This is a genomic window from Bacillus cereus group sp. BfR-BA-01524 (genome assembly GCF_022662595.1).
GTDB classification, from domain to species: Bacteria; Bacillota; Bacilli; order Bacillales; family Bacillaceae_G; genus Bacillus_A; species Bacillus_A thuringiensis_S.
This window is the reverse complement of sequence record NZ_JAKUDW010000017.1, coordinates 1-57,155: the sequence shown is the minus strand read 5'-3', so window position 1 is coordinate 57,155 and position 57,155 is coordinate 1. Positions and strand designations below refer to the sequence as shown.

Here is a 57,155-nt window from a genome sequence, read left to right as displayed (position 1 = left end):
GGTGTATTAGAACGAAAACCGGGAAGTTTTTTTAAGAAAGAGCGGGAAACAACTTCTGTTTGTAAAGATGTATGCTCTTCAATAATTTTTTGAGCTTCTTTTCCTTTTTGAAAAAGAGATAAGATCCAATTTCGCTCACCCTGAAAAATAAATTGAGAAGTTGTCAAATAGTGATCAATCTTCACTTTATTCCAACTCTTCCACGGATGACGCTCACACAATTTTAATTTACTTTCTGTTTTTTTATCATACTGATAAATACTGATGCCATCTTCATCGAAAGTAGCATAGTATGTCTCGTTTGAGAATGTACCTAAATCAATTGGGCAGTAGAAAAGTAATTCTTTTTTTAAATAAAAGTATTCTTTTCTTAAATTTTTTTTCATCGCTTCTCGAATAGAATGTCTCTTTTCTTTTTTCATGACATTTCCTCCATAACTCAGAAAATGTTCTTATCTTAACAATTCAATATCTTATCACTTTTAATTATATATGACTAGGGAATTCAAAAGAGAAATGCCGAATAATAAAAAATATGGATTGTATTGTAAAATATCTCGCAATTTATTTGTTGTTACGAAAAATAAACAACTAATTATAAATAAGTTACAATTTTTTAGTTCACAATGTTATGAGGTTGTTGTATAATGAAGGGGAAAATAGAATATCGGTCTATCTTCGGGGCAGGGTGAAAATCCCGACCGGCGGTGATGAACTATTTATGATTTTGTTCTAAGCCCGCGAGCCGTTAAGGCAGGATTTGGTGCGATTCCAAAGCCGACAGTATAGTCTGGATGGGAGAAGATGGAGGTTCAAGCGTTCAAAAAAGATATGGATTTGAACGTCTGTTTGATGTGCCTTAAATTCTCCCTTTGTGTAAAACACAAAGGGTTTTTTCGTTCTATGAAAAAATAGGCATAGCAGAACCTTTCCACTTTCCATGAGATGATCGATGGAAAAGGAGAGAGAAAGATGAAACAAAAAAACAGTGTAGTGCAGATGGTGAGTGTAGCGATGCTAAGTAGTATTGCATATTTACTAATGATGTTGGATTTCCCGTTCCCAGGGCTTCCGCCATTTTTGAAAATTGATTTTAGTGATGTACCAGCTCTAATTGCAGCAATTATCTTTGGACCAGTAGCAGGAGTGATTGTAGAGGCGATAAAGAACATTTTACATTACGGGATTCAAGGAAGTTTAACGGGAGTACCAGTTGGAGAAATTGCAAACTTTATTGCAGGATGTTTATTTATTGGACCAGCAGCTTTCTTATTTAGAAAGTATCGTACTGTAAAGAGTTTAACGACAGGATTAATGCTAGGGACAATTACAATGGCACTTATTATGAGTGTATTAAACTACATCATCATATTCCCGGCTTACACTTGGTTTTTAAATTCACCGGCTATGTCTAGCGAAGCTATAAGAACAACGGTTGTAACGGCAATCTTACCATTTAATTTAATTAAAGGAATTGTTGTAACAATTGTATTTGTAGCATTATTTTCACGCCTGAAAGTATGGGTGTTTGCAAAAATGAAAAATGCATAATAAATATTAAAACCATTAGTAGTGTGGAACTACTAATGGTTTTTTATTAAGGAAAATAAAATTCAGATACAAAAAATGCCCCTCATCAATATGAGGGGCATTTTTTGAAGTTAATAAAAGACTATTCGAATTTTAAAGCGTCTCCGTCGAATGATTCGTCAGCAACTTTAATTGAGTCAGTTGGACAGCCTTCGAATGCATCCATCATATCTTCAATTAATACATCTGGAATTTCAACGATACCTTGGTTATCGTCTAATGTTACAAATGCAATACCTTCATCATCATAGTCATAAATGTCTGGTGCAGCAGCGCCACAAGCACCACATGCAATACAAGTATCTTTATCAACAATTGTATATTTTGCCATCTTTTTTCCCTCCTGATAATATGTATGTGAAAAGCTCGCCATAAAAATTATAACCTTATTGTAAAACGGTTTGTGAAACTTTTCAACATAAAATTATAATGATAATGCTTATCAATTAGAGTGTCAACTTATTTTTGAATTATGTCATAAGATTTTCAAAATACGTAAATGTGATTTCGTTTGATACAATAGAATATATACAAGTATATAGTTCTTATATGATAAGTTTAATGAGCGACAGTAGATAGTGTAATTGTACTGAAAAGAATGAAGTTAAGATTGGAAGGTGGAAGCGGTCATGCAAATACAATATACTTTGTTGCATTGTTTAAAACAATTGAATGGTGAAAGAACCGTTTCTTCTATTTATTATTTACTAAAGGGCAAACGTTCTTCGCAAACTTTACAAGATGGAAATATGTTCCGGATTTCTTTTTTATTCGGAATATATAAATCATTAAATAGAAATGACTATGATGGTGAAGTTGTAAAGTTGTTGCAAGCGGATTTTATTCAAGAAATACATGAAAATACATATGTGTTAACACCTACGGGTAAAATGCAGTTACATAAATGGGAGGAAGTTTATGCTTTTCCAGCGCATTTGCATGGTTTACATTATGGTGAATTAGGTGAAACATTTTGGAAAAGATTATCATTGATTATTCAAACCATATCAAATTTACAACAGAATAATACGAAGTTTATTCCAATTCAACAAGATACAGAAATAATGATGTGGGTAAAACGTTTTCTAACAGGAAGGCCATATAAGAGAAGTGAGTTGGCGAGGAAACTATGGACGGAAGTACATAATCTTTTGGAAAAGAGTAATGCGATAGAAGCGACGATTGTAACATATCGACTAACGGGCTATGAACGTATTGGTTGTACATTGCAACAATTAGCAGAAATTACGAAACAAGATATATTTAAGGTATATTTTTTATTTTGGGGTACAATGCATTTCTTTATACAAGAAGTACGTGATAAAGAAAATGAATTTCCACTATTAGCTGAAATTATATCTTATCCAAATGAGAGAGCTGAATTATTTAGTTTATCCACGAAAAAAACATATAATTTTTGGAGACAAGGGCGTTCTTTAGAAGAAATAGCAACGATTCGGAATTTAAAGGTTGCAACGATAGAAGATCATTTTGTTGAAATTGCTTTGCGAGAAAAAGATTTTTCTATTGAAATGTTTATGGAAAAAGAAAAGATAGACAAAGTAATAAAAGTAATTGAAGCATTACAAACGCGGAAGTTACGTGTTTTGAAACAAGAGGTTGGAGAAGATATCTCTTATTTTGAAGTTCGTCTTGTATTAGCGCGGATGGAGGGTGTAAATGAAACTTGAAGAATATTTATATAAGTGGTTTGGATATTCTGAATTTCGTCCAGGGCAAAAAGGAGTTATTACAGATTTATTAGAAGGAAAAGATGTGATAGCAATGCTTCCGACTGGAAGAGGGAAATCTATGTGCTATCAGTTTCCGGGGCTTATGCGAGAAGGAACAGTGCTTGTTGTATCACCGTTATTATCTTTAATGGAAGATCAAGTGACACAATTAAAGTGTGTTGTGAAAAACCGAGTGATAGCATTTAATAGTTTTCGGACATTAAATGAAAAAAGAGAAGCGATGAAAAAATTATCTTCATATAAATTTATTTTTGTTTCACCAGAGATGTTACAGTCGGAGTTATTAATTAGGGAATTGAAGAAAATTCATATTTCATTATTTGTTGTTGATGAGGCTCATTGTATTTCTCAATGGGGTTATGATTTTAGACCGGACTATAAGAAACTAAATGTAGTTATTGAAAATATTGGTTCTCCTACAGTATTAGCATTGACAGCCACAGCGACAAAAGGGGTACTGCAAGATATCGCAGACAGTTTAAATTTAAAGGGTGCCGCGGAACATGTATACTCTATTGATCGTCCTAATATTGCAATGGAGGTGCAATTTTTAGAGACGATAGAAGAAAAGAAAGAGGCGCTTTTGGAGCAGGTGATGTATTTACAAGGGCCGGGGATTGTATATTGTTCAAGTAGAGCGTGGACAGAAAGGTTAACGGAATACTTGAAAGGAAAAGGTGTTACTGGTGTAGCTTTTTATCATGGTGGTATGGAACATGAAGAGCGTATGTTAATTCAACAACAGTTTATGAATGATCAATTGCAGCTTGTAATATGTACAAGTGCATTTGGTATGGGGGTAAATAAGGCGAATACGCAATATATTATTCATTTTCATTATCCAACTAATATAGCTTCTTACTTACAAGAAATCGGAAGAGCTGGAAGAGATGGCGAACCGAGTATAGCTATTTTATTGTGTAGTCCGTTGGATCATGATTTACCAATTTCAATCATTGAGGATGAATTGCCAAGTAAGTCGCAAATACAATTTTTATTTTCTTTACTACAAGAAAGAATGTTTCAAACGAAAGAATTACTAATAGAAGATGTAGAAGAAATTTGTTATAATGCAGCAAGATTTAATGAGCAATATTGGCGTTTCGTTCGTTATCATCTCGAACAGGTTGGAATTATACAACAACGAAGATTATTATTAGAGGGTTTGTCAGATGAAATTATGAACCGATTAATAGCTGAAGTAGAAATAAGGTTGCGTAATAAATATAGTGAGTTAGAAAATATGAAGTCATGGATACGAGTTAAAGGATGTAGACGTGAATATGTGCTGCAACAGTTCGGTTATAGGAAAGAAAAAGAGTTAAATAATTGCTGTGATTATTGTGGTATTACAAAAGAAGATTATAAAAAAAGACGAGCGCAACAATCGGATTTCGACTATAATTGGGAAACAGAGTTACAAAAGCTTTTCGGCCTAGAAAAGATGGGGGAATGATGAACATTCAAAGGCATAATGTTGAAGATATGAGTCCGCAGGAAATAAGGCTGAATCTATATATAACACAGTTAATTATTATCGGTATTGGCTGTTTACTAGCATATATATTATTTCAAGATGTAAAAGAAGTGTTTAATTTATGGAGATGGGAACCAGTATCTATACTTATTATAGGTGGTTTGTTAGCGATTGGTATTGTGTTATTAGATTATGTTGCAATGCGAGTGTTTCCAGAGTCTTGGTTTGATGATGGTGGTATTAACGATAAGATGTTTCGAGGAATGTCGGTTCTGCATTTACTCATTATTACGTTCGTAATCGGTTTTGCAGAAGAATTTTTATTTAGAGGTGTAGTGCAGACTCATTTTGGAATTGTAATTGCGAGTTTCGTATTTGCAGTGTTACATATTCGTTATATAACAAAGCCATTTTTGTTTTGTTTCGTCTGTTTCATTAGTTTTGTCTTTGGCTATGTATTTGAATGGACAGGGAATTTGTTTATAACAATCTTTGCACACTTTCTTGTTGATTTTATAATGGGACTCCAATTAAGAAAATAAATGGAAGGTGGTGGTGAACAACATGAGGAAACGAATTCCTGATTTTGAAGAGGAATTAGAAGTTGAGCGAGTAGAAGAAAAAGAAAGTTTACCGCCGCGTAGTGAAATTCATAGAAATAAAGAGAAAAAACAAAAGTTTAAAATAAATCATATTTTCGTCCGGGTTTTAACATTTCTATTCATTCTGCTGCCAATTAGTATTTTGTGGTATACGGATAAATATATTCAGGTGAAGGGCGATAGTAATAATGCCGGGAAAAGTGCGTTTGAAGTAATCTTCTTTGATTCAGCTAAATCTGAGTCGCAGAAACAGTCTGAAAAAGCGATAACGCATACTGTGAAAGAGGGAGAAACTTTAGAAAGTATAGCGAAGCAATATTTTTCAGATGAAAATGGGGTTGAAGTAATTAAAAAGTATAATAACTTGCAAGAAGATGAAGTGAGTGCAGGTCAAGAATTAAAAATTCCGATAAAAGATAAGTCCACAAAGCAAGAGAGCTAGCGAATTAGGCGATCACAGTTTGTTATAAAAGCCTAGGGTTATCTTTATGATGAGGGGAGTAAAAAATATGATATGGATTATATTATTCAGTACTCTCATAGGAATGGGGATTTTATTACTTCTTGTGATGTATAAAGAAGCGACGCGTAATACAGTGTTGGAACATACTTTAGTATTTAAAGAATTTCCGAAAAGTTTTCAAAAAGTAAATGTGTTTTTTATTTCTGATATTCATAGAAGAGTCATTTCAAATTTGTTAATTGAACAAGTAAAAGGAAAAGTAGATCTCGTAATTATCGGAGGAGATTTAGCAGAGAAAGGTGTCTCTTTATCAAAAATCTCTGCGAATATTCAAAAGTTAAGAGAGATAGCTCCTGTATATTTTGTGTGGGGAAACAATGATTATGAGATAGAATATCATGAATTAGATGCGTTATTATTAGAAAATAACGTAAAAGTTTTAGATAATACAAGAGTAGTATTTGAGTCTGAATTAGGCGAGAAGATTTGTTTGCTCGGTATAGATGATGTTGGATTGCACCGTGATCGTCTAGATTTGGCATTGGCGGATTGTAAAGAAGATGGTTTTCGTATATTAGTTAGTCACAACCCTGATATAATAAAAAAGATGTCTGGAAGTGAACAGATTTCACTTGTATTAAGTGGACATACGCATGGAGGACAAATCCGATTATTCCCATCTAAAAAATATTTAAAAGGTGGCGTATATAACCATTTGAATACGATTCTCTTTGTTAGTAATGGGTACGGAACAACATTGATACCACTTCGTTTCCGAGCACCTGCTCAAACACATATTATTACATTGTGCGGAGGGAAATGATGCCAACTCTTAGTGGGAAATATAATATAAAAGCTGTTTCAAATATAATTGGAGTTCAGCCGAGTACGCTTCGCGCATGGGAAAGACGATATCAAATTATTGCCCCAAAGCGGAATCAAGCTGGGCATCGTTTATATGCAGAAGAGCATATTCAAATTTTAAAATGGTTAATGGAAAAAGTTTCTTCCGGTATGATGATTGGACAAGCAGTTCAGTTATTAGAAGAGAATCGTTTGCAGAGTACAGTTCAAAAAGAGATACATTTCGATAAAGAAGTTGTTTTAGTGGACGATTTGCTACAAGCTTTGTTAAAATTTGATGAAATTACAATTGCTGCATTATTAAACGAAGCTTTTAGTATATATTCAACAGAAAAGGTTGTTGCCAATATCGTTCTTCGAGTGACAGACAAATTATTAACGTCAAAAAATAATAATGAGATTTCAATAGTGCAATTTCAATATGCACTATCATTTTTACAAACGCGTCTAGGGATGGTGTATCACAATGCTGCAATGTTTTCTTCTTTACACAAAGTTATTGTGTTAGAAAAGAATGCATTGAAAGGATTTATTTTTTCAACTTATTTACGCTTAAAAGGATATGAGGCGATATATATTAGGACAAGCTTAGCTGAAGATGGTATGTTGTTAGCGGTAGAGGAAATACAGCCGAAATATGTATTTGTATCTTTTGCTGATGAACAAGAAATGAAAAAGACGATGAACTTTATAAATTTATTACAAGAAAAAAGGGAATCTCTTTCTGTTGGATTTATCGGAAAGCTAGGCGTTCTAAACCAGTTGGACATTGAAACAATCTTAATTGGTGATACGAAAGAAGAATGGGATGAATGGTTAAAAATGTCGGAATAGTTGTTCGAAAAGAACCATCTATTTTCTATTTCATATAATAAAAATTAGATGCATTGGTTACGTAGGGAGGGTATGAGATGAGGCTGGAACGATTAAATTACAATAAGATAAAAATTTTTCTAACATTTGATGATTTATCTGAACGAGGATTAACGAAAGAAGATTTATGGAGAAATGCGCCGAAAGTACAGCAATTATTTCGTGATATGATGCAAGAAGCAAATAAGGAATTAGGATTTGAAGCAGATGGTCCGATTGCAGTTGAAGTGTTTTCTCTACAAGCACAAGGGATGGTTGTAATTGTAACGAAAGAAAATCAAGAAATGGATACAGATGATGAGTTCCGTGACGAGTTTATTGAAATGCAAGTGACTCTAGATGAAAGTGAACATATATTATATGAGTTTGCTACGCTAGATGACGTCATTAACCTGTCGAATCGCTTATATAACCTTGGTGTAACTGGCGGAAAGCTATATACGTGGGATGAGCGCTTCTATCTTTGGGTGGAAGAAGAGGAACAAATTCAATTGTTAAAGGCGGATTTTATAGCTATTTTAGCGGAATACGGCAATCCGTCTACAGCAACCATTTATCGCATCATGGAGTACGGTAAAGAATTAATGGATTTTAACGCGATAGAACAAATACACAATTACTTTGTGAAAAAACAAAACCTCAGCTAATACAACATAGCTGAGGTTTTGTTTTTATTTGGATAAGGGAAGGTATGATCGTAAATACTCGAACATACTTTTTGAAAATAAAATATGTAGTTTTATGGGAGTGTGACTGAGGAAAATAAAAAATATTTAAATATTTAAGTATTTTACTTTTCTAAAAGTAATAAAAGGACTATAATAATAGTGAAAACGCTTGCAACAGAAAATAGTTTGTATATATTTGTTAGCGTTTTCTATTGCATTCCAAATTTAAGGGTGTATACTAGGCAATGAAGGTTTACTAAACAAGTGAAATTACAGGGGGTTTACTTACTATGGTAGCCGAAAAGGGAACTCAAACAAAAACACAACAACAAAGGGAACAACATTTTGAACTATTGAATTCAACACAAATTGTTATTAGTGAAGCGTTAGAAAAATTGGGTTATCCAAACGAAGTATATGAATTATTAAAAGAACCAATTCGTATGATGACAGTGAAAATACCAGTTCGTATGGATGACGGGACTGTTAAAATATTTACAGGGTATCGTGCACAACATAATGATGCTGTTGGTCCAACGAAAGGTGGAATTCGCTTCCATCCGAATGTAACAGAAAATGAAGTGAAAGCACTTTCAATCTGGATGAGTTTAAAATGTGGTATTGTTGATTTACCATATGGTGGAGGTAAGGGTGGAATTATCTGTGATCCACGTGAAATGTCATTCCGTGAGTTAGAAAGATTAAGCCGCGGTTATGTACGAGCAATTAGCCAAATCGTAGGTCCGACGAAAGATATTCCAGCTCCAGATGTATTCACAAACTCTCAAATTATGGCATGGATGATGGATGAGTATAGCCGTATTGATGAATTTAATTCACCAGGATTTATTACAGGTAAACCGCTTGTATTAGGTGGATCACATGGACGTGAAACAGCAACAGCGAAAGGTGTAACAATTTGTATTCGCGAAGCTGCGAAAAAACGTGGCATTGATATTAAGGGTGCACGCGTTGTTGTTCAAGGGTTCGGTAATGCTGGTAGCTTCTTAGCTAAATTTATGCATGATGCAGGTGCGAAAGTTATTGCAATCTCAGATGCTTACGGCGCGTTACATGATCCAAACGGATTAGATATTGATTATTTATTAGACCGTCGTGATAGCTTCGGTACAGTAACAAAGCTATTTAACAATACAATTTCAAACAAAGAATTGTTAGAACTTGATTGCGATATTTTAGTTCCAGCTGCAATTGAGAACCAAATTACAGAAGAAAATGCTAATGATATTAAAGCGAAAATAGTTGTTGAAGCTGCAAATGGTCCAACAACATTAGAAGCGACTAAAATTTTAACAGATCGCGGAATTTTACTTGTTCCAGACGTGTTAGCAAGTGCTGGTGGTGTAACGGTATCTTACTTTGAGTGGGTACAAAATAACCAAGGTTACTACTGGACTGAAGAAGAGGTAGAACAACGTTTAGAAAAAGTAATGGTAAAATCATTTGATTCTATTTATGAAACAGCACAAGTTCGTAAAGTGAACATGCGCTTAGCGGCGTACATGATTGGTGTTCGTAAAATGGCTGAAGCAAGCCGCTTCAGAGGTTGGGTATAAAATATTATATCTTGAGAAAACGTGATTTCCTTTCGAGGGAATCACGTTTTTTTGTTGAAGTATTAAATGAGGTGTTGTATATGGAGAATGAAATGCTGGAACGAGTAGAACAATTAGAAGAAAAGGTTAAGAGGTTAGAGGGAGAACTTGCAAGGACGGTGAAAGCTCGAAAAATAAGTACTGTTCGGATGTTCGGGGAAGGGCTACTGTTTTTGATATTTGGTGTGGTTGTAGTAGGGCCGATTATTGCCTTTGTAATCTCAATTTTTACTTGGATTGCTGAAAAATAAAACAAAAATAAAAAGAACGCTTGTTCCGTGCGAACAAACGTGCTATACTCTCCTTAGATAAACAAAACGGAAATGATTTTAAGGAGAGATAAATGATGAAAATGACAGTAGACCAAAGATTTATGATGCCAGCAGATGTTGTAGAGCGAGTGGAAGTATTACGAAACAAACAAAGCAAGCGTGGCACATTATTACAATCGGTAAACAAATTTTTCGGCTTAGATACGAAAGAAGATTGTGTTTGGTTTTACGGTTTTTATGGAGTGGCTGTAAGTATCTTGTTGTTTATGGTGTTCACTTCAAATATTTTCGATTTTCTCTTCGCGTAAGAAATATGCGATAAGGACATTGCTACCGAATACATATATAAGGAAGTAAGGTAATCTTCTAGAGCGGGAGTTGGTAGCAATGGCGATGTTTCCTATAGAGCGCAACTATATTGGATATGGAAGTTCACGACCGGGGATTCCTCTAACTAAAGTGAGATTTATTGTAAGTCATGATACGGGGAATCCTGGAAGCAATGCGATAGGAAATCGAGATTACTTTAATGAATTACAACCGAAAGCTTCGGCGCATACATTTATAGATGATAAAACAATATTGGAGATTATTCCTATAAATGAAGTTGCGTATCATGTTCGATATGGTGTGCCGACGGATAATGACTTATACGGCTATGACGCGAATAAGGCGGCCATTGGAGTGGAACTTTGTTATGGCGGTGATGTTAACTTTTGGGAAGCATATAATCGTTTTACATGGTATCATGCGTATTTATGCCAAAACTTTGGCTTAAATCCGAAAAAAGATATCGTGTCACATAAAACGCTTGATCCGGCTAGAAAGATTGATCCTGAGAATGTATTAGGGAAACAAGGTATTAAATTTCAGCAGTTTTTAGCAGATGTCTATCGGATGTACGTTTCGTTTAGATGACAAATATATGAAAAATGAATACAATAAAGATAGGTGCCTACTGCTGTAAGTAGGTTTTTTCTTGTTTTTATAAATAGTGTATTGGTAGAAGACTAGGAGTGGACGAGTATGCAGAAAGAAACAGTTATTATAATCGGAGGCGGTCCGTGCGGATTAGCGGCAGCGATTTCGTTGCAAAAGGTAGGGATAAATCCATTAGTAATTGAAAAAGGAAACATTGTAAATACCATTTATAATTATCCAACTCATCAAACATTTTTCTCTTCTAGTGAAAAATTAGAAATTGGTGATGTAGCTTTTATTACAGAAAATCGTAAGCCAGTTCGAAATCAAGCGCTTGCGTATTATCGTGAAGTAGTAAAACGTAAATCTGTACGTGTAAATGCTTTTGAGCGAGTGGAGAAAGTTCAAAAAGATGGAGAAGTTTTTCAGGTTAAGACGACAAAGCGTGACGGAAGTAAAGAAATATATATAGCGAAATATATTGTTGTAGCAACTGGATATTATGATAATCCAAATTATATGAATGTTCCAGGTGAGGAATTGAAGAAAGTAGCTCACTATTTTAAAGAGGGGCACCCTTATTTTGATCGAGATGTAGTAGTTATAGGTGGGAAAAACTCGAGTGTAGATGCCGCGTTAGAACTTGTTAAAGCTGGTGCGCGTGTAACGGTACTGTATCGTGGAAGTGAGTATTCACCAAGCATAAAGCCTTGGATTTTGCCAGAATTTGAGGCGTTAGTACGGAACGATACAATTCAAATGCATTTCGGGGCTCATGTGAAAGAAATTACTGAGCATACATTAACATTTATAGTTGATGGTGAAGCTTTTACAATCCAAAATGATTTTGTATTTGCGATGACTGGTTATCATCCTGACCATAGCTTCTTAACAAAGATGGGTGTTCAGATTGATGAAGAAACAGGACGTCCGATTTATACAGAGGATAGAATGGAAACGAATGCTGAAAATATTTTCATTGCAGGTGTCATAGCTGCTGGAAATAATGCAAATGAAATATTTATCGAGAACGGTAGATTTCATGGAGATGCGATTGCACAAACTATTGCATCAAGAGAAAAATAAAAAGGAGCTGTCGGGAAAACCTCGACAGCTCCTTTTTATTCGTGCATAAACATATTTTGAATGGATTCATGAGAATTTGTATTCTCTAATGCGACAAGTAATTTAATGCGTGCTTTTTGTGCATTTAAGCCGTATGTGAATACAATGCCCATATCTTTTAAGTGTTTACCGCCACCTTCATACGAATATACGTCTTGAACGATACCGTTGAAACAGCGAGAAACTAATACGACAGGAATACCTTTATTTAATAATCGTTCTAGACTAGGAAGTGTTCTTGGAGGTAGATTACCTTGTCCAAGCGCTTCGATAACAATACCGTCTACAGGAAGATTTTCGATTGCTGCTAATAATGTATCATCCATGCCGGCATATGCTTTTAGAACAACTACATTTTTAGACACTTTGTTTATCGTATATGTTTCGTGATGTACTAAAGCGTGATGGAAGACAACACCGCGTTTTGTTACCATTCCAATTGGTCCATATTGTGGGCTTTGGAATGTTGCGACATTACTTGTATGTGTTTTCGTTACATTTGTAGCGCAATGAATTTCGTCGTTTAATACGACTAAAACACCTTTTCCTGCAGCTTCATCACAACTAGCAACTTTTACAGCTGATAAGAAGTTATATAGACCATCAGCACCTAACTCATTGCTAGAGCGCATTGCACCTGTCACAACGATCGGAATAGTTGCTTGTACTGTTAAATCTAAGAAATAGGCTGTTTCTTCTAATGTATCCGTGCCATGCGTAATGACTACGCCATGAATATTGTCTTGTTTTACTCTTTCATCAATGATGACTTGTAATTGTAACATTTCGCTCGGTGTCATATGAGGAGATGGTAGATGGAACACATCTTCAACGATTAAATCAACATCGCCTTCTAAATCAGGAATGAATTTTAAAAGAGGATTTTTTTCACCTGGTTGTACGACCCCAGTTTCTTTATCTTCCTCCATTGCAATTGTTCCACCTGTGTGTAAAACTAGGATTCTTTTCAATGCTTATACCCCTTTCAAGTAAAAAAATACATTTAGAACATAACATGTTTTGAGTAAATTCGACAATGGAAATGTATAAAAGTATGCCTCGAAAATGACAATAAAATTAACTGCTATATGTACGATGTATAAAATCGTGAAACGAAATGTGCAAATATAGTATAGGAGGGAGCAATTACGGTGAAAAAGATGGAGACAATTTTTATTCGTATATTAATAATACAATTCATTTGTCTTTCTGTTGTACAATTGTTATTTATACATAAATCATCAGTGAAATATTTATCTAAAATTGTTTATTACGAAGGTGTCATGGTAAAAAACAAAGCAGAAATCTTGCAGGTGAATAGGTAGTTTTCATTTTCTTCTATGAAGGATTATGCTACAATAATTGAGGATTTAATGACGTGAAGCAAATGAGAAGAAGCAGGGTGAACACCTGCTTTTCGTTTTGTTTTATAAGTGAAAAAATGAGGTGTTACAATGGATAAACGAATTTCAATTGCTATAGATGGTCCAGCAGCTGCTGGGAAAAGTACAGTGGCAAAAGTTGTTGCGAAGGAACTTTCTTACGTTTATATTGATACAGGCGCGATGTACCGTACGCTTACATATGCAGCCCTTGAACAAAAAGTAGACATTGAAAATGAAGAACAGCTAATGGAAGTTGTAAAGAATGTAAATATTGAGTTTCAGCAAGGAGAAAATACACAGCTTGTATTTTTGAATGGACAAGATGTTTCTGAAGTAATCCGTACACCTGATGTGACGAATCGAGTATCTATTGTAGCGAAGCATCGCCTTGTTCGTGAAGAAATGGTACGTCGTCAGCAAGAGTTAGCGAAAAAAGGCGGCGTTGTAATGGACGGCCGTGATATTGGTACACATGTATTACCGGATGCTGAAGTGAAAATCTTTATGCTTGCTTCTGTTGAAGAAAGAGCGGAAAGAAGACATTTAGAAAATTTAAATAAAGGTTTCGATTCTAATTTAGAGCAGCTAAAAGAAGAAATTGCTCAGCGTGATAAATTAGATTCAGAACGCGAAGTTTCTCCACTAAAAAAGGCTGATGATGCATTGGAATTAGATACGACTTCTTTATCAATTGAAGAAGTTGTCCAAAAAATTATGAGTATTGTTTCAGGAGTGTTTGCGAAATAAAGAAAGGGGATAGTCCTCTTTCTTTTTTTGTTTAAATAGAAATGTAAAGGATACGTGAATTGTGAGTCTCTTTCCTTGACAAATGAGCTGATTTGTAAGAAGTTAGTTAAAGAGGAATAAAACTGTCAGAATATATTCGCTATTATATTTCAAAACATACTTTTTTCAAGCTGGTTTTGCTGTATACTATTTATATAGGTTTAATATATTTTCTTGTGAATGATATTGAAAAAGAGTATGTGATGAGAAATTCTTAAACATGCAAATGAAAACTTTGTTTTCATTTCGTATATACATAAAAATGCTTTGTCAATTCTGTAGGGAGGTATTTCCATGGTAGAGAAAATGAATGAAGAAGTTATGGATTCAAAAGAATTACAAGTTGGTGACGTTGTTACAGGTTCTGTAACGAAAGTTGAAGAGAAACAAGTGCTTGTAAATGTTGGATACAAAACAGATGGCGTAATTCCAATTAGTGAATTAGCTAACGTTCATATTGAAAAAGCAAGCGATGTTGTAGAATTAGATCAAACACTAGAGTTGAAAATTATTAAATTAGAAGAAGATGATCTTGTCTTATCTAAACGTGCTGTTGATGCAGAAAAAGCATGGGTAGAATTACAAGAGAAATTTACTTCTGGTCATGTATTTGATGTTACTGTAAAAGATATCGTGAATGGCGGATTGGTTGTGGACCTTGGTGTTCGCGGTTTTATCCCAGCTTCACTTGTAGAAGTACATTATGTAGAAGACTTTACTGACTATAAAGGTAAAACATTAGCGGTGAAAATTGTTGAATTAGACCGTGAAAAAAATCGTGTAATCCTTTCGCATAAAGCGGTAGTAGAATTAGAACTAGATTCTAAGAAAAAAGAAGCAATTTCTTCATTAAAAGAAGGGGACGTTGTTGAAGGAACAGTGCAACGATTAACTGACTTTGGTGCTTTCGTTAACGTTGGTGGCGTGGACGGTTTAGTTCACATTTCACAAATTTCACACGAACGTGTAGAGCAACCTTCTGAAGTATTAGAGCAAGGTCAAAAGGTTAAGGTAAAGGTGTTATCTGTTGATGCTGATACACAACGTATTTCTTTATCAATTAAAGCAGCTCAACCAGGACCTTGGGAAAACGTTGCTGGCGAAATAAAAGCTGGAGATATTCGTGAGGGAGTAGTAAAACGCCTTGTTACATTTGGTGCATTCGTTGAGATTTTACCTGGCGTTGAAGGACTTGTACACGTATCGCAAATTGCAAATCGTCACGTGAAAAACCCGAGTGAAGTATTGGAAATGGGACAGGAAGTAAAAGTGAAAGTACTTGAAGTTCACGTAGCAGAGAAACGTATTTCTTTAAGTATAAAAGAAGCGCTTGAGGAAAATAATGTAATTGAAGATTATAGTCAGTATGAGCCAAATGCTGATTCTGCTACTTTCCAATTAAGTGATATTATTGGTGAACAACTGAAAAAATTAAAGAAATAATGAGGGGTACAAGTGGTAAGGGCAAAACGTAAATTAGATCATATTGAATACGCTCTTTCTACTGGTCAGTCTCGTACGCATGGCTTTCATGATATTGGTTTTGTGCATCAAAGCTTGCCAAATTCAAATTATGACACAATAACATGTGAAACAAAAATCGGCGAACTTTCACTAAGTTCGCCGATTTTTATCAATGCGATGACTGGTGGTGGAGGAGAGAAAACGTTACATATTAATGAGCAATTAGCATATGTAGCGAAACATCATAACCTTGCTATGGCTGTAGGTTCGCAAATGGCGGCGTTAAAAGATGAAAGTGAGGCTGCTTCTTATAAGGTGATCAGAAAGGTAAACCCAAATGGTATTTTCTTTGCTAATTTAGGTAGTGAGGCAACTATCGAGCAGGCGGAGCGTGCCGTTGATATGATTGAAGCGAATGCATTGCAAATTCATTTAAATGTCATACAAGAGTTAACGATGCCAGAAGGAGACCGTGACTTTACTGGTGTACTTCAGCGAATCGAGAAAATTGTTTTAAATAGTAAAGTTCCTGTCATTGTAAAAGAAGTTGGATTTGGGATGAGTAAGGAAACGGTACAACAGTTAGCAAACGTAGGTGTAGCAGCAATTGATATTGGTGGACAAGGTGGTACGAATTTTGCTGCTGTTGAAAATGAAAGAAGACAGCGAATGCTTTCTTATTTTAATAACTGGGGCATACAAACAGCAACCTCGATTATTGAAGCAACCTCTACAAATAATAACCTCTCTTTTATTGCATCTGGGGGTATACAAACAGCGCTTGACGTAGCGAAAGCAATCGCATTAGGGGCGAATACAACTGCATTTGCTGGTTACTTTTTACGTATTTTAATGGAAGATGGTATCGAGAAATTAGTGGATGAAATTGAGTTTCTGCATACAGATTTGAAATTTATTATGGCAGCTCTCGGTGCGAAGACGATAGAAGAGTTGCAATCTGTACCTCTTGTTGTAAAAGGTGAAACATATCATTGGTTAATGCAGCGTGGTATTGATACTGCGCATTATAGTAGGAGATAAAAAATCAACCGTTCGGTTGATTTTTTTGTTTTGTTTTCTTTCTCGTAATAAAAAATGGAATTGGTATTTTATAAAAGTTGTAATTGAAAAAAGGTTAAAAAATGAAGATGATTAGTTACTAGATTTTTGGAGAGGGCTTGATTTTCTAAGGGAAATAGGTGGAGGTAAAAAGAAGTGATAGGAGGATATAGTATACAAAATATTATTTCAATATAAATAAAAAACATTAAAATGATTATGTAAAAGACGGTTTCGTACAATATCGAAACCGTCTTTTTGTATTCATTAGTGCTGGTTTTGTTTTCGAGCTTGCTCTGGTGTATCAAGTCCAGTTGCGCCTGGATATTGTAGTGATTGATTACGATCAGATTCAACGCGGCGTGATTCTCGCAGTTTTCGTTCTTGGCGATCTTTACCCATAATGAATAACACCTCCTTGTTAAAAGTGTTGCTGTTATAAGAAAAAACTATGCGTAAATAAAGTGGATTAACTTTCATAAAAAGTTCCCATAATGGAAAACATAGGAGGTGAAGTTGATGGATGGAAGTACTTTTTATTTTATAGCTTGGATAGGGTGGATTGTCGTAACCTTTTTTATGAAAAAGGACCATATTCGGTGGAAGTTAGGCGCTTGTATACTGATTTTTATAATTTGCTCTCCGTTACATGTAACGATTGCCTCATTCATGGTATCAGTAAATGCTCTTTTACTTTGTATTATTTCTTTTATAGGAATCACGCTATATTCTGTTTGGAAAAAATTATATAGCTTACTTTCGGCGCTTATTATTGCAATGTTATATACAAGTTTTCATCTGTTAGAGATATATGATCCGATTTGGATTGTGGTGGATAGAGTTTTTCTGCTAAGTAGTGCTCTTGTGTATGCATCGGTGTTATTGCATGGGGATCGCATACTACGATTATGTTCCCTATATGTAGGGATGTTACAAGGAGAGTTGCTAGTGACATTTATTTTTCGGAAATTGAATTTTCCATATGATTACGGTAGTTTAGCATTTTTTGATATCGTCGCCGTTTCTACATTATTCATGGCAGTATTGTTTTGGATTGCAAAAGCATCAGTATACATGGAACAGTTTAAGAGAAAAACACGTAAAAGAAAGGCGAGGGTAATACATGACTGAATATACACCAGCCATTTTATGCGGCGTAATAGCGGGGACAGTTACAAGGGTGTTAATGCTTCGGACGGATACGCGGCAATATCCGACGAGGCTGCATGGGAAAATTATTCATATCGCAATGGGGTTAATTGCAGCAGCTTTAGGAGCGATTGCAATCCCGTCTATTTTGAAAAAAGATTTTTCTGCCATTACATTTCTTACATTAGCAGCAACGCAATTTCGTGATGTACGTAATATGGAAAGAAATACGCTTCAACAATTAGATGGATATGAGCTCGTACCGCGTGGAAATACATATATTGAAGGAATTGCATTAGTTTTTGAAAGTCGCAACTATTTGGCGATGTTAACGTCGTTTGCAACGACGTTTGCGTATATAGGGTTCCGTTCATGGATTGCTGGAGTAATGATGGCTATAATCGCATTTTTTATTGCGAAAAAATTAATGTCTGGAAAAAGGCTACATGATCTTGTTGAAATTGAGCACGTTCCGCTTCGTTTTGAAGGGGCAGGACTGTATATTGATAATATTTATATTATGAATATTGGATTGCCGGCGAGGCAAGAAGAGATTATGAAATATGGCATGGGGTTTATTTTAAAACCGAAATCAATTGATGCGATGGTGACAATCTCAAATTTAGGGCAACGACAAGCTGTTTTACACGATGTTTCGGTGGCGTTAGGGATTTATAGAGATTCTGGTACGCCAGCGCTTGTACCGTTAGCAAAGCGTGATTTAGAGGATGGCAGGGTTGGAATTTTTGTCTTACCGCAAGATCAAGATGCAGAGAAAGCGATAAGTGTCATAGGAAATGTACCAACGTTAGAAAGTGCTGTCCATATGTCATCGGAAGCCCCGAAAGGAAGGGGAGATAAGAGATGATGTTAGAAAGTGTTATCTTGGCAGTTATTACAACAGCGCCAGAAAAATTTGCAGGTGGTGCTCCTTTATTTGTTTGTGAGTCGACGGAGGAACTAGAATTTGTTGCAAATAATTTAGAAGCAATTTTAGATGGTATTGCGCATCGCTTACAAGAGAATGTATATATTATTGTGAAACATTAGGAACGTGTGTTATAATGTGAGGTGTTTTGATACGTTGAGAAATATTCTGGAATGCAAATCCCTTCTTGCACAAAGAAGGGTTTTTTACATAATAAACAGAAGCAAGTTGAAAGGATGAAAGTATATGCCGAAACCAGTAATAGCAATAGTAGGCCGCCCGAACGTAGGAAAATCTACTATTTTCAATAGAATAGTTGGAGAAAGAGTTTCAATCGTAGAAGATATACCAGGTATAACTCGAGACCGTATTTATAGTGCGGGAGAATGGTTAAATCATGAGTTTAACATTATTGATACAGGTGGAATTGATATTGGAGACGAGCCGTTCTTGACACAAATTCGTCAACAGGCGGAAGTTGCGATTGATGAAGCAGATGTTATCATTTTTATGACGAATGGTCGCGATGGTGTAACTGCAGCGGATGAAGAAGTTGCTAAAATTTTGTATCGTTCTAAAAAACCAATTGTACTTGCGGTAAATAAGGTTGATAATCCAGAAATGCGTAGTGATATTTATGATTTTTATTCATTAGGATTTGGCGAGCCATTCCCGATTTCAGGTACACACGGTTTAGGACTTGGTGATTTGTTAGATGAAGCTGCAAATCATTTTCCGAAGATTGAAGAAGAAGCGTATGACGATGAAACAATCCGTTTCTCTTTAATTGGACGTCCAAACGTAGGGAAATCATCGCTTGTAAATGCACTTCTTGGTCAAGAACGTGTAATTGTAAGTAATATCGCAGGAACGACGCGTGATGCTGTCGATACACCATATAGTAAAGATGATCAAGATTATGTAATCATCGATACAGCTGGTATGCGTAAAAAAGGAAAAGTATATGAAAGTACAGAAAAGTATAGTGTACTTCGTGCACTTAGAGCGATTGAACGTTCTGACGTTGTTTTAGTTGTTTTAGACGGAGAAGAAGGAATTATTGAGCAAGATAAAAAAATCGCTGGATATGCTCATGATTCAGGACGAGCTGTTATTATCGTTGTAAACAAATGGGATGCAGTGAAAAAAGATGAAAAAACAATGAAGGCATTTGAAGAAAACATTCGTGCTCATTTCCAATTCTTGGATTATGCACCGATTGTATTCTTATCTGCAAAAACGAAAAAACGTACACAAACGTTATTACCGGTTATCAATGAGGTAAATGAAAGCCATAGTATCCGTGTACAAACAAACGTATTAAACGATGTAATTATGGATGCGGTAGCGATGAATCCAACACCGACTCATAATGGTAGCCGTCTGAAAATCTTCTATGCGACACAGGTTGCGGTAAAACCACCGACATTTGTTGTGTTTGTAAACGATACAGAATTAATGCACTTTTCATATGAGCGCTTCTTAAAGAATCGTTTACGTGAAGCGTTCGGTTTTGTAGGAACGCCGATTCACATTATTGCTCGAGCAAGAGACTAATGGAGAGGATGTGATTTTATGACAAAAATCACAGTAGTAGGAGCAGGTAGCTGGGGAACAGCGTTAGCGATGGTATTAGCTGACAATGGACATGATGTACGTATTTGGGGAAATCGCCCAGAACTTATGGATGAAATGAATACGAAACATGAGAATAGTCGATATCTCCCAGGCATTACATTGCCAAGCACAATCGTAGCCTACTCTTCTTTAGAAGAAGCATTAGTAGATGTAAATACAGTACTGCTAGTAGTACCGACGAAAGCGTACAGAGATGTATTACAAGAGATGAAAGAAATTGTTACAGAACCGATTACTTGGATTCATGCGAGTAAAGGGATTGAACCTGGTACGTCAAAACGTATTTCGGAAGTGATCGAGGAAGAAATTCCAGAGAACTTAATTAAAGATGTTGTTGTACTGTCTGGACCGAGTCATGCTGAAGAAGTTGGTTTACGACAAGCGACAACAGTTACGTCTGCAGCAAAGCGTATGGAAGCGGCTGAGGAAGTACAAGATTTATTTATGAATAGTTATTTCCGTGTATACACAAATCCAGATATCGTTGGAGTTGAACTTGGTGGTGCGCTAAAAAATATTATCGCATTAGCTGCTGGTATAACTGATGGTCTTGGATTAGGTGATAATGCAAAGGCGGCATTGATGACACGTGGTTTAACAGAGATTGCTCGTTTAGGAAGAAAAATGGGCGGAAATCCGTTAACGTTTGCTGGTCTAACTGGTATGGGAGACTTAATTGTAACTTGTACAAGTGTTCATAGCCGAAATTGGCGCGCTGGAAATATGCTTGGAAAAGGACACTCTCTAGAAGAAGTGTTAGAAAGCATGGGTATGGTTGTAGAAGGTGTAAGAACAACGAAAGCTGCTCATGAATTGGCAGAGAAAATGGAAGTTGAAATGCCGATTACAGCTGCTTTATATGACGTGCTGTTCAATGGGAATAACGTAAAAGATGCGGTAGGTTCATTGATGGGACGTGTTCGAAAACATGAAGTAGAAGCTATACCTGATTTACTGTAAAGAAAAGCGACAGAAGTACATTTGTACTTCTGTCGCTTTTTTATTTTATGGGTCTTTTCACCATTTTTTTATTTTTGCATAGGATGAAGAGTAACTTGAGGAGAGGGTGAAAAGAATGGATAATAACATTTTTAATAATATTGAGAAGGAAGCGAAAGTAAATAAAGAGGATATTTTTAAATTAGCATCATCCGTGCAAAATGCGAATTTACGTGATGAAACTGTACTTCGTCAATTGATTCATCAAGTGGCTCTTATGGCGGGACGTGAAGTGCCGAAAGAGCAAGAGGATCAAATTGTAAAAGCGATTATTAATAATAATATGCCAGCAGATTTTGGCTCGTTAAGCAAAATGTTTAAAAAATAAATTATGAGAAACAAAGAGTTTGTAGATTGCATATGATAGCCATGAAAGAATGGGAATAGAGCTGTTTTTGGGCATATTTGGTCAACCGAAGCGAGAGATACATTCGCTTCGGTTTTATTTTTATCTAGATTGGTGAAAAATACTGAAAAACCTATTGATTAAAGTTACATATTCGCAATTTGTAGTAAAATGTTCTTTTTGTATTTGTTTAAAGATTTTAATTTGTTAAAATAGTATAAAAATAGATTAATAAAAAGGGGTGTGTATATGTCAGAAGGGCTTATGAAAATGTGGTTGGCTTTAGGAGCAATTGGATTTATGTTTTTTGCAGTAAGTTTCATTTTATTAAGTAGACATAAAATAAAGAATAAATTTTTGAAAGGGATTACAGCATTAGTAGCGTACACCCTTATGATTGTGTCAGGAATTGTTATTTTTCTTGTTGTATTTAGTGGACCTGTACAGCAGTAATTGGAATGGTCTCGAAAATACTACATACGAGCAAGTTATATTAGTATGAAAAGGTGATTGCTAGTGAAAAAAGTCCATATTATTTTAATATTTTGTTGTATGAGCCTTTTAACGGGGTGTCTGTATCCGAAAGAAAATATGAAACAAAATGCGGTTCCTTATGAAGATCAGCTACAGGTTGTTCAAAAAGCTGTTGTGACATTTAAGGAGCAAAATGATGGGATATTGCCAATTAAGACGAGGGATATGAGTACACCTATTTATCAAAAGTATCCAATTGATTTTCAACAGATTGCTCCGCGCTACATACAAGAAGCACCGGGGAATGCGTATGAAAGTGGAGGGGTATATCAATACGTATTAATAGACGTTGAAACAAATCCAACAGTAAAATTAATTGATGTTAGGATGGCTGAACAAGTTCAGGAACTATCTTTAAAGCTTAGGATGTATCGTGATGAACATCAATATCCACCTTTTAAAAAAGTAATTTCAGATGGTGTATATGAACTGGATTTCAAAAAACTAGGATATAAAGATGTGCCACAAGTGACAAGCCCATATTCTGGTAAGGGACTTCCTTTTGTAATTAATGAAAAAGGAGAAGTTTTTGTTGATTATAGAATCGACTTATATGACGCTTTGAAAAAAAATGAAGGGCAGTTTACGGAGGGAGAAGATATTCGGAATATACTTTTGAAAGCTTCCCCGTTTGTACCAGCTTATTCCTTACCGTACACAGTAAAGGACGGAGAACCAATTTTTTTAAAATGATAAGTCATGAACCTTTCTTTTAGTGAATAAGTTCTAGAAGAAAGGTTTTTTATGTTATACAACTTACGATGCAAACAAAAGATATTTTTTAATAGTCATATGAAATTGGACAAAATTATATGATATATTGTCCGAACTTCTAGAATACCATTATATTATATCAGATATTATAGGCAACGTTAGAGAAGGTATTAGTTGACTATAAACGCGGAATTATTCCCAAAAATTTTGAGGGAGGGAATCACTTGGAAAAGGTAGATATTTTTAAAGATATTGCAGAACGAACAGGCGGTGATATTTATTTTGGAGTTGTAGGAGCTGTTCGAACAGGGAAATCAACATTCATTAAAAAATTTATGGAACTTGTGGTTATTCCAAATATTGAGAATGAGTCTGACCGTCAAAGAGCGCAGGATGAATTGCCTCAAAGTGCTGCTGGTCGTACAATTATGACGACGGAACCGAAGTTTGTTCCAAACCAAGCGGTTTCTATCGAAGTAGATGAAGGGCTTGAAGTGAACATTCGATTAGTAGATTGTGTTGGATATACGGTTCCAGGAGCGAAGGGCTATGAAGATGAGAATGGCCCGCGCATGATTAATACCCCTTGGTATGAAGAACCTATTCCATTCCATGAAGCTGCAGAAATCGGCACGCGTAAAGTAATTCAAGAACATTCAACAATTGGTGTTGTAATTACAACAGATGGAACAATTGGTGAAATTCCAAGAAGAGATTATATAGAGGCAGAAGAACGCGTTGTAAATGAGTTGAAAGAAGTAGGGAAACCTTTCATTATGATAATTAATACGGTACAGCCGTATCATCCAGATACAGAGCAATTACGCCAAAGTTTATCAGAAGAATATGATATCCCGGTTATTGCAATGAGTGTGGAGAGTTTAAGAGAAACAGATGTATATAATGTACTTCGTGAAGCGCTATTTGAATTCCCTGTATTAGAAGTGAATGTGAACCTTCCGAGCTGGGTAATGGTGCTAAATGAAGGGCACTGGTTGCGTCGAAGTTATCAAGAAGCAGTTCAAGAAACTGTGAAGGATATAAAACGTCTTCGTGATGTTGATCGCGTTGTTTGGCAGTTTAGTCAATATGAATTTATTGATCGAGCGAGCCTAGCTGGCATTGATATGGGGCAAGGTGTGGCGGAGATTGATTTATATGCGCCAGATGAATTATATGATCAGATTTTAAAAGAAGTAGTAGGAGTAGAAATTCGAGGGAAAGATCATTTATTGAAGCTTATGCTCGATTTATCTCATGCGAAAATAGAATACGATCAGGTGGCGGATGCACTGCGTATGGTTAAGCAAACAGGATATGGTGTAGCAGCGCCTGCACTAGCGGATATGAGCTTAGATGAGCCAGAAATTATTCGTCACGGTTCAAGGTTTGGTGTGAAGTTAAAAGCGGTAGCGCCATCTATTCATATGATTAAAGTAGATGTAGAGTCAACGTTTGAGCCGATCATTGGTACTGAAAAGCAAAGTGAAGAATTAGTTCGTTATTTAATGCAAGATTTTGAAGATGACCCGTTATCAATTTGGAATTCTGATATATTTGGACGTTCGCTTAGCTCGATTGTTCGAGAAGGAATTCAGGCGAAATTATCTTTAATGCCAGAAAATGCTAGATATAAATTAAAAGAAACGCTAGAAAGAATTATTAATGAAGGATCTGGCGGATTAATTGCGATTATACTATAAGAAAAATCCCTCTCATTGTAGAGGGATTTTTTGTTTTTTCGATTATAAAATAGAAAAATAAACAGTCATTATCTAATACATTGTTGTAAATTGTCAAGTTTCATCAGATTTTCACATTTTCAGAGTAACAATTTCCTTAAAAATATTGAATTATAAGGGAGAATCGTATAATATAGGCGTTGATAATGATTTATCTACATCTTTGTAGTATAGAATTTGTAAAAATTGCCTACAAATGAAAGTAAGACTCATTTTATGATCATTATACAGTCTTATCTTTGGGAGGAGGTGAATGGCATGAACAAGACAGATTTAATCAATGCTGTTGCAGAAGCAAGTTCCCTTTCTAAAAAGGACGCAACAAAAGCAGTAGACGCTGTTTTTGATTCTATCTTAGAAGCTTTAAAACAAGGTGATAAAGTACAACTGATCGGATTCGGTAACTTCGAAGTTCGTGAGCGTGCGGCTCGTAAAGGTCGTAACCCACAAACAGGTGAGGAGATTGAAATCGCTGCAAGTAAAGTACCTGCATTCAAACCTGGTAAAGCGTTAAAAGATGCGGTTAAATAATCCTTACATATTAACAGGGAAGAAGAGTTTCCTTTTTGGGAACTCTTCTTTTTGCTTTTAAAAACATAAATATGCTAGAATGTGTTCGTATCACTTTTAGGTTTTCGGGAGGGCTAGCGGATGGCAAAAGTTAATTTAGAACAAATTGAACATGCAGTACGCCTTATTTTAGAGGCGATTGGGGATGACCCAAATCGTGAGGGAGTACTTGATACACCAAAGCGTGTTGCAAAAATGTACGCAGAAGTGTTCGCAGGTATGCATGAAGATCCGAAAGAGCATTTGCATAAAGTATTCGGAGAAGATCACGAAGAGCTTGTACTAGTAAAAGATATACCATTTTATTCGATGTGTGAGCATCATTTAGTTCCATTCTATGGAGTTGCTCACGTTGCATATATTCCGCAAGGCGGAAAGGTGACAGGGTTAAGTAAATTAGCTCGTACTGTAGATACAATTGCACGTCGTCCACAACTGCAAGAACGTATTACATCAACAGTAGCGAACTCTATTATGGAAGTACTAGAGCCGCATGGTGTAATGGTAGTAGTAGAAGCAGAACATATGTGTATGACGATGCGTGGTGTGAAAAAACCAGGTGCGAAAACAGTAACGACAGCAGTTCGTGGTGTGCTTGAAAATGATGCTGCAGCGCGCAGTGAAATTTTATCGTTTATTAAAACGAAGTAAAGAAAAGCGGGAAACTGCTTTTCTTTTTTTTTTTAGTAAATAAATGATATAGTTTTAGCTAGACAGAGTGAGGTTAGAAAGATTGCTTACATGAATGGTAGGTGTAGCCAAGTTTTGGTTATAGAAAATAGAGTGTATGTGTTATAATAAGTTTTATGAATTAGAAAACAAGGGTGATTTTTTGTGTGTGACATCTACGGAGGGTATGCGGGTATAAAAGAGAAATTGATGGAGAAATTACGCCATCCTTATTTTATAAACTATATTGAAGAACCATTTATTGATGAAGAAAAGATAGCATTGTTATATGGTGCTTTAAAGAGTGCAAACTTACATATAGAACAAATTGAGCATTACGTAGTAACAATTATGCTTGTGCAAATTGCGCTTGATACGCATGAAAGGGTATCAAATAAAGCAGGCGAGGAAGCGATTGAATCGCATAAATGTCGTCAATTAACAGTACTTGCAGGCGATTACTATAGTGGACTATATTATTATTTATTGTCTATGAATCGTGATATTGTTTTAATTCGTGCACTTGCTGAAGGAATTAAAGAGATAAATGAACACAAAATTATGTTATACCAAAAAGCGCATGAAACGACGGGTGACATAATGAAAAGCGTAGTAACGATTGAGTCTGCGCTCCTTCAAAAAACATGTGATCATTTTCATTTATCACATTGGAAGCCATTTATCACATACGTATTAGGTGGAAATCGCCTTCAAAAAGAAATTCAATTGTATGCTGATAAACAACATTCACCTGTTTTTCAAGCGATGCAAGATGCTTTAGGGGATAAAGCAGAAGTAGTGATTAATGGTTGGATGATGGAATTGAGAAAGAAAGAAAAACAATTTTTAGAAAATCACATAGACATAAATGAAATAAATTCTGTGTTAAGGGATAAATAGAAGACATAAGCAATTTTACATTGGAAGAAGGTACGAGCATGCAACAATCAAAAGAAGAAAGAGTACATGACGTATTTGAAAAGATTTCTGATAAATACGATGTGATGAATTCTGTAATTAGTTTTCAAAGACATAAAGCGTGGCGTAAAGAAACGATGCGAATTATGGATGTACAACCTGGCAGTAAAGCGCTTGATGTATGCTGCGGAACCGCAGATTGGACAATTGCGCTAGCTGGAGCGGTAGGTGAGCAAGGAAAGGTTGTTGGCTTAGACTTCAGTGAAAATATGTTATCTGTCGGTAAGCAAAAGGTAGAGGCGTTACAATTAAAACAAGTAGAACTTCTACATGGGAATGCAATGGAGCTTCCGTTTGAAGATAATACGTTTGATTATGTAACGATTGGGTTTGGTTTACGTAACGTACCGGATTATATGCACGTATTAAAGGAAATGACGCGTGTAGTAAAACCAGGTGGAAAAGTAATCTGTTTAGAAACATCTCAACCAACAATGATTGGTTTTCGACAAGGGTATATTTTATACTTTAAATATATCATGCCGTTATTTGGAAAGATGTTTGCGAAAAGTTATAAAGAATATTCATGGCTTCAAGAATCTGCTAGTGCATTCCCAGGGATGAAAGAATTGGCCCAAATGTTTGAGCAAGCTGGACTTGAACGTGTGCAAGTGAAACCATTTACTTTTGGGGTAGCAGCGATGCATTTAGGTATTAAACCAGAATCAAAATAGAAAAAAGAAGTTTTAGGTTAAGGTGAACAATATGAAGTTACAACTTATGTACTCTTTTTTACGATCGGATATTAATGTGATAGAAAAAGAATTAAAAAAGACAGTTGCTTCTGAACAGCCATTAGTAGAAGAGGCAGCATTACAACTTATTGAAGCTGGTGGGAAGCGAATTCGTCCCGTATTTGTGTTGCTTGCAGGGAAATTTGGAGATTATAAGTTAGATGCGATTAAGCATGTTGCTGTTGCGTTAGAGCTTATTCATATGGCTTCTCTTGTTCACGATGATGTTATTGATGCTGCATTTTTACGACGCGGCAGTGCGACTGTGAATGCGAAATGGGGAGATCGTATTGCGATGTATACAGGGGACTATTTGTTCGCTAAGTCTCTTGAATGTATAACAAATATCGAAATCCCAGAGGCGCATCAAGCGTTATCACATACTATTTTAGAAGTCTGTAAAGGTGAAATTGAACAAATTAAAGATAAATACAATTATGACCAAAATTTAAGAACGTATTTAAGAAGAATAAAGCGAAAAACAGCATTATTAATTGCCGCGAGTTGCCAATTGGGAGCGATTGCTGCTGGTGCTAATCGTGATACAGTAAATCGTCTATTTTGGTATGGGTATTTTGTAGGAATGTCTTATCAAATTATTGATGACATTTTAGACTTCGTTTCCACGGAAGAGAAACTTGGAAAACCTGCTGGTGGAGATTTATTACAAGGAAACATTACGCTCCCTGCTTTATATGCGATGGAAGATCCAGTACTTCGTAAGAAAATCACATCTGTACATGAAAATACAACAGCAAGTGAAATGCAAGAAATTATTGATGCTGTAAAAAATAGTACAGCGATCGATAAAGCATTTGCGTTTAGTGAACGGTATTTACATAAAGCTTTAGAAATAATAAAACCACTCCCTCGTGGACAGGCGAAGTATGCATTGCAAAATGTAGCAAAGTATATTGGAAAACGAAAATTTTAATGTTTATTCTAAAAAATAAAATAATCTCTCTATTTCAAAACTATTGCACAATTGTGATAAGGGTGATAATATGTGTGTGGGGATATACAATTACATACATAATTCAGAAGTGGAGAGATTTTTTATGGAAAAAACATTTCTAATGGTAAAACCAGACGGTGTACAACGTGCCTTCATTGGGGAAATTGTAGCTCGTTTTGAGAAAAAGGGCTTTCAATTAGTTGGTGCAAAATTAATGCAAGTCACTCCGGAAATTGCTGGACAACACTACGCTGAGCATAAAGAAAAACCTTTCTTTGGTGAGTTAGTAGACTTTATTACATCTGGACCTGTATTCGCAATGGTATGGCAAGGTGAAGGTGTAGTAGATACAGCACGTAACATGATGGGTAAAACAAGACCACATGAAGCAGCTCCTGGAACAATTCGTGGAGATTTCGGTGTAACTGTTGCGAAAAACATTATCCATGGTTCTGATTCTTTAGAAAGCGCAGAGCGCGAGATTGCTATTTTCTTTAAAGAAGAAGAATTAGTTGACTACTCAAAATTAATGAATGAATGGATTTACTAATTATTTTGAAATAATTTGTAAACGCTTTAATCACTGTGATAATAGTAAAAAGTGCAAGGAGAATAGGGGTATTCTTCTTGCACTTTTTTTATTTTCAATTAGTTACGAAGTTTGAGCTGTTATGATATATTGATATTTAAATTAGACCTATCGGAAATATAGAATAAGAAAATGGTCGATTTATGATATAATTTCTTTAATATTTTTAGAATGATAAAAGTTAATATTATTGCTTAATATAGTGAGATAAATACATATACGAAAAGAGGAATAACGTATGCGATATATTACAGCTGGTGAATCTCATGGTCCGCAACTTACAACGATTATAGAAGGTGTTCCAGCAGGATTGTCTTTAGTAGCGGATGATATAAACGAAGAGTTAGCTAGAAGGCAAAAGGGATATGGGCGTGGTAGACGCATGCAAATTGAAACGGATCAAGCGCAAATTGTAAGTGGTGTTAGGCATGGAGAAACATTAGGTTCACCTATTACGCTCGTTGTTGAAAATCGTGATTTTGCACATTGGACAAAAGTTATGGGGGCAGAGCCTTTAACTGAGCAGGAAGAAAAAGAAATGAAAAGGAAAGTGACAAAACCAAGGCCTGGACATGCTGATTTAAATGGTGCGATTAAATATGGTCATAGAGATATGAGAAATGTACTGGAACGTTCGTCAGCGCGCGAAACGACGGTGCGTGTTGCTGCGGGTGCGGTTGCTAAAAAGGTGTTAGCAGAACTTGGTATTAAAGTGGCGGGCCATGTAATTGAAATTGGCGGTGTACAAGCTAAGAAGGTTACGTATAATTCAATTGAAGAGTTAAAGAGTATTACAGAAGTATCTCCTGTACGTTGCTTAGATGACGAAGCTGGTAACCAAATGATGAAAGCAATTGATGATGCGAAAGCAAATGGTGATTCAATCGGTGGAATTGTTGAAGTAATTGTGGAAGGAATGCCAATTGGAGTAGGTAGCTACGTACATTATGATCGAAAACTGGATGCGAAATTAGCAGCTGCAATTATGAGTATTAATGCTTTTAAAGGTGTCGAGATTGGAATTGGTTTTGAAGCAGCACATAGACCGGGAAGTGAAGTTCATGATGAAATTCTGTGGAATGAGGAGCATGGGTATACACGAAGAACAAATAATGCAGGTGGATTAGAAGGCGGTATGACGACTGGAATGCCAATTGTTGTGCGCGGTGTGATGAAACCGATACCTACACTTTATAAACCTCTTCAAAGTGTAGATATTGGTACGAAAGAGCCTTTTACAGCGAGCATTGAACGTTCAGATAGTTGTGCAGTGCCAGCAGCTAGTGTCGTTGCAGAAGCGGTTGTGGCTTGGGAATTAGCGACAGCTTTAATAGAACAATTCGGATTAGATCGTATGGAACTAATTCGTGAAAATATTGAGAAACATAATGAATATGCGAGGGGATTTTAATGGGAAACATACATATTCAAACGAAATCAAAAGAATATGATGTACATGTTGGTAAAGAAGCGTTGTCATACTTAACAACGATCGTTCAAAATATGCAGCCAGCGGTATCTAACGTAATGATCATTTCAGATGAATCTGTTGCATCACTACATTTACAGACAGTTATCGATGCATTACAAGTAGAGCAGGACGTGTTTTCGTTTGTTGTACCAAGTGGCGAAAAAGAGAAGTCTTTCGAAAATTTCTATGCGGCTCATACGTCAGCTCTTGAAAATAAATTGGATAGAAATTCTTTAATTCTTGCACTTGGAGGCGGAATGATTGGAGATTTAGCTGGTTTTGTTGCTGCGTCGTTTATGCGTGGTATTCGCTTTGTGCAGGTTCCGACGACTTTATTAGCGCACGATAGCGCAGTAGGTGGGAAAGTAGCAATTAATCATCCGTTAGGTAAAAATATGATTGGTGCATTCCATCAGCCAGAAGCAGTTGTATATCATACACCGTTTTTACAGTCTCTTCCTGAAAAAGAGTGGCGTTCAGGTTATGCAGAGGTGATAAAGCATGCTCTTATTGGTGATGTGGAGCTATATCATTGGTTAAAAGAAGAAGTACAGACATTAGCGGATCTTCGTGATGAGAAGTTAATTCATATATTAACGAAGGCGATTCCTGTAAAGGCAAATGTTGTATCACAAGATGAAACAGAGAAGGGTGTACGTGCCCATTTGAACTTTGGACATACGTTAGGACATGCTCTTGAAAAAGAGCTAGGGTATGGAAATATTACTCACGGTGACGGCGTAGCAGTTGGAATGTTATTCGCCATATTTTTAAGTGAGCAAGTGTACAAGGTTAATCTTGCTTATGAAGATATAAAGCAGTGGTTCTTGAAATACGGCTATCCAAAAATGCCAAGAGATTTGAATGTAGAGCGCCTCGTTCAATTGATGAAACAAGATAAGAAAGCAAATGCAGGAGCAATTCATATGGTGCTTATGCAGGAATATGGGGTAGTGAATGTCGTATCTATTTCAGATGAGACTGTTCATATTGCGTTAGAGGCATTTCAAAAAGATATGGTTTAAAATGATAGCGAAGTGCTGTGAAGTGCTCATTTAGAGGTATTCTCGTAATAGTGACGGTTATGATAAAAGATTACAGTAAGGGGCTATAACTGTATTGTAATCAAATTGAATGAAATGACTGGGGGAAGAAAAATGAGAGTGAAAGAGCAATTGTTAACTTTGAGAGCGTATGTGCCTGGGAAAAACATTGAAGAAGTAAAAAGGGAATATGGATTATCAAAAATTGTGAAATTAGCATCGAACGAAAATCCATTCGGTTGCTCAGCGCGTGTGACAGAAGCATTAACTTCTTTAGCGAGCCAATATGCCCTTTATCCAGATGGTTATGCCTTCGAACTTCGGACAAAAGTAGCGGAACATTTAGGTGTAAAAGCAGAACAACTACTATTTGGTAGTGGATTAGATGAAGTCATTCAAATGATTAGCCGAGCGTTACTACATGAAGGAACAAACGTTGTAATGGCGAATCCTACGTTTTCACAATATCATCACCATGCTGTTATTGAAGGAGCAGAAGTTCGTGAAGTATCACTTAAAGACGGTATTCACGATTTAGATGCAATGCTAGAGCAAGTAGATGATAAAACGAAAATTGTATGGATTTGTAATCCGAATAATCCGACAGGTACATATGTTGAGAAACAAAAATTACTTTCATTTTTAGAATCAGTTCCTAAGTCGGCTCTCGTTATTATGGACGAAGCATATTATGAATACGCGGACGCAGAAGACTATCCGCAAACATTACCACTTCTTGAAAAGTATGAAAATCTTATGGTTTTACGCACGTTTTCAAAAGCATATGGTTTAGCTGCTTTTCGTATCGGATATGCGATTGGGGATGCGAAGTTAATCGGACAGCTAGAAGTAGCGAGGTTACCATTCAATACATCAACTGTAGCGCAATCTGTAGCACTCGCTGCATTAGAAGATCAAGCCTTTTTACAAGATTGTGTGCAAAAGAATGCTGAAGGTCTAAATCAGTATTATGCATTTTGTAAAGAATATAACGTATTCTATTATCCATCTCAAACAAATTTCATTTTCTTAAAACTTGGTATACCGGGTAATGAAGCTTTCGAACGATTAATGAAAAAAGGATATATCGTTCGTTCTGGTGCTGCATTTGGTATCGATGATGGTATTCGTATTACTGTCGGTTTGAAAGAAGAAAATGATGAAATTATAGAGTTGCTGAAAGAGCTTGTAAATGAGCAAGTACAGAAAGAAGAAACATATTCTTAAGAGATTGTGAAGGCTCCTATTATAGGAGCTTTTTTTATCGTATTAAAAATAAAGATTGAAGTCTGGTATTTAAGTTGTTCTGTAAATCACGGTTTGTATAGCTTGATAATTAGTGAGAGAAGTTATTTGCACGGTCATAAAAGAAAGCGGTACAATAGAAGATGATGATAAGGTATCGGTGTCATATCCGAACCTTTTGAACAATTACCTATTCTGTAAGAAGAAGTATAAGAAGAAGCATGCTCATTCTAAAGGTTGCGTTCTAACAGTGAGTTGCTTATGATAAATGAACAGAAGAGAATATTTTTTAGAATTAAAGGAGACGTTTATGCAAAAGTTTGAACAAGCTGTTTCATATATTGAAAATGGTGAAGCGGAAAAAGGGTTACAATTATTAAAAGAACAATTAAAAATTGCAAATGATGAAGAGAAGTATGATATCGCTCGTTACTATCATACACTTGGATTTACAGATGAGGCATTAGCGATTACTGAAGACTTACGTTTACTGTATCCGGAAGAAAGTGAATTCACTGTATTTTTAGCAGAATTATATATTGATCTAGATAAAGAAGATGAAGCGATTGAAGTACTTCATGATATTCCAGAAAATGACGATTTATATGTTCAATCTTTATTACTTGTTGCAGATTTATTCCAAATGCAAGGTTTTGATGATGTAGCAGAGCAAAAACTATTAAAGGCGAAAGAAATGATGCCTGATGAACCTGTTATTACGTTTGGGTTAGCAGAATTATATAGTAGTAAAGGTGAAGAACAAAAGGCAATTACTTATTATGAATCGCTATTAGCGGAACATAAAGTAATGGGTGGTGTTGTGATCGCACTTCGTCTCGCAGAAACGTTAAGTGCAATCGGAAACTGGGAAGAGGCAATTTCTTATTATGAAGCAGGCCTAGAGGAACAAAAAGATATTCACTCATTATTTGGATATGCCTTCACATTATACCAAGGTGAAGAATATCAGAGAGCAATTGGTGCTTGGCAAGAACTAAAAGAATTAGACCCTGAGTACGCATCACTGTACATGTATTTAGCGAAAAGCTATGAAAAAGAAGGGATGCTTCAAGAAAGCTATGAAACGCTTCATGAAGGAATTAAAGTAGATGAGCTTTCAGTTCCGTTTTATGTAGAGTTAGCGAACATTGCGGCGAAATTAGGAAAAATAGTAGAAGCAGAGGAAGTTCTTCAAAAAGCGCTTGAGTTAGATCCAGGACATTTAGGCGCAATATTAAAATATGCGTATATCTTAAAAGAACAAGAAAAGTACGAAGAGTTAATTGCAATTGTAGAGCGTGCTATTGATAGTGGAGAACCAGATACACAACTACTTTGGGACCTTGCGTATGCAAAAAAACAATTAGAAATGTATTCGGATGCATTAAAACACTATGAAAGTGCATATACTTCTTTTAAGAATCATCCAGACTTCTTAGAAGAATACGGTTATTTCTTATTGGAAGAAGGAAAGCGAAAAGAGGCGAAAGAAGTATTTACCCAGTTATTACAACTAGACCCGACACAAATTCATATTGAAGAGTTGTTATATAATTTAGAGGATTTTTCATAAGTTGGAAGGAAACTGAATGCCGCTTCTTGAATCTAAAAAGAAAAGAGAAAGACAGAGGAGGGACTTAATTGCTATGAATACCCCTGTTTCTGTAAACGAGAAGAAGGATTTTGTAAAATGGTTTTTGAATAATTACCAACTGAAACAGCGTGAATGTGTATGGATTCTGAATTATTTAATGAGTCACGATCAATTAATGCATAAAGTCCACTTCGTAGAGCATGCAAAATATTGTCCGCGTGGCTTAGTGATGTCAGCGAATTGTGTGAAAGACACACCGTTTCACTTTTTTAAACAAAATGTTATGACAACAGATGCTGAAAAATCGTTTCATGATATTCGTTTAAATCGAGATGAGGATATTTATATTCAACTCAACTTTAAATCATCGTTTCAAAATGCGAATTATGTAGCTGTATTAGAAGAAAACCCATATCTACCAAAGCATATTGAAGTAAATGAAAAAGATCGTTTGCTTGCAGAAAGGTTTTTGGAAGAAAGTGTATTTTCGTTTAGGAGAGAACGCCTTTTGAAACAAATTGATGAAGCGTTAGATAAGCAAGATAAGGAAGCGTTTCATAGATTAACGGCAGAGTTAAAGACTTTATAGAATTTATTTGGATTAATAATTTTTTACAAATTTCAGACTTTTATCAAGAAAAACTACCTATATTGGGTAGTTTTTCTTTTTTTACCTCTTTTAGTATGGTTTAATATATATAAAGTGAAAGTTCTGTCATTTGTAAGTGAAGGAGGGAAGGAATTTGAAGTGGATTGTAAAAGATGTGGAACAGTTTGAGCAAGCAAGAGAGTATGTTGATACAGGAGTAATACCGCTTTTATCAATTTCGGCAGCAAAAGAAATGAAAATGGTTGTAGAACAAGGTGAATTTATAGAATTGTTGAGTATGGAATTGGAAAGAGAGTATAAAGGCAGGGTGCTTTTACTGCCTGCGTTTACGTATTTAGTAGAAAGTCAAAAGAATGAAAAAGGTCGTTTGCAAGAATGGACAAATCATTTACGAAGCGAAGGTTTTAAGCATATTGCTTATGTTACAAGTGATTTTTCATGGAAAGAGGATATACAAGAGTTACAGGGAGATTTATTTTGGTTTCCTTCATTAGCACTAGAACAATTTAGTGATCAAGCAAAAAGAGAAGTTATTCATGCACATATAAAAAATATAATGGTGATGTTGGAAGATAAGTGGGGAAACTAACAATAAACAGAAAGTTCTTATTATTATGAGTAGTATGATATTGACCTGTGCATGAGCGTATTATATCATGATAGTGTCCTAGTTTTTATTTTTTATATAATTTATCACGAGGGGACAATTTCTGATAGAGGGGGGAAATTTTCGTGAGCGAGAAAGAACATCGCGTGTCAAGAAGACAATTTTTAAATTACACACTCACAGGGGTAGGAGGCTTTATGGCTGCCGGTATTTTAATGCCGATGACGCGATTTGCGCTTGATCCGGTGTTAAGAAAAGAAGCCGGAACAGATATGGTTGCTGTTGCGCAAGTAAAGGATATTACAACAGAGCCGAAGCGTTTCGATTTTAAAGTGAAGCAGGTTGATGGTTGGTACAAGTCTGAAGAACCAAAATCGGCTTGGGTTCATAAAGATGAAAGCGGAGACATTGTTGCGTTCTCTCCAGTATGTAAACATTTAGGATGTACAGTTAACTGGAATTCGGACAAAGCACATCCGAATCAATTCTTTTGCCCATGTCATGGGGGTCGTTATACAAAAGATGGGATTAACATTAAAGGTACGCCACCCCTTGCTCCGCTTGATGTGTACGAGTCTAAAGTGAAAGATGGAACGCTGTATCTAGGAAAAGCGAAGCCAAGAGGGGGTGCAAAGTAGATGTTAAATAAAATTTATGATTGGGTAGATGAAAGATTAGATATTACACCGATATGGCGTGATATCGCTGATCATGAAGTACCTGAACATGTAAACCCGGCACATCACTTTTCTGCATTCGTCTATTGCTTTGGAGGACTTACCTTTTTCGTTACTGTAATTCAAATTTTATCTGGAATGTTTTTGACGATGTATTATGTGCCTGATATTAAAAATGCTTGGGAATCAGTTTACTATCTACAAAATGAAGTTGCTTATGGGCAAATTGTTCGTGGTATGCACCACTGGGGTGCTAGTCTCGTAATTGTAATGATGTTTTTACATACACTCAGAGTTTTCTTCCAAGGTGCGTATAAAAAGCCCCGTGAGTTAAACTGGATTGTTGGTGTTCTTATTTTCTTTGTTATGTTAGGTCTTGGTTTTACCGGATATTTATTACCGTGGGATATGAAAGCTTTATTCGCTACAAAAGTAGGGATTCAAATTGCAGAGCAAACACCGCTCATTGGTCCTTATATTAAAACATTACTCGCTGGTCATTCCGAAATTGTTGGCGCTCAAACATTAACTCGCTTCTTTGCTATTCACGTCTTCTTCTTACCAGCAGCACTTCTAGGTTTAATGGCCTTCCACTTCATCATGATTCGCAAACAAGGTATTTCCGGTCCACTATAAGAGATTGCTAAATTAAAGGGGAAAGAACTAAAGGAGGGAGATTATGCATCGCGGCAAAGGGATGAAGTTTGTAGGAGATTCTCGGGTACCAGTAGCTCGGAAACCAAATATTCCAAAAGACTATTCTGAATACCCAGGGAAAACAGAAGCATTTTGGCCGAACTTCTTGTTAAAAGAATGGATGGTTGGTGCAGTTTTTTTAATCGGTTATTTATGTTTAACAGTGGCGCATCCGTCGCCGCTTGAGAGAATGGCGGATCCAACAGATGCTGGGTATATACCACTTCCAGATTGGTATTTCTTATTCTTGTATCAGTTATTAAAGTATTCTTATGCTTCTGGTTCATTTACTGTAATTGGAGCGTTTATTATGCCAGGGATTGCGTTTGGTGCATTACTGTTAGCTCCATTTCTTGATCGAGGTCCAGAAAGACGTCCATTGAAGCGTCCTGTAGCAACTGGATTTATGCTTTTAGCAATTGCTTCGATTATCTTTTTAACTTGGGAATCTGTAGCACACCACGACTGGGAAGCTGCAAAAAAACAAGGAGCAATTGTAAAAACAGCGCCAGTTGATAAAAATGATGATGGCTATAAATTAATGCAAAAAAATACTTGTTTAACATGTCATGGTGACAATTTACAGGGCGGGGCGGCAGCACCGGCACTGCAAAACTTAACTTTAAAGCCAGAAGAAATTGCTAAAATTGCGAAAGAGGGAAAAGGTTCAATGCCTAAAGGTGTATTTAAAGGTACGGATGAGGAACTGAAGAAGCTCTCGGAATTCGTTGCAAAGTATAATAAAAAATAATAAAAAGCTGACTACAAAATTTGTAGTCAGCTTTTCTATTTAGTTGGATGAAGTTTGTTATAATAGAGTAGGATTTAGTGAATGAATTACTTTTCTTGAAAGGTGTTGGACATACAGATTGGTGTACTTGTATGCAATGTTAAGACAACGATCGGTATTATTATTTTTATTAATTGTTAACATATTAGGTACAATTTACGGATTTATATGGTACGGAAATCAATTGAAAGAAACGTCACCTATATTTTGGCCGTTTGTACCAGATAGTCCTATGGCGAGTCTCTTTTTTGTCTTTGTTTTAATTGCTTTTTTGACAAAGAGAAACTGGGGATTAATAGAAGCGTTAGCGATTGTTACTTTAATAAAATATGGTATTTGGGCTGTTGTTGTAAACGCAATTATGATTTACGTAAAAGGTCCTATTGGCCTTATGGGCTACATGTTAATGCTTTCGCACTTTGCGATGGCAGTGCAAGGTTTTTTATATGCTCCATTTTACCGTATAAAAAAATGGCATTTTATAGTAGCGGGTGTGTGGACGTTGCATAACGATGCAATTGATTATTTATTTTGGCAAATGCCGCGATATGGAATTATGCATTTGTTTGTAGAGGGAATTGGTTATTTTACGTTTTGGTTAAGCATTGCTGTACTATGTATTACATATTATTGTTGCTTACGTGAGCATAGGAAACAATTTTCTTTATGATGGTTAGAACTTTTAGGGGGAGAACATGGAGAAAAATAAGAGTGGTACAAAAATATTGGATCGATTGATTACTTTAGTTGTTTCATATAGCATAGCATTTTCTATTTTTGCACTCGCAACAACGGCAGTTGTGTATGGAAAATGGCTGTATTATTTTGAAATTGATTTTTTAAATATTCCTGATTTAGCGGATATGACGAAGGATGAAATTAAAAGAAATTACGATGTGCTTATTACATATTTATCCCCGTTTTATGACGGAGCATTACATTTACCAACATTAGATATGTCTACAAATGGCCGTATTCATTTTGTAGATGTTAAAAATATTTTAGTAAAGATTCAATATGTGATGTATGCGACAATTATGATTGCAGTGATAGGCGGAATTTATTTATTAAAAAAGAAAAATGAAAAGTTTTTACTGCACGGATCGATTTTAACAATCATTTTTCCGATAGCGCTTATGTTACCAATAGCTATTAATTTTGAAAAGAGCTTTGTATTATTCCATAAGTTTTTATTCAGTAATGATTATTGGATGTTTGATATTGAAACGGATCCAGTTATATTAATGCTACCAGAGGAGTTCTTTATGCATGCTGCGTGTGCTATTTTATTATTCATTTTAGGTGGTAGTATACTTTGTTACAGCTTATATAGATATTTCGTAAAAAAGAAAAGGGTGTCAAAGAAAAAATTCTCTGCTTAAAGAGAATTTTTTCTTTGTAAAACGATAATATATTTTTCGGTTCAGTTCTGTTCTATTCTTGTCCAAATTAACATATTTTGTACTAGTAGTTATAGGGGGGACCGGGATGAAGAGAACATTAATTGGATTGATAGCATTTCTAATTATAATGTTTCCGTTACGTATATATGCTGAAGAGTGGAATGAACTAACAGGGTTGTTAGACGACTCGTTACAGTTAGTGAAGCGTAATGAAGATGAAAAAGCAGTACAAGTATTACAACTTTTCTCGGAGCAATTTTTAATGAAGGGGAATGAAAAGAAGCAGGAAGTAACACCAGATCAAGTTAGAGTTATTTCTTTAGCTTACGACAAGGCACAGCAATCGCTCTCTGAAGAAGGCTTAGGTAAGCAAGCTAAAATGGATAATGTGTTGGCATTACAACTTGCTGTTGACGCGCAAGTATCGAAATATCAACCGCTTTGGATGGAAAGAGAAAGAAAAGTAATGGATGCCTTTTCTCAAATGGAAAAAGCGATGGAAAAAGAAGATGTTGGGCAATTTCAACAAACGTTAAATACATTTTTAAATGAATTCAATATTATTTATCCAAGCTTAATGATTGCTTTGCCAGAAAATGAGGTACAGCGTGTAAATGTTCATTTATCTTATTTGGATGAATTTCGTAACGTTATGTTAAAAACGAAAGGTGGCCAAATGCAATTAGGGATTATTAAAGGGGATTTGCAAAAGATATTTCACACAGTAAAAAAGGATGAAATTGCACCCTCTCTCATTTGGTTTATGACAATTACTGGGGGGCTTATTTTATTCACATTAACTTATGTTGGATGGAGAAAGTATAAAGGAGAGAGAGAAAAAAGAAAAAGTAATGTGCATTCTAAAAATAGATAATGCAATAAATAAAGATATGGATTGTAAGGTTTATTCATTGACAATAGTGGCAGAAAAAAATAGAATGAGAAGTACTATAATTAAAACTTCAATGGAGGTTCATGATGTTTTATTTAATTTACTTCGCGATCATAATGATCATACCGTTGTATGCACAGTCAAGAGTACGTAGTGCCTATAGCAAGTATTCACAAGTTTATTCAACATCAGGTATGACAGGAGCGGAAGTGGCTCGAAAAATTTTAGATGAAAATGGACTATACAACGTAGCTGTGGAAGAAACACCAGGTCATTTATCAGACCATTATGATCCAACGGCCAAAACGGTTCGATTATCAACAGATAACTATTATGGTCATTCAGTTGCTGGTACAGCAGTTGCAGCACATGAAGTAGGACACGCAATTCAAGATGCGCAAGATTATAACTTTATGCGTATTCGTCATTCGTTAGTTCCTGTGGCGAATTTTGGATCGAATATATCATGGGTATTTATTATGATTGGTATATTTGCGACAATGTCGAAACTATTGTTATTAGGAATTATTTTAATGGCTGCAGGTGTTGTGTTCCAACTTGTTACATTACCAGTTGAGTTCGATGCTTCAAAGCGTGCAATGCAACAAATTGAAGCGTTAGGTATCGTATCAACAGATGAATATGGCCAAGCTCGTAAAGTATTAAATGCAGCAGCATTAACATATGTAGCAGCTGCAGCTGTAGCGGTATTTGAATTATTACGTCTCGTATTAATGTATACTGGTATGCAGCGTAGCGACGACTAAAGACTATCAATTTTGATAGTCTTTTTTTGTTGTGTGGATTGAATTATATAATGTATTGCAAATAGAAATAATAGAAGTAATGCGGAAAGGCGGTGGGGGGAAATGAAATATCCAGACCATTTAGTAAAACAAGTGAAAGAGCGTAGTGCTCCTTATCAACTAGAAGGTTTTTTAAGTGGACAAGGTCCTGAAAATCCCAAATTTATGTTGTTAGGAGAAGCGCCTGGTGAAACAGAAATTCATAATGGGATTCCGTTTAGCGGGAGGTCGGGAAAACAATTAATGGGTTTTTTAGAGCGTATTCACGTTACAAGGAAAGAAGTATATATTACGAGCGCTGTTCGGAGTAGACCTTATAAATGGCGAGAGAAAAAAGAACGAAATGGTGAAAGCATACAAAAAAAGTATAATAGAACGCCAAATCAAGGAGAAATAGTTGCCCATGCGCCTTTGTTAGATTATGAATTAGAGAAAATAAATCCGAGGCTTATCGTCACGCTTGGAAATATCGGTCTTCAACGTTTAACAGGAAAAAATAAAAAAATCACAGATGTACACGGGCAATTATTAAAACAGCCCATTCAAAAATTAAAGGATATGCAAAGTGCAGAGTTTACATGGTCAGAGAATGAATATCATGTTTTTCCAACTTTTCATCCAGCTTCCATTTTTTATAATCGGAGTTTATTGGAGCTTATTTATGAGGATTTGGAGAAGCTTAAAAGACTTGTAATAAAAAACTAGAAAAGCTAAGGCGCTCTTCTAGTTACATTTAATTATGTAAAGGGTTTTTATTTTCATCCAACGTAAAACCTTCACCAACTACATCATGTACGTCACTTACTGCAACAAATGCATGAGGATCTACAGAAGTAATGATATTCTTTAATTTCACGATTTCATTTTTAGCAACAACGCAATACAGTACGTTACGTTCCACTTTTGTATACGATCCAACAGCCTTTAAAAAGGTTGCTCCGCGCTCCATTTCAGATAAAATTTTGGCAGCAATTTCATCGTTTTTCTCTGAGATAATAGTCGCTCCTTTGGCGGCATAGGCTCCTTCTTGCATAAAATCAATGACTTTAGCCCCGATAAAAACAGCAACTAACGTATACATACCCTCGCGGTATGATAAATAGGTAAGAATAGAGACGACGATAACGACAGCATCGAACATAAACATCGTTTTACCCATACTCCAGCCAACATATTTGTGAGCTAGTCGTGCGATAATATCTACACCGCCAGTAGTCCCGCCATATTTAAATATTATCCCAAGGCCGATACCGATAAATGCCCCGGCGAATAAAGCTGCGAGTGTCATATCATTTTGCAAGTTTAAATGTAAGTTGAGCACTTCGTAACGCTGGAAAATCCATAGAAATAAAGATACGCTAAATGTGCCGATTAATGTATATAAAAATGTCGTTCTGCCAAGTAACCTCCAACCAATAAAAAATATAGGGATATTTAAAATTAAGTTTGAGTAGGAAGGATCAAACTTAAATAAAAAATACAATAATAGTGTAATACCAGTAAACCCACCCTCTGCAAGGTGGTTTTCAATATTGATATTGACAATACCGAAAGAAAATATAGCGGAACCGATTAAAATAAAAATAATATTTCGCATCTTCAATTTTGATGTCATATAGAAATCCCCCTAATTATGTAATGATTACATTGCTCCGCTGAAACGGTAAAACATAATAAGTAATTTCTAGTTGCTAGTGAAAATAGTAAGAGCCCGATTGGTATGGGCTAATCTTTTGCAAAAAGCGCAAAAGAAGTTTCACTTTATTATAGTCTATCCAAAAAAGGGTCGCAAATAGGTGTTTGGCGGGGAATAATATTTGTCAAATCGCGATGAATTGGCTAACATGAAAGAGGAAGGATTAGAGGTGAATAGTATGGAAGCAAAAACGATGAAAGATATGCAGAAAGAAGTAGATGCATATATTGGTCAGTTTAAAGAAGGTTATTTCAGTCCGCTTGCAATGATGGCTCGTTTAACGGAAGAAATGGGGGAGCTTGCAAGAGAGGTAAATCATTATTATGGTGAGAAACCGAAGAAAACGACTGAAAAAGAAAATAGTATTGAAGAAGAGCTTGGAGATGTATTATTTGTTATGATTTGTATGGCAAATAGTTTAAATATTGATTTAGAAACAGCACATAACATTGTAATGAATAAATTTAATACACGTGATAAAGATCGCTGGACACGTATTGATGAGGGAGAGAAAGAATAATGAAAGAAATTAAAGTAATTATCGCTGGACCAAGAGGACGTATGGGGCATGAAGCAGTCCTTCTTATGGAAAGAACGGAACATTTTAATTTAGTAGCAGCAGTAGATTATAAGCATGGTGGAGAGAAGATTTCTGATTTACCTGGCATGCCAGCGTTACATACGCCGATTTACGCTGATTTACATACTTGTTTAGAGGAAGTAGAAGCAGATGTATTGTTAGATTTAACAACACCAGAAGTAGGGAAACAACACGTTACACTTGCAGTTGAGCGTGGACTTCGTTCTGTTATTGGTACAACTGGATTTACAGAAGAAGAATTAAAACGTTTAACAGAGAATGCAAAAGAAAAAGAAGTAGGAACAATTATCGCTCCAAACTTTGCGATTGGTGCAGTTCTTATGATGAAATTCTCACAAATGGCAGCGAAATATTTCCAAGATGTTGAAGTAATTGAATTGCATCATGATCAAAAATTAGATGCGCCATCTGGTACAGCTGTAAAAACGGTAGAATTAATTCGTCAAAATCGTGAATCAAAGCAGCAAGGTCATCCGAATGAAGTAGAGCAACTAGCAGGTGCACGTGGTGCAAATGTAGATGGTATTCACATTCATAGTGTACGTTTGCCAGGGCTTATTGCACACCAAGAAGTAATGTTTGGTGGAGATGGACAAATGTTAACAGTTCGTCATGATTCATTCAATCGTACATCATTTATGTCAGGTGTAAAACTATCAATTGAGACAGTAATGAACCTGGATCATCTTGTGTACGGTTTAGAAAATATTATCGACTAAAGGGGAGACAACGGATGAAAATTGCCTTAATCGCACATGACAAAAAGAAAAATGATATGGTTTCGTTTGCATACGCATATAAACCAATTTTTGAACAACATGAATTATTTGCAACAGGAACGACAGGGCTTCGTATTATGGAAGCGACTGGATTAGTTGTAACAAGATATCAATCTGGCCCTCTTGGTGGAGATCAAGAAATTGGTGCAATGATTGCAAAAAACGATTTAGATATGGTGATTTTCTTCCGCGATCCATTAACAGCACAGCCGCATGAACCGGATGTAAATGCATTGCTTCGTTTATGTGATGTATATGCGATTCCACTTGCAACGAATATGGCAAGTGCTGAAATGTTAATGCACGCATTAGAGCGAGGAGATTTAGATTATCGTAAGTTAAGAAAATGAGGGGAACAATTATGAGTGGATTACATATATTAGCGTTTGGTGCTCATGCCGATGATGTTGAAATCGGCATGGCTGGTACCATCGCTAAATATACAAAGCAAGGGTATGAAGTAGGTATTTGTGATTTAACAGAAGCTGATCTTTCTTCCAATGGAACGATAGAGTTGAGAAAAGAAGAAGCAGAGGTCGCAGCTCGTATAATGGGAGTAAAAACGAGGCTGAATTTAGCGATGCCAGACCGTGGTTTGTATATGAAAGAAGAGTATATACGTGAAATTGTCAAGGTGATCCGTACATATAAACCAAAACTAGTTTTTGCGCCATACTATGAAGATCGCCATCCAGATCATGCAAATTGTGCAAAGCTTGTGGAAGAGGCTATTTTTTCAGCAGGAATCCGTAAATATATGCCGGAACTTTCACCACATCGTGTGGAGTCTTTTTATAATTATATGATTAATGGTTTTCATAAACCGAATTTTTGTATAGATATAAGTGAGTACCTCTCTATAAAGGTGGAAGCATTAGAAGCGTATGAAAGTCAGTTTTCAACAGGGAGTGATGGTGTTAAGACACCGTTAACAGAAGGTTACGTTGAAACTGTGATTGCTCGTGAGAAGATGTTTGGAAAAGAAGTTGGAGTCTTGTATGCCGAGGGATTTATGAGTAAGAAACCGGTTTTATTACATGCTGATTTATTAGGGGGATGTAAATGAAATTAAAAATAGGTATTACATGTTATCCTTCTGTAGGTGGTTCTGGAGTTGTTGGAACAGAATTAGGAAAGCAATTGGCGGAACGCGGGCATGAAATTCACTTTATTACATCGGGTTTACCATTCCGGTTAAATAAAGTATATCCAAACATATATTTTCATGAAGTAACGGTAAGCCAATACTCTGTATTTCAATATCCACCATACGATTTAGCGTTAGCAAGTAAAATGGCAGAAGTTGCACAAAGAGAAAACTTAGACATTTTACATGTGCATTACGCAATACCACATGCAATTTGTGCATATTTAGCAAAACAAATGATCGGAGAGCGTATTAAAATTGTTACAACCTTGCATGGAACAGATATTACTGTGTTAGGTTCCGACCCGTCGTTAAATAATTTAATTCGTTTTGGTATTGAGCAATCGGATGTTGTTACTGCTGTCTCGCATTCATTAATTAACGAAACGCATGAGCTTGTAAAACCAAGTAAAGAAATTCAAACGGTATATAACTTTATAGACGAACGCGTATATTTCAAGCGTAATATGTCTCAATTAAAGAAAGAATACGGTATAAGTGATAGTGAAAAAGTACTTATTCATATTTCGAATTTCCGTAAAGTGAAGCGTGTGCAGGATGTTGTTGAGGCATTTGCTAAAATTGTTAAAGAAGTAGATGCGAAGTTGCTTCTTGTTGGAGACGGACCAGAATTCTGTACGATTTTACAGATAGTGAAGAATTTACATATTGAAGATCGCGTTTTATTCCTAGGGAAGCAAGATAATGTTGCAGAACTACTTGCGATGAGTGATTTAATGTTGCTTCTATCAGAGAAGGAAAGTTTTGGTCTTGTTTTATTAGAAGCAATGGCGTGTGGTGTACCTTGTATCGGAACACGGGTTGGAGGTATTCCAGAGGTTATTCAACACGGGGAAACAGGATATTTATGTGAAGTTGGCGATACAACAGGAGTGGCAAATCAAGCTACTCAGCTATTAAAGGACGAGGAACTTCACTGCAATATGGGAGAACGAGCAAGAGAAAGTGTTTATGAGCAATTTCGCTCAGAAAAAATTGTTTCACAATATGAAACGATTTACTATGACGTACTAAGGGATGACAAAAATGGAAAGATTTAAAAAAGCTAGTTCTATTATTGAGACATTAAAGCAACAAGGACATGAGGCTTACTTTGTTGGTGGGAGCGTACGAGATCTTATTATCGATAGGCCGATTGGAGATATTGATATTGCGACATCTGCTTTACCAGAAGAAGTGATGGCTATATTCCCAAGAAATGTTCCTGTTGGTCTTGAGCATGGAACTGTAATTGTTGTAGAAAATGGTGAGCCTTATGAGGTAACTACTTTTCGAACAGAAAGCGAATATGAAGATTTTCGAAGACCTAGTAGTGTTCAATTTGTTCGTTCATTAGAAGAGGATTTAAAACGTCGTGATTTCACGATGAATGCAATTGCTATGACAGAAGAAGGCGAAATGGTTGATTTATTTGCTGGGCAGGAAGCCATTCAACAGAGAGAAATTGTGACAGTTGGAAATGCTGCTGATCGTTTTCAAGAAGATGCCCTGCGAATGATGCGTGGTATTCGGTTTGTAAGCACGTTAGGTTTTTCATTAGAAACGAAAACGAAGCAAGCGATTGAAACGTATGGGCATTTGCTAGAACATATAGCAATTGAGCGCATTACAGTAGAGTTTGAGAAACTGTTAACTGGTACATATTGTGTGAAAGGTCTCAAAGAATTAGTAGAGACGAAGCTATTTTCTCATTTGCCATATTTACAAATGTCAGAAGAGAGGCTGTTAAAAGCTACGCAGTATAAATGGGATTCTTTCGAAACGGATATTGAGGCGTGGGCATTTTTCTTATATTGTATCGGAGAAGAACATCCATCTGTTTTTTTACGTCAATGGAAGTTTTCGAATAAAAAAATAAAAGATATTGTTGCAGTTTTATTGGCAATACGTACTAGAAAGGAGAAGGATTGGGATACAGTCCTTCTTTATAAAACGGGAATTCATATCGCTGAAATGGCAGAGAGAGTATATGAAGCGATGATTGAAAGCTATGACCCTACATCTGTTAAACGAGTACAATCAATGTTTCACGCATTGCCAATCCAGAGTCGTCAAGAAATGAATGTGACTGGTAATGATTTATTAAACTGGGCAAACAAAAAGCCTGGTCCGTGGGTTGCTGACATGCTTCAGAAAATCGAGGAAGCAATCGTACAAGGAAACGTAGTTAATGAGAAAGAGCGTATAAGGGAGTGGCTGCAAGGATGCAATCTACTATAAGAAAGCAGTTATTGCAAGTTTTTTCTGAAGCGGATGGCGAGTTTGTATCCGGCCAAACGATTAGTGATAAACTTGGTTGTTCAAGAACTGCCGTGTGGAAACATATGGAAGACCTCAGGAGTGAGGGATATGAACTTGAAGCTGTGCGTCGATTAGGTTACCGAATTGCAAGTAAGCCAGACAAAGTGACTGCTAATGAAATTCAGTTAGGGCTACAAACGAAGCGAATTGGTAGAACAGTGTATTTTGAAGAAACTGTTGAATCAACGCAGCACATTGCAGCAAAACTTGCTTATGAAGGTGCAGAAGAAGGAACTATCGTTGTAGCAGAAGAACAAACAGCGGGAAGAGGTCGTTTAAGCAGAAAATGGTATTCACCAAAAGGAACAGGAATTTGGATGAGTATTATTTTACGTCCATCAATCCCAGTTCATCATGCACCGCAACTTACTTTGTTAGCGGCTGTTAGTGTTGCACAGGCAATTGAAAAATGTACAGGTGTAAACGTGGGAATAAAATGGCCAAATGATATTTTAATTCAAGGTAAAAAGGCTGTAGGTATATTAACAGAAATGCAAGCGGATCCTGATAAAATTAATGCTGTTATTATGGGCATCGGTATTAATGCGAATCAAAAGCAAGAACATTTTGATGAAGAAATTCAGCACATTGCTACTTCATTAGCGATTGAATCAGGTAAGCCGATTGTTCGTGCAGAACTTATGCAACAAATCTATTTACAACTAGAAAAATTATATGAAGAGTATTTACAAAATGGTTTCTCTGTCATTAAAATCCTTTGGGAAAGTTACGCTGTGAGCATCGGGAAAGAAATTACTGCTCGAACGATGAGAGAGACGATTACGGGGTTAGCAAAAGGAATCACAGAGGATGGTGTATTACTTCTGGAGGATCATGAGGGGAAAGTACATCATATTCATTCTGCAGATATTGAAATTAAGTAAAAGAAGTTCCTCTTTTGGAACTTCTTTTTATTTCAATATTTTTGAGTTGAATTTGTAATATGATAATAAATTCATTTAATATTTAAAGTTCATTTCAAGATATCTTCCGTCTAGTTGGCCTGGCATGTTATTTGACGATTACTTTGCCTTCCATTCCTTTAAGGAGATGGTATCGACATATTAATTCATATGTACCAGTATTTTTAGGTTTCACGGTAATATTCTTTCCTTTTCCTGACTCGACTACGACGTCAATGCCGAGTTTTTTCACTGTAAAGGTGTGCTCGTTTTTACCTTTATTTTTCAATAGTAATGTTGTTGATCCTTCAAGCGGAATCGTGATGACATTTGGATTAAAGTAATCATCATTTAGTTCAACCTCAATCACGTTCGTTAAATCGGTAGGTTGTGTTACGACATTAACTGAGGCAAATACATGAAAGGATCCTAAAGACATCCACCATACAATCATTACAAGCAAACTGCTGAATCGAAATAACCACCTGTTCATAGACATCTGCAATTCTCCTTTGTTAAGTACTTTTCCTCAATTAACCTGCATCATTAGTTTAAGAGTTATACTATACAGTTAAATTGATTACAGAAGAAATTAACTTGGACTTTTTTAACATGCGTTGAAAAAACATGTATCTTTTCAGGATTGAATTATCTATAAAAAGTTTATCCCGCTATTTGCCGGGTAGTAAGACCCCTACCTCAAAATTCAGCGGAAGCAAAGCAGTTAGGTGGGGGAGCGGGCTGTCCGTAAAAGCCCGATTGGTGAGGGGTGATTAAAGTTCCACTTTATAGCATATATACTCTCGTGTTAAATTTCATATACCGTAATAAGAATAAAAAATTATTTTTTCGAAAAAATGTAGTAATTCCCTTTTGTAGTTTGCTATAATTAGTTCGAATGTGGGCAGTATCAGAGCGAACTGCACCATGATTCGAGGTAATACGAAAAATAATAACTTGGATTCTGCCTTGATCCAATAACGGACTGGGACAGAGGGATGAATAATGCCGACTAACACACAACCCTTCTGCCCTTTTATGGCCAGAGGGGTTTTTTATATGATTTCGGCCATCTCCTCTCTCCTGCATAAAGGAGGAGTAGTTTTTGAAAACAAAAACAGATTTTTTGAAGATGAAAGAGCAAGGTGAGCCGATTACAATGCTAACGGCGTATGATTATCCATCTGCCAAATTGGCAGAAGAAGCTGAAGTTGATATGATTCTAGTTGGAGATTCTCTTGGAATGGTTGTACTCGGATACGATTCAACAGTACCTGTAACAGTAGAGGATATGATTCATCATACGAAAGCTGTACGCCGCGGAGCGAAAGAGACGTTTATTGTAACTGATATGCCATTTATGTCGTATCACGTATCGTTACAAGAAACGATGGTGAATGCACGCCGCATCGTTCAAGAGAGCGGGGCGCATGCACTGAAGGTAGAAGGTGCTGGAGAAGTTATATCAACAATTCAATATTTGACGAACGCAGGAATTCCTGTTGTAGCGCATTTAGGTTTAACCCCTCAATCTGTAGGAGTGTTGGGTGGATATAAAGTGCAAGGAAAAGATGCGGAGAGTGCTAAGAAATTAATAGAAGATGCAAAGAAATGTGAAGAAGCTGGTGCAATAGCGCTTGTGTTAGAATGTGTACCAATGCAGTTAGCAGAACTTATTTCAGAGCAACTAACAATACCGACAATTGGGATTGGTGCAGGACAAAAAGTAGATGGGCAAGTGCTTGTTTATCATGATCTTATCTCATACGGCGTGAATCGTGTTCCGAAATTTGTGAAGCAATATACGTCTGTTCAAGAGGAGATTGTGCGTGGGATTTCACAATACGTTACTGAAGTAAAGACAAGGCAATTTCCTGAAGAAAAACATTCGTTCACAATGAAAGAGGAAGAATGCTTAGCGTTATACGGAGGAAAACAATAATGAAAATCGTAACTACAGTGCAAGAGATGCAGCAAATTACAAACGAACTTCGTGCAAGTGGAAAGAGTATTGGTTTTGTTCCAACGATGGGTTATTTACATGAAGGGCATGCTACCTTATTACGTAAGGCAAGAGAAGAAAATGAAATTGTAGTTTTAAGTGTATTTGTAAACCCGCTGCAATTTGGCCCAAATGAAGATTTAGATCGATATCCTCGTGATATTGATAGAGATGAAAATGTAGCAAAAGAAAACGGTGTAGATTATTTATTTTATCCGAGTGTAGAAGAAATGTATCCAGCAGAACAAACAACAACAGTAGAAGTTGTGAAGCGCACGGACGTATTATGCGGTCAACAAAGACCTGGTCATTTTGCTGGTGTTGCAACTGTACTAATGAAACTATTTAATATTACGCTGCCAACGCGTGCTTATTTCGGTATGAAAGATGCTCAACAAGTTGCAGTAATTGAAGGATTTGTAACTGATTTCAATATTCCAGTTACAATCGTACCAGTTGATATTGTAAGGGAAGAAGATGGATTAGCGAAAAGTTCTCGTAACGTGTACCTATCACAAGATGAACGTGAAGAGGCTCTTCATTTATACCGCAGCCTATGTATAGCGAAAGAAAGAATTGAGGCAGGTGAACGTAATCCGGAAATCATTACAAATCTTGTGAAAGAGTATATTGAGACGCATACGAAAGGCACTGTAGATTATGCGGATTTATATGCATATCCGTTATTAACAATGGTAGAGAATGTCGAAGGAAGAATCATTTTAGCTATTGCAGTTAAGTTTGAAAATGTAAGATTAATTGACAATATAACATTAACGGTTAAATAAGGGGGAGCATCTATGTTTCGCACAATGATGAGAGCAAAGTTACATCGTGCAACTGTAACGGAGGCAAATTTAAATTATGTAGGTAGTATTACAATTGATGAAGACTTAATGGATGCAGTAAATATTGTAGAAAACGAAAAAGTTCAAATTGTAAATAATAATAATGGTGCTCGCTTAGAGACATACGTTATAAAAGGGGAACGCGGTAGTGGGGTTGTTTGTTTAAACGGTGCTGCGGCAAGGCTTGTACAACCAGGGGACAAAGTGATTATTATTTGTTATGGGCTAGTTACGGAAGAAGAGGTTCATAAACAAGAACCAAAAATTGCAGTACTAGACGATAATAATCAAATTATTGAAATGCTAGGTGCTGAAAAAGCGGGTACGATATTATAAATAGAAAAGCTATCTCCATTGCGGAGATAGCTTTTTTGTGCATCTTTTCATTAAGATGAGATAAAACGTGGTATAGTAACATTATATAAATTATTGTTGTTTGAAAGGTAAGAAATTGAGGTGTTACATATATGAGTAAGCGTTATGTCGTTGTTGATTTAGAGACGACAGGGAACTCCTGGAAAGATGGGAAGGATAAAATTACCCAAATTGCAGCTGTTGTAGTAGAAGATGGAGAGATATTGGAGATTTTTTCGTCTTTTGTTAACCCAAAGAGAGAGATCCCACCATTTATTACAGAATTAACAGGGATTGATGAAAGTCTTGTAAAACAAGCCCCGTTATTTCAAGATGTAGCCCCGATGATTGTTGAGCTATTACAAGGTGCGGCTTTCGTTGCGCATAATGTTCACTTTGATTGGAATTTTTTAAATGAAGAATTAAGGCAGGCTGGATATACAGAAATACATTGTCCTAAAATCGACACGGTTGAATTGGCTCAAATTCTTTTGCCGACAGCTGATAGTTATAAATTACGTGATTTAGCTAAGAAGCATGAACTAGAGCACGATCAACCACATCGTGCGGATAGTGATGCTCTCGCAACAGCGGAATTATTTTTACAATTTTTAAATGAAATTGAAAAGTTACCACTTGTCACGTTGCAATCGCTTTATGAATTAAGCGACGTGTTCCAAAGTGATATAGCTGATGTGCTTTCTGAAAATATTTTAAAGAAAGTAATGCATGGTAAAGAAGATATAGCGGAGTATGAAATACATCGAAATATTGCGCTGAAAAAGCGGAACTATTCCTTAAACCTTGGAGAAACGTGTTCATCAAAGTTTGATGCTTTCTTGAATAAAACGATGGATAAATTGGAATCACATATGCCAAAGTTTGAAAGAAGAGAAAGTCAACAACTGATGATGAAAGAGATATATACGGCGTTAAGAGATTCTCGTTTTTCACTAATTGAAGCCGGTACAGGAACAGGAAAGACTCTTGCGTATTTGCTTCCTAGTCTTTATTTTGCAAAGAGAAAAGAAGAACCTGTCATTATAAGTACACAAACGGTACAACTCCAACAACAAATATTAGAAAAAGAAATACCGTTATTACAAAAAATAATGCCATTTTCATTTGAGGCAGCTCTTCTAAAAGGAAGAAAGCATTATCTTTGCTTACACAAATTTGAGTATGCTTTACAAGAGGAAGAAAAAAATTATGATATGGCACTTACGAAGGCAAAGATTTTAGTTTGGCTATTGCAAACTGAAACGGGTGATCGAGACGAATTAAATATTCCTGAGGGCGGAAAGTTACTTTGGAATCGTATTTGTAGTGATGCGTATAGTCCAGGCGGTATGCAAAGTAATTGGTTTAGTCGTTGTTTTTACCAGCGAGCGAAGAATAAAGCTTTATTTGCAGATATCGTTATCACAAATCATGCGTTATTATTTCAAGATTTTTCAAGTGAAGAACCGCTGTTTGCTTCATGCGAACATATTATTTTTGATGAAGCTCACCATATTGAAGAAGCTGCGAGTAGAACATTGGGTGAACAGTTCTCTTGTATGTATTTTCAATTGGTTATATCTCGTCTTGGGACGCTAGAAACAGAAGATGTACTCTCCAAAGTATATAAAATGATGAAAAAATCAGAGCAAGCATCTCGTTCAACTTTCCGTATGATAAGTTATAGTTTGAAGGAACTTAAGTTTGATGCGGATGAACTCTTCCAAATGTTACGTACTTTTATATTTAAACAAACAAAGCAAGAACAAGGAACGAATAATATGCCGCTCATCTATAGGTATAACACAGAACTAGAAAAAGGTAAGTTGTGGGATAGTATCGTCGAATTAACAAATCGTTTTATATATGAATTAAGAAGGGTAGTAACTGCTCTTGAGAAGCAAGTGGACATATTGCAAAGTAAGTTAGAATGGGAGATGCATGTTGTAACAGGTGAATTTATGCATTTAATTGAGTTGCTGAGAAAGATGGCAGAATCATTACAGTTACTCGTATTAGAAAAGAATTCGTATGTAACTTGGATGGAGACTGAAACGAAAGGGACGATTCATTCAACAGTTCTATATGCACAGCCTGTTCATATTGGTGAAAGATTTGCTGATGAATTTTTAACAGAAAAAAAGAGTGTTATTTTTACATCCGCAACACTAACAGTTAACGATACGTTTGATTATATAAAAGAGGAACTTGGTTTGCATGATTTCGCTCCAAATACTTTAAAGGTTCCGTCGCCATTTCGTTATGATGAACAAATGAAATTAATGGTTTCAACGGATGTACCTTTTATTAAGCAAGTAAGTAATGAGCGATATATTGAATCTGTATCGGAACATATTGCAAAGATAGCGAAAGCCACAAAAGGCAGAATGCTTGTTTTATTCACTTCGTATGAAATGTTAAAAGAAGCGTATGCGAATTTAAAAAATAATGATGAATTAGAGGGTTTTTTATTACTCACACAAAGTGTGAATAATAGAAGTCGAAGCCGCTTAATTCGAAAGTTTCAAGAGTTCGACAAATCAATTTTATTAGGGACGAGCAGTTTCTGGGAAGGGATAGATATTCCAGGAGATGCCTTAAGTTGTCTTGTTATTGTCCGTCTACCATTTACGCCTCCTCATCAGCCGATGATGGAAGCGAAAGGTGAGTGGCTAAAAAATCAAGGTGAGGATGTATTCGCTAAATTAGCGCTGCCACAAGCAATATTACGTTTCAAACAAGGATTCGGCCGCTTAATTCGAACGAATACAGATACAGGAACGGTAGTAGTGTTAGATCGTCGTTTGACGAGTTCTTCCTATGGAAAACGATTTCTACAATCGATCCCTAACGCACCTCTTTATGAAGGGCCATTAGAAGAATTATTAGTACAATTAGAAGAACCATCAAATGAATAAAAATGGAAGAAAAATACGCCTGAAGTACTTATAAACTTCAGGCGTAAAAAATGTGGGTAGGAGGAATTTTATTTTTCTTACTTCTTGTATACAAAATGTGTTGGTTTTCGACTTGAAACCTTTTTTTGCTGTACATGTCCTGCTATAATAGATGGGTGATGAAGCAGGGGTTGTAAAGAATGTACTCTTATTGTAACCGCATTGCGTTCTTCTATAATTAGAAATTTTTGTGTAACGGAGGAGTTTTTTCATGGAGAAGAAAATCGAAGTACTATCAACGACGCGTATTAAATATTCGTCTGATTTGTATAAAATTGTTGATAGTTTGAATCGTACGTTAAAAGAGCAGGACCTCATGTTCGGACTAGCATTAGACGAAAAAGATAAAGAAACAGCTGTATTTACGATTTACAGAACGTAGTGATACAATGAAAAAGTGGATCTTTGCAATCATTATTGTTATCGTTGCTAGCGGAATATATGGGGCGTATGTTTATAATAAAGCAATGGGAAAGAAAATTCCAAAAGAGTCGAAATTTGTAGAAATTGCTAAAGAAAAAGCAAAGCTTACAAAGGTGAAATCTGTTGATTATTACAACGGAAAATCTGCATATATAGTCGTGCAAGGTACAGATGAAAAGGGAGAACAACTTATCGTTTGGGTGCCTGAGAAAAAAGGGGATACTGTAGTAAGGAAAAAGAGCGAAGGTATTTCTGAAAAAGAGGCTATACAAAGAACGTTAGAACAAGTCGGCAATGAAAGTAAGGAATCAAAAAGTAAGCCGAAAGAAATTATGAAAGTGAAATTAGGCTTTGAAAATGATGTACCACTATGGGAAGTTACATATATTGATGATGACAATCGTTATAGTTATTACTATCTTGAATTTAAAGATGGGAAATTTTTAAGACGATATAGCATTGAAAAATAGATGTAGGGGGAACTACAAATGAAATTAGCAAAGCGAGTAGCTGCTTTAACACCGTCTTCAACTTTAGAAATTACAGCAAAGGCGCAAGCATTAAAAGCAGAAGGTCATGATGTAATTGGATTAGGGGCAGGGGAACCTGACTTTAATACACCAGAGCATATTATGGATGCTGCACATAAAGCGATGTTAGAAGGGCATACGAAGTATACACCAACAGGTGGATTACAATCGTTAAAACAAGAAATTGTGAAGAAATTTACTCGCGATCAAGGTATTGCGTATGATCCATCTGAAATTATTGTATGTAATGGTGCAAAGCATGCATTATATACATTATTCCAAGTATTACTTGATGAGGGAGATGAAGTTATCATCCCAACTCCTTACTGGGTAAGCTATCCAGAGCAAGTAAAGCTTGCTGGCGGTAAGCCGGTTTATGTAGAAGGTTTAGAAGACAATGAGTACAAAATTACAGCAAAGCAGCTGCGTGAGGCAATTACAGAGAAAACGAAAGCAGTTATTATTAATTCACCGAGCAATCCAACAGGAATGATTTATAGCAAAGAAGAATTACAACAGCTTGGAGAAGTATGTTTAGAACATGATATTTTAATCGTTTCTGATGAAATTTATGAAAAATTAATTTATGGTGGCGTAGAATATACTTCAATTGCCCAGCTTTCTAATGCATTAAAAGAACAAACACTTATTATTAATGGTGTATCTAAATCTCATTCTATGACAGGATGGCGTATTGGGTATGCTGCAGGAAATAAGCAGCTTATTAAAGCGATGACGAACTTAGCGAGTCATAGTACGTCAAACCCTACTTCAATCGCTCAATACGGCGCAATTGCGGCATATGCGGGCTCACAAGAACCTGTGGAAACAATGCGTCAAGCCTTTGAAGAGAGATTAAACATCATTTATGATAAATTAATTCAAATCCCTGGCTTTACTTGTATTAAACCGCAAGGTGCATTTTACTTATTCCCTAACGTAAAAGAAGCTGTAGCTTTATCAGGATATACAACAGTTGATGATTGGGCAAAAGCTCTATTAGAAGAGGAAAAAGTGGCTCTTGTACCAGGTACAGGATTTGGTGCTCCAAATAATGTTCGTTTATCATATGCGACATCTCTTGAACAAGTAGAGAAAGCATTAGAACGCATCCATACATTTATGAAAAGTAAAGTGCAAGCTTAATTGTATATTTCATTCATGTAATATAAAAAACCTCCCTATTTGAAGTGAACCCTGAAAACGGGACACCTATCAAAACACCTAAACCACTTGTTCCCTAAATTCTTTAGGGGATAGGTGGTTTAATTTTTCTTGAATTCGCACACAATTGTA

Annotated in this window: 67 protein-coding genes and 1 riboswitch (1 of these 68 running past the window's edge); of the genes, 60 read left to right on the top strand and 7 right to left on the bottom strand. The window is 36.0% G+C overall.

Going from position 1 to position 57,155, the window contains the following annotated elements; translation table 11 throughout:
• Window positions 1-422: the 5' portion of a hypothetical protein gene (locus MR170_RS08445; RefSeq protein ID WP_000711797.1), read on the bottom strand. It extends 265 nt beyond the left edge of the window; 422 of the gene's 687 nt are visible here — the first part of the coding sequence; it begins with the start codon at window positions 420-422; its stop codon lies off the left edge, out of view.
• 248 nt (window positions 423-670) lie between these two features.
• Window positions 671-810, top strand: a riboswitch (FMN riboswitch).
• A 162-nt stretch (window positions 811-972) separates the two neighbouring features.
• Between MR170_RS08445 and MR170_RS08440 the strand changes: the two genes are divergently transcribed.
• Window positions 973-1,551, top strand: coding sequence for an ECF transporter S component (locus MR170_RS08440; protein WP_000810856.1), 579 nt, complete (start codon window positions 973-975; stop codon window positions 1,549-1,551).
• 121 nt (window positions 1,552-1,672) lie between these two features.
• On the opposite strand, the gene MR170_RS08435 is transcribed toward MR170_RS08440, so the two are convergent.
• On the bottom strand, window positions 1,673-1,921 hold the full coding sequence (locus MR170_RS08435) for a ferredoxin (RefSeq protein ID WP_001151993.1): 249 nt from the start codon (window positions 1,919-1,921) through the stop codon (window positions 1,673-1,675).
• A 298-nt stretch (window positions 1,922-2,219) separates the two neighbouring features.
• Here MR170_RS08435 and MR170_RS08430 point away from each other — a divergent pair, with 298 nt between their 5' ends.
• From MR170_RS08430 to MR170_RS08375, 12 genes are all read left to right on the top strand, one after another.
• Window positions 2,220-3,281 (top strand): YpbB family protein, encoded by a 1,062-nt coding sequence (locus MR170_RS08430; RefSeq protein ID WP_029441847.1) that lies wholly within the window; start codon window positions 2,220-2,222, stop codon window positions 3,279-3,281.
• Window positions 3,271-4,800 (top strand): ATP-dependent DNA helicase RecQ, encoded by a 1,530-nt coding sequence (gene recQ, locus MR170_RS08425; protein ID WP_242307931.1) that lies wholly within the window; start codon window positions 3,271-3,273, stop codon window positions 4,798-4,800. Before MR170_RS08430 ends, recQ begins: the two co-directional genes overlap by 11 nt.
• The gene (locus MR170_RS08420; protein WP_001025783.1) at window positions 4,800-5,363 is read left to right on the top strand and encodes a CPBP family intramembrane glutamic endopeptidase; all 564 of its coding nucleotides are present in this window, start codon (window positions 4,800-4,802) and stop codon (window positions 5,361-5,363) included. The genes recQ and MR170_RS08420 overlap by 1 nt, the downstream gene beginning before the upstream one ends.
• A gap of 22 nt (window positions 5,364-5,385) precedes the next feature.
• A complete protein-coding gene (locus tag MR170_RS08415) occupies window positions 5,386-5,865 on the top strand; it encodes a LysM peptidoglycan-binding domain-containing protein (RefSeq protein ID WP_001231555.1) in 480 nt (159 codons plus the stop codon).
• 67 nt (window positions 5,866-5,932) lie between these two features.
• Window positions 5,933-6,709, top strand: a complete 777-nt coding sequence (locus MR170_RS08410; protein ID WP_016082277.1) for a metallophosphoesterase — start codon at window positions 5,933-5,935, stop codon at window positions 6,707-6,709.
• Window positions 6,709-7,584 carry a MerR family transcriptional regulator gene (locus MR170_RS08405; protein WP_242307930.1) on the top strand — a complete coding sequence of 292 codons (876 nt, stop codon included), beginning with the start codon at window positions 6,709-6,711 and terminating at the stop codon, window positions 7,582-7,584. Before MR170_RS08410 ends, MR170_RS08405 begins: the two co-directional genes overlap by 1 nt.
• Window positions 7,585-7,661: 77 nt before the next feature.
• The gene (locus MR170_RS08400; protein WP_016082275.1) at window positions 7,662-8,270 is read left to right on the top strand and encodes a genetic competence negative regulator; all 609 of its coding nucleotides are present in this window, start codon (window positions 7,662-7,664) and stop codon (window positions 8,268-8,270) included.
• 311 nt (window positions 8,271-8,581) lie between these two features.
• A complete protein-coding gene (gudB, locus tag MR170_RS08395) occupies window positions 8,582-9,868 on the top strand; it encodes an NAD-specific glutamate dehydrogenase (RefSeq protein ID WP_000225172.1) in 1,287 nt (428 codons plus the stop codon).
• An 80-nt stretch (window positions 9,869-9,948) separates the two neighbouring features.
• Window positions 9,949-10,158: a hypothetical protein gene (locus tag MR170_RS08390; RefSeq protein WP_016082274.1), complete on the top strand. Its 210-nt coding sequence runs from the start codon at window positions 9,949-9,951 to the stop codon at window positions 10,156-10,158.
• Window positions 10,159-10,250: 92 nt separating this feature from the next.
• Window positions 10,251-10,487 carry a DUF3961 domain-containing protein gene (locus MR170_RS08385; protein ID WP_001983018.1) on the top strand — a complete coding sequence of 79 codons (237 nt, stop codon included), beginning with the start codon at window positions 10,251-10,253 and terminating at the stop codon, window positions 10,485-10,487.
• Between the two features lie 79 nt (window positions 10,488-10,566).
• Window positions 10,567-11,097, top strand: coding sequence for a peptidoglycan recognition protein family protein (locus MR170_RS08380; RefSeq protein WP_001240655.1), 531 nt, complete (start codon window positions 10,567-10,569; stop codon window positions 11,095-11,097).
• A gap of 108 nt (window positions 11,098-11,205) precedes the next feature.
• Window positions 11,206-12,186 (top strand): YpdA family putative bacillithiol disulfide reductase, encoded by a 981-nt coding sequence (locus MR170_RS08375; protein WP_242307929.1) that lies wholly within the window; start codon window positions 11,206-11,208, stop codon window positions 12,184-12,186.
• A 35-nt stretch (window positions 12,187-12,221) separates the two neighbouring features.
• On the opposite strand, the gene ansA is transcribed toward MR170_RS08375, so the two are convergent.
• A complete protein-coding gene (gene ansA / locus MR170_RS08370) occupies window positions 12,222-13,196 on the bottom strand; it encodes an asparaginase (RefSeq protein WP_080117234.1) in 975 nt (324 codons plus the stop codon).
• A 180-nt stretch (window positions 13,197-13,376) separates the two neighbouring features.
• Between ansA and MR170_RS08365 the strand changes: the two genes are divergently transcribed.
• The 4 genes from MR170_RS08365 to MR170_RS08350 all read left to right on the top strand — a co-directional run bounded on the left by MR170_RS08365 (window position 13,377) and on the right by MR170_RS08350 (window position 16,901).
• Complete coding sequence (locus MR170_RS08365; RefSeq protein ID WP_016082271.1) at window positions 13,377-13,550, top strand: YpfB family protein; 174 nt, start codon at window positions 13,377-13,379, stop codon at window positions 13,548-13,550.
• Between the two features lie 129 nt (window positions 13,551-13,679).
• Complete coding sequence (cmk, locus tag MR170_RS08360) at window positions 13,680-14,357, top strand: (d)CMP kinase (RefSeq protein WP_000361252.1); 678 nt, start codon at window positions 13,680-13,682, stop codon at window positions 14,355-14,357.
• A gap of 333 nt (window positions 14,358-14,690) precedes the next feature.
• A complete protein-coding gene (gene rpsA, locus MR170_RS08355) occupies window positions 14,691-15,839 on the top strand; it encodes a 30S ribosomal protein S1 (RefSeq protein ID WP_016082270.1) in 1,149 nt (382 codons plus the stop codon).
• A gap of 12 nt (window positions 15,840-15,851) precedes the next feature.
• Window positions 15,852-16,901 carry a type 2 isopentenyl-diphosphate Delta-isomerase gene (locus MR170_RS08350; protein WP_016082269.1) on the top strand — a complete coding sequence of 350 codons (1,050 nt, stop codon included), beginning with the start codon at window positions 15,852-15,854 and terminating at the stop codon, window positions 16,899-16,901.
• A gap of 285 nt (window positions 16,902-17,186) precedes the next feature.
• On the opposite strand, the gene MR170_RS08345 is transcribed toward MR170_RS08350, so the two are convergent.
• Window positions 17,187-17,321, bottom strand: coding sequence for a YpzI family protein (locus MR170_RS08345; RefSeq protein ID WP_000513902.1), 135 nt, complete (start codon window positions 17,319-17,321; stop codon window positions 17,187-17,189).
• Window positions 17,322-17,438: 117 nt separating this feature from the next.
• Between MR170_RS08345 and MR170_RS08340 the strand changes: the two genes are divergently transcribed.
• The 29 genes from MR170_RS08340 to MR170_RS08200 all read left to right on the top strand — a co-directional run bounded on the left by MR170_RS08340 (window position 17,439) and on the right by MR170_RS08200 (window position 42,003).
• The gene (locus MR170_RS08340) at window positions 17,439-18,050 is read left to right on the top strand and encodes a YphA family membrane protein (RefSeq protein ID WP_016082268.1); all 612 of its coding nucleotides are present in this window, start codon (window positions 17,439-17,441) and stop codon (window positions 18,048-18,050) included.
• Window positions 18,043-18,936, top strand: coding sequence for a YIEGIA family protein (locus MR170_RS08335; RefSeq protein WP_016082267.1), 894 nt, complete (start codon window positions 18,043-18,045; stop codon window positions 18,934-18,936). Before MR170_RS08340 ends, MR170_RS08335 begins: the two co-directional genes overlap by 8 nt.
• Window positions 18,933-19,118, top strand: coding sequence for a capping complex subunit for YIEGIA (locus MR170_RS08330; RefSeq protein ID WP_016082266.1), 186 nt, complete (start codon window positions 18,933-18,935; stop codon window positions 19,116-19,118). The genes MR170_RS08335 and MR170_RS08330 overlap by 4 nt, the downstream gene beginning before the upstream one ends.
• 124 nt (window positions 19,119-19,242) lie before the next feature.
• Entirely contained in the window at window positions 19,243-20,553 is a 1,311-nt protein-coding gene (gene der / locus MR170_RS08325; RefSeq protein WP_001125890.1) for a ribosome biogenesis GTPase Der, read from the top strand.
• 18 nt (window positions 20,554-20,571) lie between these two features.
• A complete protein-coding gene (locus MR170_RS08320) occupies window positions 20,572-21,594 on the top strand; it encodes an NAD(P)H-dependent glycerol-3-phosphate dehydrogenase (protein WP_016082265.1) in 1,023 nt (340 codons plus the stop codon).
• A 115-nt stretch (window positions 21,595-21,709) separates the two neighbouring features.
• Window positions 21,710-21,961 carry a stage VI sporulation protein F gene (locus MR170_RS08315; RefSeq protein ID WP_000369753.1) on the top strand — a complete coding sequence of 84 codons (252 nt, stop codon included), beginning with the start codon at window positions 21,710-21,712 and terminating at the stop codon, window positions 21,959-21,961.
• A 267-nt stretch (window positions 21,962-22,228) separates the two neighbouring features.
• On the top strand, window positions 22,229-22,432 hold the full coding sequence (locus MR170_RS08310) for a DUF2768 domain-containing protein (protein WP_001289004.1): 204 nt from the start codon (window positions 22,229-22,231) through the stop codon (window positions 22,430-22,432).
• Between the two features lie 63 nt (window positions 22,433-22,495).
• Window positions 22,496-23,206 carry a hypothetical protein gene (locus MR170_RS08305; RefSeq protein WP_029441852.1) on the top strand — a complete coding sequence of 237 codons (711 nt, stop codon included), beginning with the start codon at window positions 22,496-22,498 and terminating at the stop codon, window positions 23,204-23,206.
• Between the two features lie 245 nt (window positions 23,207-23,451).
• The gene (spoIVA, locus tag MR170_RS08300) at window positions 23,452-24,930 is read left to right on the top strand and encodes a stage IV sporulation protein A (protein WP_016082263.1); all 1,479 of its coding nucleotides are present in this window, start codon (window positions 23,452-23,454) and stop codon (window positions 24,928-24,930) included.
• 297 nt (window positions 24,931-25,227) lie between these two features.
• The gene (locus tag MR170_RS08295) at window positions 25,228-25,500 is read left to right on the top strand and encodes an HU family DNA-binding protein (protein WP_001043860.1); all 273 of its coding nucleotides are present in this window, start codon (window positions 25,228-25,230) and stop codon (window positions 25,498-25,500) included.
• A 120-nt stretch (window positions 25,501-25,620) separates the two neighbouring features.
• Window positions 25,621-26,190: a GTP cyclohydrolase I FolE gene (gene folE, locus MR170_RS08290; protein WP_001151478.1), complete on the top strand. Its 570-nt coding sequence runs from the start codon at window positions 25,621-25,623 to the stop codon at window positions 26,188-26,190.
• 183 nt (window positions 26,191-26,373) lie between these two features.
• Window positions 26,374-27,108 carry a heptaprenyl diphosphate synthase component 1 gene (locus MR170_RS08285; RefSeq protein WP_029441853.1) on the top strand — a complete coding sequence of 245 codons (735 nt, stop codon included), beginning with the start codon at window positions 26,374-26,376 and terminating at the stop codon, window positions 27,106-27,108.
• Between the two features lie 38 nt (window positions 27,109-27,146).
• Complete coding sequence (gene menG / locus MR170_RS08280; protein WP_001187668.1) at window positions 27,147-27,860, top strand: 2-heptaprenyl-1,4-naphthoquinone methyltransferase; 714 nt, start codon at window positions 27,147-27,149, stop codon at window positions 27,858-27,860.
• Between the two features lie 31 nt (window positions 27,861-27,891).
• Window positions 27,892-28,854: a heptaprenyl diphosphate synthase component II gene (hepT, locus tag MR170_RS08275; RefSeq protein ID WP_016082261.1), complete on the top strand. Its 963-nt coding sequence runs from the start codon at window positions 27,892-27,894 to the stop codon at window positions 28,852-28,854.
• 124 nt (window positions 28,855-28,978) lie between these two features.
• Entirely contained in the window at window positions 28,979-29,425 is a 447-nt protein-coding gene (ndk, locus tag MR170_RS08270) for a nucleoside-diphosphate kinase (protein WP_000415883.1), read from the top strand.
• 277 nt (window positions 29,426-29,702) lie between these two features.
• A complete protein-coding gene (aroC, locus tag MR170_RS08265; RefSeq protein ID WP_016082259.1) occupies window positions 29,703-30,875 on the top strand; it encodes a chorismate synthase in 1,173 nt (390 codons plus the stop codon).
• Window positions 30,875-31,960, top strand: a complete 1,086-nt coding sequence (gene aroB, locus MR170_RS08260; protein WP_043935499.1) for a 3-dehydroquinate synthase — start codon at window positions 30,875-30,877, stop codon at window positions 31,958-31,960. Before aroC ends, aroB begins: the two co-directional genes overlap by 1 nt.
• Window positions 31,961-32,092: 132 nt before the next feature.
• A complete protein-coding gene (gene hisC, locus MR170_RS08255) occupies window positions 32,093-33,205 on the top strand; it encodes a histidinol-phosphate transaminase (protein WP_029441854.1) in 1,113 nt (370 codons plus the stop codon).
• A gap of 328 nt (window positions 33,206-33,533) precedes the next feature.
• Entirely contained in the window at window positions 33,534-34,796 is a 1,263-nt protein-coding gene (locus MR170_RS08250; protein WP_098592157.1) for a tetratricopeptide repeat protein, read from the top strand.
• Window positions 34,797-34,869: 73 nt separating this feature from the next.
• Complete coding sequence (locus MR170_RS08245) at window positions 34,870-35,406, top strand: ReoY family proteolytic degradation factor (RefSeq protein WP_001095925.1); 537 nt, start codon at window positions 34,870-34,872, stop codon at window positions 35,404-35,406.
• Window positions 35,407-35,542: 136 nt separating this feature from the next.
• On the top strand, window positions 35,543-36,016 hold the full coding sequence (locus MR170_RS08240) for a YpiF family protein (protein ID WP_105434158.1): 474 nt from the start codon (window positions 35,543-35,545) through the stop codon (window positions 36,014-36,016).
• Between the two features lie 143 nt (window positions 36,017-36,159).
• On the top strand, window positions 36,160-36,672 hold the full coding sequence (gene qcrA, locus MR170_RS08235) for a menaquinol-cytochrome c reductase iron-sulfur subunit (protein ID WP_001290418.1): 513 nt from the start codon (window positions 36,160-36,162) through the stop codon (window positions 36,670-36,672).
• The gene (gene qcrB / locus MR170_RS08230) at window positions 36,673-37,347 is read left to right on the top strand and encodes a menaquinol-cytochrome c reductase cytochrome b subunit (RefSeq protein ID WP_000932700.1); all 675 of its coding nucleotides are present in this window, start codon (window positions 36,673-36,675) and stop codon (window positions 37,345-37,347) included.
• Between the two features lie 43 nt (window positions 37,348-37,390).
• The gene (gene qcrC / locus MR170_RS08225) at window positions 37,391-38,158 is read left to right on the top strand and encodes a menaquinol-cytochrome c reductase cytochrome b/c subunit (RefSeq protein WP_000554603.1); all 768 of its coding nucleotides are present in this window, start codon (window positions 37,391-37,393) and stop codon (window positions 38,156-38,158) included.
• 118 nt (window positions 38,159-38,276) lie between these two features.
• Window positions 38,277-38,867 carry a lipoprotein heptaprenylglyceryl N-acetyltransferase LhaT gene (gene lhaT, locus MR170_RS08220; protein WP_140163660.1) on the top strand — a complete coding sequence of 197 codons (591 nt, stop codon included), beginning with the start codon at window positions 38,277-38,279 and terminating at the stop codon, window positions 38,865-38,867.
• Between the two features lie 25 nt (window positions 38,868-38,892).
• Window positions 38,893-39,579, top strand: coding sequence for a lipoprotein intramolecular transacylase Lit (gene lit / locus MR170_RS08215; RefSeq protein ID WP_016082254.1), 687 nt, complete (start codon window positions 38,893-38,895; stop codon window positions 39,577-39,579).
• 106 nt (window positions 39,580-39,685) lie between these two features.
• Complete coding sequence (gene ypjB, locus MR170_RS08210; protein ID WP_242307928.1) at window positions 39,686-40,474, top strand: sporulation protein YpjB; 789 nt, start codon at window positions 39,686-39,688, stop codon at window positions 40,472-40,474.
• A 101-nt stretch (window positions 40,475-40,575) separates the two neighbouring features.
• Entirely contained in the window at window positions 40,576-41,259 is a 684-nt protein-coding gene (locus tag MR170_RS08205) for a zinc metallopeptidase (protein WP_011109966.1), read from the top strand.
• A 102-nt stretch (window positions 41,260-41,361) separates the two neighbouring features.
• On the top strand, window positions 41,362-42,003 hold the full coding sequence (locus MR170_RS08200) for a uracil-DNA glycosylase (protein WP_043935504.1): 642 nt from the start codon (window positions 41,362-41,364) through the stop codon (window positions 42,001-42,003).
• A 28-nt stretch (window positions 42,004-42,031) separates the two neighbouring features.
• On the opposite strand, the gene MR170_RS08195 is transcribed toward MR170_RS08200, so the two are convergent.
• Entirely contained in the window at window positions 42,032-42,913 is an 882-nt protein-coding gene (locus MR170_RS08195) for a YitT family protein (RefSeq protein ID WP_000202121.1), read from the bottom strand.
• A 259-nt stretch (window positions 42,914-43,172) separates the two neighbouring features.
• On the opposite strand from MR170_RS08195, the gene MR170_RS08190 reads away from it, so the two are divergent.
• The 7 genes from MR170_RS08190 to MR170_RS08160 are packed head-to-tail and all read left to right on the top strand — an operon-like array spanning window position 43,173 to window position 48,727.
• Complete coding sequence (locus MR170_RS08190; RefSeq protein ID WP_014894810.1) at window positions 43,173-43,514, top strand: nucleotide pyrophosphohydrolase; 342 nt, start codon at window positions 43,173-43,175, stop codon at window positions 43,512-43,514.
• Window positions 43,514-44,314 carry a dihydrodipicolinate reductase gene (gene dapB / locus MR170_RS08185; protein WP_043935505.1) on the top strand — a complete coding sequence of 267 codons (801 nt, stop codon included), beginning with the start codon at window positions 43,514-43,516 and terminating at the stop codon, window positions 44,312-44,314. Before MR170_RS08190 ends, dapB begins: the two co-directional genes overlap by 1 nt.
• 14 nt (window positions 44,315-44,328) lie before the next feature.
• Window positions 44,329-44,724 carry a methylglyoxal synthase gene (gene mgsA, locus MR170_RS08180; protein WP_000684765.1) on the top strand — a complete coding sequence of 132 codons (396 nt, stop codon included), beginning with the start codon at window positions 44,329-44,331 and terminating at the stop codon, window positions 44,722-44,724.
• Between the two features lie 11 nt (window positions 44,725-44,735).
• Window positions 44,736-45,440, top strand: a complete 705-nt coding sequence (gene bshB1, locus MR170_RS08175; protein WP_000015660.1) for a bacillithiol biosynthesis deacetylase BshB1 — start codon at window positions 44,736-44,738, stop codon at window positions 45,438-45,440.
• Window positions 45,437-46,582: an N-acetyl-alpha-D-glucosaminyl L-malate synthase BshA gene (bshA, locus tag MR170_RS08170; protein WP_242307926.1), complete on the top strand. Its 1,146-nt coding sequence runs from the start codon at window positions 45,437-45,439 to the stop codon at window positions 46,580-46,582. Before bshB1 ends, bshA begins: the two co-directional genes overlap by 4 nt.
• The gene (locus MR170_RS08165; RefSeq protein ID WP_088114193.1) at window positions 46,569-47,762 is read left to right on the top strand and encodes a CCA tRNA nucleotidyltransferase; all 1,194 of its coding nucleotides are present in this window, start codon (window positions 46,569-46,571) and stop codon (window positions 47,760-47,762) included. Before bshA ends, MR170_RS08165 begins: the two co-directional genes overlap by 14 nt.
• On the top strand, window positions 47,747-48,727 hold the full coding sequence (locus MR170_RS08160; protein ID WP_016082248.1) for a biotin--[acetyl-CoA-carboxylase] ligase: 981 nt from the start codon (window positions 47,747-47,749) through the stop codon (window positions 48,725-48,727). The genes MR170_RS08165 and MR170_RS08160 overlap by 16 nt, the downstream gene beginning before the upstream one ends.
• Window positions 48,728-48,854: 127 nt before the next feature.
• On the opposite strand, the gene MR170_RS08155 is transcribed toward MR170_RS08160, so the two are convergent.
• Complete coding sequence (locus MR170_RS08155) at window positions 48,855-49,244, bottom strand: cupredoxin domain-containing protein (RefSeq protein ID WP_098641122.1); 390 nt, start codon at window positions 49,242-49,244, stop codon at window positions 48,855-48,857.
• Window positions 49,245-49,850: 606 nt separating this feature from the next.
• On the opposite strand from MR170_RS08155, the gene panB reads away from it, so the two are divergent.
• From panB to aspB, 7 genes are all read left to right on the top strand, one after another.
• On the top strand, window positions 49,851-50,687 hold the full coding sequence (gene panB / locus MR170_RS08150; RefSeq protein WP_000851108.1) for a 3-methyl-2-oxobutanoate hydroxymethyltransferase: 837 nt from the start codon (window positions 49,851-49,853) through the stop codon (window positions 50,685-50,687).
• Window positions 50,687-51,535: a pantoate--beta-alanine ligase gene (gene panC, locus MR170_RS08145; protein ID WP_016082247.1), complete on the top strand. Its 849-nt coding sequence runs from the start codon at window positions 50,687-50,689 to the stop codon at window positions 51,533-51,535. The genes panB and panC overlap by 1 nt, the downstream gene beginning before the upstream one ends.
• 12 nt (window positions 51,536-51,547) lie before the next feature.
• Entirely contained in the window at window positions 51,548-51,931 is a 384-nt protein-coding gene (panD, locus tag MR170_RS08140; protein WP_000490186.1) for an aspartate 1-decarboxylase, read from the top strand.
• 131 nt (window positions 51,932-52,062) lie between these two features.
• Complete coding sequence (gene dinG, locus MR170_RS08135) at window positions 52,063-54,867, top strand: ATP-dependent DNA helicase DinG (RefSeq protein WP_242307925.1); 2,805 nt, start codon at window positions 52,063-52,065, stop codon at window positions 54,865-54,867.
• 250 nt (window positions 54,868-55,117) lie between these two features.
• Window positions 55,118-55,288 (top strand): YpmA family protein, encoded by a 171-nt coding sequence (locus tag MR170_RS08130; protein WP_000412179.1) that lies wholly within the window; start codon window positions 55,118-55,120, stop codon window positions 55,286-55,288.
• Between the two features lie 7 nt (window positions 55,289-55,295).
• On the top strand, window positions 55,296-55,799 hold the full coding sequence (locus MR170_RS08125; RefSeq protein ID WP_000758740.1) for a cell wall elongation regulator TseB-like domain-containing protein: 504 nt from the start codon (window positions 55,296-55,298) through the stop codon (window positions 55,797-55,799).
• A gap of 18 nt (window positions 55,800-55,817) precedes the next feature.
• On the top strand, window positions 55,818-57,005 hold the full coding sequence (gene aspB / locus MR170_RS08120) for an aspartate transaminase AspB (RefSeq protein WP_029441861.1): 1,188 nt from the start codon (window positions 55,818-55,820) through the stop codon (window positions 57,003-57,005).
• A 78-nt stretch (window positions 57,006-57,083) separates the two neighbouring features.
• Here aspB and MR170_RS32460 read toward each other — a convergent pair.
• A partial coding sequence (locus MR170_RS32460) for an IS3 family transposase (RefSeq protein ID WP_326245104.1) occupies window positions 57,084-57,155 on the bottom strand: 72 nt, incomplete at its 5' end.

Bases quoted from the DNA above. Each gene is read 5' to 3' on its own strand.
- MR170_RS08440 (WP_000810856.1), top strand. From the start codon at position 973: ATGAAACAAAAAAACAGTGTAGTGCAGATGGTGAGTGTAGCGATGCTA.
- MR170_RS08435 (WP_001151993.1), bottom strand. From the start codon at position 1,921: ATGGCAAAATATACAATTGTTGATAAAGATACTTGTATTGCATGTGGT.
- MR170_RS08430 (WP_029441847.1), top strand. From the start codon at position 2,220: ATGCAAATACAATATACTTTGTTGCATTGTTTAAAACAATTGAATGGT.
- recQ (WP_242307931.1), top strand. From the start codon at position 3,271: ATGAAACTTGAAGAATATTTATATAAGTGGTTTGGATATTCTGAATTT.
- MR170_RS08420 (WP_001025783.1), top strand. From the start codon at position 4,800: ATGAACATTCAAAGGCATAATGTTGAAGATATGAGTCCGCAGGAAATA.
- MR170_RS08415 (WP_001231555.1), top strand. From the start codon at position 5,386: ATGAGGAAACGAATTCCTGATTTTGAAGAGGAATTAGAAGTTGAGCGA.
- MR170_RS08410 (WP_016082277.1), top strand. From the start codon at position 5,933: ATGATATGGATTATATTATTCAGTACTCTCATAGGAATGGGGATTTTA.
- MR170_RS08405 (WP_242307930.1), top strand. From the start codon at position 6,709: ATGCCAACTCTTAGTGGGAAATATAATATAAAAGCTGTTTCAAATATA.
- MR170_RS08400 (WP_016082275.1), top strand. From the start codon at position 7,662: ATGAGGCTGGAACGATTAAATTACAATAAGATAAAAATTTTTCTAACA.
- gudB (WP_000225172.1), top strand. From the start codon at position 8,582: ATGGTAGCCGAAAAGGGAACTCAAACAAAAACACAACAACAAAGGGAA.
- MR170_RS08390 (WP_016082274.1), top strand. From the start codon at position 9,949: ATGGAGAATGAAATGCTGGAACGAGTAGAACAATTAGAAGAAAAGGTT.
- MR170_RS08385 (WP_001983018.1), top strand. From the start codon at position 10,251: ATGATGAAAATGACAGTAGACCAAAGATTTATGATGCCAGCAGATGTT.
- MR170_RS08380 (WP_001240655.1), top strand. From the start codon at position 10,567: ATGGCGATGTTTCCTATAGAGCGCAACTATATTGGATATGGAAGTTCA.
- MR170_RS08375 (WP_242307929.1), top strand. From the start codon at position 11,206: ATGCAGAAAGAAACAGTTATTATAATCGGAGGCGGTCCGTGCGGATTA.
- cmk (WP_000361252.1), top strand. From the start codon at position 13,680: ATGGATAAACGAATTTCAATTGCTATAGATGGTCCAGCAGCTGCTGGG.
- rpsA (WP_016082270.1), top strand. From the start codon at position 14,691: ATGGTAGAGAAAATGAATGAAGAAGTTATGGATTCAAAAGAATTACAA.
- MR170_RS08345 (WP_000513902.1), bottom strand. From the start codon at position 17,321: ATGGGTAAAGATCGCCAAGAACGAAAACTGCGAGAATCACGCCGCGTT.
- MR170_RS08340 (WP_016082268.1), top strand. From the start codon at position 17,439: ATGGATGGAAGTACTTTTTATTTTATAGCTTGGATAGGGTGGATTGTC.
- MR170_RS08335 (WP_016082267.1), top strand. From the start codon at position 18,043: ATGACTGAATATACACCAGCCATTTTATGCGGCGTAATAGCGGGGACA.
- MR170_RS08330 (WP_016082266.1), top strand. From the start codon at position 18,933: ATGATGTTAGAAAGTGTTATCTTGGCAGTTATTACAACAGCGCCAGAA.
- der (WP_001125890.1), top strand. From the start codon at position 19,243: ATGCCGAAACCAGTAATAGCAATAGTAGGCCGCCCGAACGTAGGAAAA.
- MR170_RS08320 (WP_016082265.1), top strand. From the start codon at position 20,572: ATGACAAAAATCACAGTAGTAGGAGCAGGTAGCTGGGGAACAGCGTTA.
- MR170_RS08315 (WP_000369753.1), top strand. From the start codon at position 21,710: ATGGATAATAACATTTTTAATAATATTGAGAAGGAAGCGAAAGTAAAT.
- MR170_RS08310 (WP_001289004.1), top strand. From the start codon at position 22,229: ATGTCAGAAGGGCTTATGAAAATGTGGTTGGCTTTAGGAGCAATTGGA.
- MR170_RS08295 (WP_001043860.1), top strand. From the start codon at position 25,228: ATGAACAAGACAGATTTAATCAATGCTGTTGCAGAAGCAAGTTCCCTT.
- folE (WP_001151478.1), top strand. From the start codon at position 25,621: ATGGCAAAAGTTAATTTAGAACAAATTGAACATGCAGTACGCCTTATT.
- menG (WP_001187668.1), top strand. From the start codon at position 27,147: ATGCAACAATCAAAAGAAGAAAGAGTACATGACGTATTTGAAAAGATT.
- hepT (WP_016082261.1), top strand. From the start codon at position 27,892: ATGAAGTTACAACTTATGTACTCTTTTTTACGATCGGATATTAATGTG.
- ndk (WP_000415883.1), top strand. From the start codon at position 28,979: ATGGAAAAAACATTTCTAATGGTAAAACCAGACGGTGTACAACGTGCC.
- aroC (WP_016082259.1), top strand. From the start codon at position 29,703: ATGCGATATATTACAGCTGGTGAATCTCATGGTCCGCAACTTACAACG.
- aroB (WP_043935499.1), top strand. From the start codon at position 30,875: ATGGGAAACATACATATTCAAACGAAATCAAAAGAATATGATGTACAT.
- hisC (WP_029441854.1), top strand. From the start codon at position 32,093: ATGAGAGTGAAAGAGCAATTGTTAACTTTGAGAGCGTATGTGCCTGGG.
- MR170_RS08250 (WP_098592157.1), top strand. From the start codon at position 33,534: ATGCAAAAGTTTGAACAAGCTGTTTCATATATTGAAAATGGTGAAGCG.
- MR170_RS08245 (WP_001095925.1), top strand. From the start codon at position 34,870: ATGAATACCCCTGTTTCTGTAAACGAGAAGAAGGATTTTGTAAAATGG.
- qcrB (WP_000932700.1), top strand. From the start codon at position 36,673: ATGTTAAATAAAATTTATGATTGGGTAGATGAAAGATTAGATATTACA.
- qcrC (WP_000554603.1), top strand. From the start codon at position 37,391: ATGCATCGCGGCAAAGGGATGAAGTTTGTAGGAGATTCTCGGGTACCA.
- lit (WP_016082254.1), top strand. From the start codon at position 38,893: ATGGAGAAAAATAAGAGTGGTACAAAAATATTGGATCGATTGATTACT.
- ypjB (WP_242307928.1), top strand. From the start codon at position 39,686: ATGAAGAGAACATTAATTGGATTGATAGCATTTCTAATTATAATGTTT.
- MR170_RS08205 (WP_011109966.1), top strand. From the start codon at position 40,576: ATGATGTTTTATTTAATTTACTTCGCGATCATAATGATCATACCGTTG.
- MR170_RS08200 (WP_043935504.1), top strand. From the start codon at position 41,362: ATGAAATATCCAGACCATTTAGTAAAACAAGTGAAAGAGCGTAGTGCT.
- MR170_RS08195 (WP_000202121.1), bottom strand. From the start codon at position 42,913: ATGACATCAAAATTGAAGATGCGAAATATTATTTTTATTTTAATCGGT.
- MR170_RS08190 (WP_014894810.1), top strand. From the start codon at position 43,173: ATGGAAGCAAAAACGATGAAAGATATGCAGAAAGAAGTAGATGCATAT.
- dapB (WP_043935505.1), top strand. From the start codon at position 43,514: ATGAAAGAAATTAAAGTAATTATCGCTGGACCAAGAGGACGTATGGGG.
- mgsA (WP_000684765.1), top strand. From the start codon at position 44,329: ATGAAAATTGCCTTAATCGCACATGACAAAAAGAAAAATGATATGGTT.
- bshB1 (WP_000015660.1), top strand. From the start codon at position 44,736: ATGAGTGGATTACATATATTAGCGTTTGGTGCTCATGCCGATGATGTT.
- bshA (WP_242307926.1), top strand. From the start codon at position 45,437: ATGAAATTAAAAATAGGTATTACATGTTATCCTTCTGTAGGTGGTTCT.
- MR170_RS08165 (WP_088114193.1), top strand. From the start codon at position 46,569: ATGGAAAGATTTAAAAAAGCTAGTTCTATTATTGAGACATTAAAGCAA.
- MR170_RS08160 (WP_016082248.1), top strand. From the start codon at position 47,747: ATGCAATCTACTATAAGAAAGCAGTTATTGCAAGTTTTTTCTGAAGCG.
- MR170_RS08155 (WP_098641122.1), bottom strand. From the start codon at position 49,244: ATGTCTATGAACAGGTGGTTATTTCGATTCAGCAGTTTGCTTGTAATG.
- panC (WP_016082247.1), top strand. From the start codon at position 50,687: ATGAAAATCGTAACTACAGTGCAAGAGATGCAGCAAATTACAAACGAA.
- panD (WP_000490186.1), top strand. From the start codon at position 51,548: ATGTTTCGCACAATGATGAGAGCAAAGTTACATCGTGCAACTGTAACG.
- dinG (WP_242307925.1), top strand. From the start codon at position 52,063: ATGAGTAAGCGTTATGTCGTTGTTGATTTAGAGACGACAGGGAACTCC.
- MR170_RS08130 (WP_000412179.1), top strand. From the start codon at position 55,118: ATGGAGAAGAAAATCGAAGTACTATCAACGACGCGTATTAAATATTCG.
- MR170_RS08125 (WP_000758740.1), top strand. From the start codon at position 55,296: ATGAAAAAGTGGATCTTTGCAATCATTATTGTTATCGTTGCTAGCGGA.
- aspB (WP_029441861.1), top strand. From the start codon at position 55,818: ATGAAATTAGCAAAGCGAGTAGCTGCTTTAACACCGTCTTCAACTTTA.